At 40.7% G+C, this 57,671-nt stretch carries 46 protein-coding genes, 1 tRNA gene and 1 riboswitch (2 of these 48 only partly in view); of the genes, 32 read left to right on the top strand and 15 right to left on the bottom strand.

All coding sequences use genetic code 11. The annotated features are described in order from the left end of the window. The 8 genes in view from QYZ87_02275 to QYZ87_02240 are tightly spaced (at most 50 nt apart) and all read left to right on the top strand, a layout consistent with a single transcriptional unit that may run on beyond the window. Positions 1-1,928 carry the 3' portion of a SusC/RagA family TonB-linked outer membrane protein gene (locus tag QYZ87_02275; GenBank protein ID MDN4753362.1) on the top strand. 1,441 nt of this gene lie to the left of the window's left edge, so the window shows 1,928 of its 3,369 coding nt (coding positions 1,442-3,369); its start codon lies beyond the left edge, outside the window; it ends in the stop codon at positions 1,926-1,928. Between the two features lie 8 nt (positions 1,929-1,936). After that, positions 1,937-3,478 (top strand): RagB/SusD family nutrient uptake outer membrane protein, encoded by a 1,542-nt coding sequence (locus tag QYZ87_02270; GenBank protein MDN4753361.1) that lies wholly within the window; start codon positions 1,937-1,939, stop codon positions 3,476-3,478. 1 nt (position 3,479) lies between these two features. After that, positions 3,480-4,433, top strand: a complete 954-nt coding sequence (locus tag QYZ87_02265; protein MDN4753360.1) for a putative zinc-binding metallopeptidase — start codon at positions 3,480-3,482, stop codon at positions 4,431-4,433. 8 nt (positions 4,434-4,441) lie between these two features. Then, the gene (locus QYZ87_02260) at positions 4,442-5,440 is read left to right on the top strand and encodes a DUF4302 domain-containing protein (GenBank protein ID MDN4753359.1); all 999 of its coding nucleotides are present in this window, start codon (positions 4,442-4,444) and stop codon (positions 5,438-5,440) included. Positions 5,441-5,460: 20 nt separating this feature from the next. After that, positions 5,461-6,063 (top strand): hypothetical protein, encoded by a 603-nt coding sequence (locus QYZ87_02255; protein ID MDN4753358.1) that lies wholly within the window; start codon positions 5,461-5,463, stop codon positions 6,061-6,063. Between the two features lie 20 nt (positions 6,064-6,083). Next, positions 6,084-7,259 carry a DUF4856 domain-containing protein gene (locus tag QYZ87_02250; protein ID MDN4753357.1) on the top strand — a complete coding sequence of 392 codons (1,176 nt, stop codon included), beginning with the start codon at positions 6,084-6,086 and terminating at the stop codon, positions 7,257-7,259. A gap of 50 nt (positions 7,260-7,309) precedes the next feature. After that, a complete protein-coding gene (locus QYZ87_02245; GenBank protein MDN4753356.1) occupies positions 7,310-8,440 on the top strand; it encodes a fibronectin type III domain-containing protein in 1,131 nt (376 codons plus the stop codon). A 28-nt stretch (positions 8,441-8,468) separates the two neighbouring features. Then, on the top strand, positions 8,469-9,377 hold the full coding sequence (locus QYZ87_02240; protein ID MDN4753355.1) for a hypothetical protein: 909 nt from the start codon (positions 8,469-8,471) through the stop codon (positions 9,375-9,377). Between the two features lie 566 nt (positions 9,378-9,943). On the opposite strand, the gene QYZ87_02235 is transcribed toward QYZ87_02240, so the two are convergent. After that, a tRNA-Leu gene (locus tag QYZ87_02235) sits at positions 9,944-10,029 on the bottom strand. A gap of 415 nt (positions 10,030-10,444) precedes the next feature. Between QYZ87_02235 and QYZ87_02230 the strand changes: the two genes are divergently transcribed. The 16 genes from QYZ87_02230 (at position 10,445) to QYZ87_02155 (ending at position 26,969) form a co-directional block, all read left to right on the top strand. Continuing rightward, on the top strand, positions 10,445-11,089 hold the full coding sequence (locus tag QYZ87_02230; protein MDN4753354.1) for a CoA transferase subunit A: 645 nt from the start codon (positions 10,445-10,447) through the stop codon (positions 11,087-11,089). 33 nt (positions 11,090-11,122) lie between these two features. Continuing rightward, the gene (locus tag QYZ87_02225) at positions 11,123-11,524 is read left to right on the top strand and encodes a hotdog fold domain-containing protein (GenBank protein MDN4753353.1); all 402 of its coding nucleotides are present in this window, start codon (positions 11,123-11,125) and stop codon (positions 11,522-11,524) included. Between the two features lie 18 nt (positions 11,525-11,542). Continuing rightward, on the top strand, positions 11,543-12,367 hold the full coding sequence (locus QYZ87_02220) for a 3-keto-5-aminohexanoate cleavage protein (GenBank protein MDN4753352.1): 825 nt from the start codon (positions 11,543-11,545) through the stop codon (positions 12,365-12,367). A gap of 51 nt (positions 12,368-12,418) precedes the next feature. Next, positions 12,419-13,465, top strand: coding sequence for an L-erythro-3,5-diaminohexanoate dehydrogenase (locus QYZ87_02215; protein MDN4753351.1), 1,047 nt, complete (start codon positions 12,419-12,421; stop codon positions 13,463-13,465). Between the two features lie 64 nt (positions 13,466-13,529). Continuing rightward, positions 13,530-14,789, top strand: coding sequence for a lysine 2,3-aminomutase (gene ablA, locus QYZ87_02210; GenBank protein MDN4753350.1), 1,260 nt, complete (start codon positions 13,530-13,532; stop codon positions 14,787-14,789). A 54-nt stretch (positions 14,790-14,843) separates the two neighbouring features. Then, on the top strand, positions 14,844-15,860 hold the full coding sequence (locus QYZ87_02205; protein MDN4753349.1) for a hypothetical protein: 1,017 nt from the start codon (positions 14,844-14,846) through the stop codon (positions 15,858-15,860). After that, the gene (locus QYZ87_02200; GenBank protein MDN4753348.1) at positions 15,857-17,236 is read left to right on the top strand and encodes a DNA mismatch repair protein MutS; all 1,380 of its coding nucleotides are present in this window, start codon (positions 15,857-15,859) and stop codon (positions 17,234-17,236) included. Before QYZ87_02205 ends, QYZ87_02200 begins: the two co-directional genes overlap by 4 nt. A gap of 6 nt (positions 17,237-17,242) precedes the next feature. Then, positions 17,243-18,814 (top strand): lysine 5,6-aminomutase subunit alpha, encoded by a 1,572-nt coding sequence (locus QYZ87_02195; protein ID MDN4753347.1) that lies wholly within the window; start codon positions 17,243-17,245, stop codon positions 18,812-18,814. Then, entirely contained in the window at positions 18,811-19,599 is a 789-nt protein-coding gene (locus QYZ87_02190; protein MDN4753346.1) for an OAM dimerization domain-containing protein, read from the top strand. The genes QYZ87_02195 and QYZ87_02190 overlap by 4 nt, the downstream gene beginning before the upstream one ends. A gap of 27 nt (positions 19,600-19,626) precedes the next feature. Continuing rightward, the gene (locus QYZ87_02185; protein ID MDN4753345.1) at positions 19,627-20,298 is read left to right on the top strand and encodes a 3-oxoacid CoA-transferase subunit B; all 672 of its coding nucleotides are present in this window, start codon (positions 19,627-19,629) and stop codon (positions 20,296-20,298) included. A gap of 48 nt (positions 20,299-20,346) precedes the next feature. After that, the gene (locus tag QYZ87_02180; GenBank protein ID MDN4753344.1) at positions 20,347-21,486 is read left to right on the top strand and encodes an acyl-CoA dehydrogenase; all 1,140 of its coding nucleotides are present in this window, start codon (positions 20,347-20,349) and stop codon (positions 21,484-21,486) included. 33 nt (positions 21,487-21,519) lie between these two features. Continuing rightward, on the top strand, positions 21,520-22,305 hold the full coding sequence (locus tag QYZ87_02175; protein MDN4753343.1) for an electron transfer flavoprotein subunit beta/FixA family protein: 786 nt from the start codon (positions 21,520-21,522) through the stop codon (positions 22,303-22,305). A gap of 17 nt (positions 22,306-22,322) precedes the next feature. Continuing rightward, complete coding sequence (locus QYZ87_02170) at positions 22,323-23,330, top strand: electron transfer flavoprotein subunit alpha/FixB family protein (protein MDN4753342.1); 1,008 nt, start codon at positions 22,323-22,325, stop codon at positions 23,328-23,330. 11 nt (positions 23,331-23,341) lie between these two features. Continuing rightward, entirely contained in the window at positions 23,342-24,121 is a 780-nt protein-coding gene (locus QYZ87_02165) for an enoyl-CoA hydratase-related protein (GenBank protein MDN4753341.1), read from the top strand. Between the two features lie 206 nt (positions 24,122-24,327). Then, positions 24,328-25,173, top strand: coding sequence for a 3-hydroxybutyryl-CoA dehydrogenase (locus QYZ87_02160; protein MDN4753340.1), 846 nt, complete (start codon positions 24,328-24,330; stop codon positions 25,171-25,173). Between the two features lie 164 nt (positions 25,174-25,337). Continuing rightward, positions 25,338-26,969, top strand: a complete 1,632-nt coding sequence (locus QYZ87_02155) for a fumarate hydratase (GenBank protein ID MDN4753339.1) — start codon at positions 25,338-25,340, stop codon at positions 26,967-26,969. Positions 26,970-27,280: 311 nt separating this feature from the next. On the opposite strand, the gene selD is transcribed toward QYZ87_02155, so the two are convergent. The 4 genes from selD to yedF are packed head-to-tail and all read right to left on the bottom strand — an operon-like array spanning position 27,281 to position 30,346. After that, positions 27,281-28,336 (bottom strand): selenide, water dikinase SelD, encoded by a 1,056-nt coding sequence (gene selD, locus QYZ87_02150; GenBank protein MDN4753338.1) that lies wholly within the window; start codon positions 28,334-28,336, stop codon positions 27,281-27,283. Continuing rightward, positions 28,329-28,568: a DUF3343 domain-containing protein gene (locus tag QYZ87_02145; GenBank protein ID MDN4753337.1), complete on the bottom strand. Its 240-nt coding sequence runs from the start codon at positions 28,566-28,568 to the stop codon at positions 28,329-28,331. The genes selD and QYZ87_02145 overlap by 8 nt, the downstream gene beginning before the upstream one ends. Continuing rightward, entirely contained in the window at positions 28,552-29,712 is a 1,161-nt protein-coding gene (locus tag QYZ87_02140; GenBank protein ID MDN4753336.1) for an aminotransferase class V-fold PLP-dependent enzyme, read from the bottom strand. Before QYZ87_02140 ends, QYZ87_02145 begins: the two co-directional genes overlap by 17 nt. 16 nt (positions 29,713-29,728) lie before the next feature. Continuing rightward, positions 29,729-30,346: a sulfurtransferase-like selenium metabolism protein YedF gene (gene yedF / locus QYZ87_02135; protein ID MDN4753335.1), complete on the bottom strand. Its 618-nt coding sequence runs from the start codon at positions 30,344-30,346 to the stop codon at positions 29,729-29,731. Between the two features lie 324 nt (positions 30,347-30,670). Here yedF and mnmH point away from each other — a divergent pair, with 324 nt between their 5' ends. Further along, positions 30,671-31,678, top strand: coding sequence for a tRNA 2-selenouridine(34) synthase MnmH (mnmH, locus tag QYZ87_02130; protein ID MDN4753334.1), 1,008 nt, complete (start codon positions 30,671-30,673; stop codon positions 31,676-31,678). 21 nt (positions 31,679-31,699) lie between these two features. Here the strand turns inward: mnmH and QYZ87_02125 are convergent, their stop codons facing one another. Then, a complete protein-coding gene (locus QYZ87_02125; GenBank protein ID MDN4753333.1) occupies positions 31,700-32,899 on the bottom strand; it encodes a nucleoside recognition domain-containing protein in 1,200 nt (399 codons plus the stop codon). A 931-nt stretch (positions 32,900-33,830) separates the two neighbouring features. Between QYZ87_02125 and QYZ87_02120 the strand changes: the two genes are divergently transcribed. The 3 genes from QYZ87_02120 to QYZ87_02110 all read left to right on the top strand — a co-directional run bounded on the left by QYZ87_02120 (position 33,831) and on the right by QYZ87_02110 (position 39,062). Further along, positions 33,831-35,150 carry an L-serine ammonia-lyase, iron-sulfur-dependent, subunit alpha gene (locus QYZ87_02120; protein MDN4753332.1) on the top strand — a complete coding sequence of 440 codons (1,320 nt, stop codon included), beginning with the start codon at positions 33,831-33,833 and terminating at the stop codon, positions 35,148-35,150. Between the two features lie 340 nt (positions 35,151-35,490). Continuing rightward, on the top strand, positions 35,491-37,869 hold the full coding sequence (locus QYZ87_02115; GenBank protein MDN4753331.1) for an SLBB domain-containing protein: 2,379 nt from the start codon (positions 35,491-35,493) through the stop codon (positions 37,867-37,869). Between the two features lie 29 nt (positions 37,870-37,898). Continuing rightward, complete coding sequence (locus QYZ87_02110) at positions 37,899-39,062, top strand: Wzz/FepE/Etk N-terminal domain-containing protein (protein MDN4753330.1); 1,164 nt, start codon at positions 37,899-37,901, stop codon at positions 39,060-39,062. 138 nt (positions 39,063-39,200) lie between these two features. On the opposite strand, the gene QYZ87_02105 is transcribed toward QYZ87_02110, so the two are convergent. The 5 genes from QYZ87_02105 to QYZ87_02085 are packed head-to-tail and all read right to left on the bottom strand — an operon-like array spanning position 39,201 to position 47,521. Further along, a complete protein-coding gene (locus tag QYZ87_02105; GenBank protein MDN4753329.1) occupies positions 39,201-40,667 on the bottom strand; it encodes a PepSY domain-containing protein in 1,467 nt (488 codons plus the stop codon). Positions 40,668-40,674: 7 nt separating this feature from the next. After that, positions 40,675-41,943 carry a hypothetical protein gene (locus QYZ87_02100; GenBank protein ID MDN4753328.1) on the bottom strand — a complete coding sequence of 423 codons (1,269 nt, stop codon included), beginning with the start codon at positions 41,941-41,943 and terminating at the stop codon, positions 40,675-40,677. Positions 41,944-41,960: 17 nt separating this feature from the next. After that, positions 41,961-44,324, bottom strand: a complete 2,364-nt coding sequence (locus tag QYZ87_02095; protein MDN4753327.1) for a TonB-dependent receptor — start codon at positions 44,322-44,324, stop codon at positions 41,961-41,963. A gap of 10 nt (positions 44,325-44,334) precedes the next feature. Further along, positions 44,335-45,345 (bottom strand): sirohydrochlorin cobaltochelatase, encoded by a 1,011-nt coding sequence (locus tag QYZ87_02090; protein MDN4753326.1) that lies wholly within the window; start codon positions 45,343-45,345, stop codon positions 44,335-44,337. 40 nt (positions 45,346-45,385) lie between these two features. After that, complete coding sequence (locus tag QYZ87_02085) at positions 45,386-47,521, bottom strand: TonB-dependent receptor (protein MDN4753325.1); 2,136 nt, start codon at positions 47,519-47,521, stop codon at positions 45,386-45,388. 95 nt (positions 47,522-47,616) lie between these two features. Next, positions 47,617-47,863: riboswitch (cobalamin riboswitch) on the bottom strand. A 690-nt stretch (positions 47,864-48,553) separates the two neighbouring features. Here QYZ87_02085 and QYZ87_02080 point away from each other — a divergent pair. The 3 genes from QYZ87_02080 to QYZ87_02070 all read left to right on the top strand — a co-directional run bounded on the left by QYZ87_02080 (position 48,554) and on the right by QYZ87_02070 (position 52,354). Then, positions 48,554-48,895: a hypothetical protein gene (locus QYZ87_02080; GenBank protein ID MDN4753324.1), complete on the top strand. Its 342-nt coding sequence runs from the start codon at positions 48,554-48,556 to the stop codon at positions 48,893-48,895. 88 nt (positions 48,896-48,983) lie between these two features. Then, positions 48,984-51,305 (top strand): TonB-dependent receptor, encoded by a 2,322-nt coding sequence (locus QYZ87_02075; GenBank protein ID MDN4753323.1) that lies wholly within the window; start codon positions 48,984-48,986, stop codon positions 51,303-51,305. Positions 51,306-51,325: 20 nt separating this feature from the next. After that, complete coding sequence (locus QYZ87_02070; protein ID MDN4753322.1) at positions 51,326-52,354, top strand: hypothetical protein; 1,029 nt, start codon at positions 51,326-51,328, stop codon at positions 52,352-52,354. A gap of 247 nt (positions 52,355-52,601) precedes the next feature. Here the strand turns inward: QYZ87_02070 and QYZ87_02065 are convergent, their stop codons facing one another. The 4 genes from QYZ87_02065 to serB are packed head-to-tail and all read right to left on the bottom strand — an operon-like array spanning position 52,602 to position 55,133. Next, entirely contained in the window at positions 52,602-52,994 is a 393-nt protein-coding gene (locus QYZ87_02065) for a YraN family protein (protein MDN4753321.1), read from the bottom strand. Positions 52,995-53,001: 7 nt separating this feature from the next. Next, positions 53,002-53,556, bottom strand: coding sequence for an MGMT family protein (locus QYZ87_02060; GenBank protein ID MDN4753320.1), 555 nt, complete (start codon positions 53,554-53,556; stop codon positions 53,002-53,004). Between the two features lie 11 nt (positions 53,557-53,567). Then, positions 53,568-53,864, bottom strand: coding sequence for a Dabb family protein (locus QYZ87_02055; protein MDN4753319.1), 297 nt, complete (start codon positions 53,862-53,864; stop codon positions 53,568-53,570). Positions 53,865-53,876: 12 nt separating this feature from the next. After that, positions 53,877-55,133, bottom strand: a complete 1,257-nt coding sequence (gene serB, locus QYZ87_02050) for a phosphoserine phosphatase SerB (GenBank protein MDN4753318.1) — start codon at positions 55,131-55,133, stop codon at positions 53,877-53,879. 339 nt (positions 55,134-55,472) lie between these two features. On the opposite strand from serB, the gene QYZ87_02045 reads away from it, so the two are divergent. After that, on the top strand, positions 55,473-57,671 hold the 5' portion of the coding sequence (locus QYZ87_02045; GenBank protein MDN4753317.1) for a TonB-dependent receptor. 486 nt of this gene lie beyond the right edge of the window; the window shows 2,199 of its 2,685 coding nt (coding positions 1-2,199); its start codon is at positions 55,473-55,475; the stop codon falls past the right edge of the window.

Genomic DNA, 57,671 nt, shown 5'->3' with positions numbered 1-57,671 from the left:
ATATCCTCAATGAGTATCAAAACAATCTGATGAATATCAAGGTGCTAGACCTTAAGCTACAAGGTGAGACTAGCTATAAGATCACCCCCAACATAGAGGTGAAGGGACTCTTTTCGATACGTAGTGCAAGTACCAGTACAGAGCACGAGATACATCAAAACTCAAATATAATCAGAGCCTTTAGTGCCAATGAAACACCCGAGGTAGCGAAGGAGAATATCTTCCTTCTTCATAATCGGGAGAATCAGTACTTTCAACCCTTAATACCACTTACCAATGGTGGAATTTACAAAAAGTCAACGACTCATCTCACGAGTTATCTTGGGAGAATTGCTCTGGACTACAATGGCTCCTTTGGTGAGCATGATCTCAAAAGCTTTTTCTTCACTGAAGCGAGATCAACGAATAGACAGATAGATGCTTTTGATGGCTATGGAATACAGTATGATAGAGGCCATCAAATCTTTGATAACCCCTTGATTTTCGAAAAATTATCAGAGGGTGGAGAGGATTACTTCAAGCTCAATAAACTGTACAATAGAGGGATCACCTTTTCATGGAGTAATACCTATGGGTATGCAGGTAAGTATATTTTCAATACGATTCTGAACTATGAAGGCTCTAATACGGGTGGACGCTCTACACGTGCTAGATGGTTGCCGACATGGAACGTCGGAGCCAAGTGGAATATAGATCGCGAAGACTTTATGCCTCAGCAATCTGTTGTTTCTAAGCTGGCTGTTCGCACAAGCTATGGACTTACCGCGAAGATGAATGAGCAAGCTCTCAATGCTAATGCTATTTTTCAGAATGCTATTATACACCGCCTCTCCATCGAGGATCGGGAGAATGCCCTAAAGATCTACAATCTTGAGAATAGGGATCTCAGCTGGGAGAAGATGTATGAATGGAATGTGGGGTTAGACATTGGTTTATATAATAATAGGATTAGCTCTACGATTGATTTGTATTTACGGAACGCATTTGACCTGATTGACTTAATAAGGACATCTGGTGTCGGAGGAGAATATTATAAGTATGCTAACTTCGGTGATATGCGTACTCTAGGAGCAGAGTTTGCTTTGCATACTAGAAATATCGAGACAAAGAATTTTCAGTGGTCTTCGAGCTTGACATTTAGTTATATGAATCAAAAGATCACTCGTCTCCTTAATACCCCCAATACATTTGATATGGTAGCGGGTAGGGGAAGAGGTAATATTGAAGGGTATCCCAAGGGCTCGTTATTCTCATTTAATTTCCAGGGACTTACCTCCGAGGGTCTTCCTTCTTTCGATTTTGGACACTATCCTATAGATAATGATACCTATGCCACATCGACTGGAGCAGATTTTGTGGATGCACAGTACTCAAAGACCTATCTCTTATATCATGGCCCTATAGAGCCTAATATGATTGGTGGTCTATCCAATACGTTTAGGTACAAAGGATGGGAACTTTCTTTCTTTATCACCGCTCAAGCTGGTAATAAAATAAGGCTAAATCCTACCTATGATCCTTCTTTTGGTGATCTTAATGTTTTCTCCAAGGAGTATTACGATAGATGGTTGGTGCCAGGAGATGAGTTCCTAACTGATATACCTGTGATTCCTTCGGATGATTTGATTCGTAAAGTAGGTCGGGAGAATATAGAGCGAGCGTATAACACCTATAATTATTCACAAAATAGGGTTGCAGATGGAAGTTTCATCAGGATGAAGAATATCACTATGGCATATCAATTGCCCGAGTCAGTACTTCGTCCGTTGTACCTGCAGTCAGCAGTGATTAGGTTCAATGCCACTAATCCTTTTCTAATATACTCGGATAGGAAGTTGCAGGGACAGGATCCAGAATATTATCAAGCTGGTGGGGTATCATTACCCACTCCTAAGCAATATACCATTACACTCAATCTTAGCTTTTAAGAATAGATATGAATAAAAGGAAATATATATTATCGGTATTTGTGCTTCTCCTTATAGCACTATCCTCCTGTAACAAATTCCTTGGGGTCTCTCCAGATACTTCGTTTGATGTATCTATTGATAGCCCTGAGAAGATAGCAGAGCTACTCACTGGAGCTTACCCCGATGCTAGCTACTTCCCTTTTCTCGAGGCTCGTACAGATAATGTCGATGTGCGGGTTTATGGTGAACATTTCCAACTCAATGAGGCGATGTTTTTCTGGGAAGATTATGACCAAGAGGATCTAGATACCCCTCTATTTTATTGGAATGCATGTTATCGAGGTATTGCTCAAGCCAATAAAGCTCTTGAGTTGCTAAAGGAATACCCCAAAAATGATCGCATTAAGGCATTGTATGGAGAAGCCTTTTTGTTAAGAGCTTACCTGCACTTCATGCTGGTGAATATATGGGCAGAACCCTATAGGGGTGAAGAGTCCAAGGGCATGTTAGGGATTCCCTATGTGACAAAGCCCGAGAAGCATGCTCTCGTGAATTATGAGAGGGGGACTCTATATGATGTCTATGAAAGTATTGAGAAGGATCTAAAGCTAGGGATTACTCTTGTCAATGACAGTTACTACAAAAATCCAAAATTTCACTTTAATAAGAAAGCCGCATACGCATTTGCTTCAAGGTTTTATCTATTCAAGGGAGATTGGCAAAGTGTGGTGGATTACTCTAATTATGTTTTGGGAGCAAATCCCAAGGCTATTATAAAGGATTGGCATAAGTATGAAGAAAAATATCGCTTCAATAGACAGGCTCTACACCAAGAATACTCTGCGACTACTAATCCTGCTAATCTATTGCTGACTACTACGGAATCAAGGTGGGCAAGAGATATTAAGAATCAGAGATATGGCATCACAGATAAGAGGATGGATGCAATATTCAATAAACAGGGATTTAATGGCTGCACGGGATACAATAATCTGAATCTAGCCCTCAACTATGTATTTAATTCTTCGCCGGAACCCATCAAGAATGGGGCGTACATCTCTAAGTTTGGAGAGCTTGCTAGCTTCGGAAGTACGGGGATAAGGCCTAAGGGTCTATATAATACAAATATACTCTTCTCAACAGATGAAGTCCTTCTCAATCGTATGGAAGCATATACGATGCTGAGGCAGTATGACAAGGCCACTGATGACTTGCTTTCTTTTATGCAAGGAAAATATCATTCTATACCTCCGTGCGGAAGAGAAGTTTACACCAATTCGACAACTGATATGTATGGTCAGATTACTCCATTTTATGGCTTGTCGATGAAGCAGCTGGGTCTGATCCGGATCATTCTAGACTTTAGACAGAAAGAGTTTGTTCAGGAAGGGATAAGATGGTTTGATATCCGTCGATTCCATATCTCCATAAAAAGGGATAGTCGTAATCCCAGATATCGCATGTTGGAGAAGGATGACCCAAGAATGGTAATACAGCTACCAGTGGAGGCGATCCGACAGGGGTTGGAGCCTAATTATAGAGATAAACAGATATATGTATATAATTGATATGGATATAAAGAAAATTCAATTGACCATAGTAGGAACACTATTGATACTATTACTGAGTGGATGTAGTAAGGAAGGGCTAAGTCATGATAGTGTGGTAGATAATCATTGGGAGAACACTCCTAAATCTGAGATAGATCAGTGGATTACCCAAAAGTTTTCCCCCTATAATATCGAAGTGCTTTACCGTTGGGATAAGAGCCATCTGCCTGCTGGCACTATAGCTTATCCACCAAATCCTGAGAAAATACCAGCGGTGCTGGAGACTATATATGAACTACTCTTTGAGACTTACTCTACTGAACGTGGAGGAGGATCTGGTTTTATGAAGGATAAAGGGATTATTCGCATCATTCTCTTAGGTGGGTATGACACTATGAGCAATAAAGTCTTACTTAAATTGTGGAATGATCGTGCCACTACTAATGAAATATATGTTTATGGGGTGAATGATTTTGACCCGAAAGATCCTCAAAAGGTATATCTCCTGATGCGTAGTATTCATCATCAATTTGCTAAACGTTTAACTGAATACATCCCTTATGACAGGGACGAATTTGCTAAAATCAGTAGCAAGAACTATGGCTCAATGGGTTTAACTCCTTCTGAGAGTCAATTATTCAAGAGAGTAGGAATTAGTTCGTATGCTCTACGGAAAGGCTTTTATACTCTTCACTCAATGTCTCATCCACAGGATGATTTTGCAGAGATTATTACTACACTTTTACTCCACTCTGCGGTGGAGATAAAAGAGGTTGAAGACAAAGCCGCTATCCCTTTTGATCCCTCTTCACCAGAATCCATTAAAGTTGCAGAGGATGCTAATAGTACGTTGGTGAACAAACGTTTGTTTGTGGAAAAGTATTTTAAGGAGAAGGTGGGAATAAACCTTAGACGACTTCAATTAGAGAGCCTTAAAAGGATAGCCCTGTACAATAAAGAACACAGTAAATGAAAAAGACGATGAAACGATTTTTATTCATACCGCTTTTAATCTGCTTAAGCTTATTGAGTTGTCAGACCGAGACCGTATTTGAGCAGTCTCCCGCAGTTCGTACTCAAGAACAATTAATGGAGTTTGAGGAGATGCTCAAGGAAGCCCCATTTGGTTGGGAGATGGTGTATTTTCCTAAGGTGGATTCACTCCTTTTTATCAATGCTTCTGATGTCCTTAAAAGCACAGCCGTACAGAGTGAGTATTATGGCTATGGTGGGTATATATACTACTTGGATTTTAAAGACAATCGCAAAGTCGAAATACGAACAGAGGATATCAGGTCTAATGAATTGACCAATGAGGTAGGGGAGTACGCTGTGAGACTGAATAGCAGTATCCAACTAAGTTTTACCACTTATACATCCATTCATAAGCTCATCAATAGTGAACTAGAGGGTGTCGCAGACTTCCTATATCTGTATAAAGACTTTAATAATCATTTGGTCTTTGCGACAGCAAATGAACAAGATGGTAAAAGGTCATATATCACTCTGAAGCCTGTGGCAACGAAGGATCAGTGGGAGAATGATCTTAGAGAGGTGAAGAAAAATAGAGAATTATATGAACAGATGAAGAATCCTCAGATACGACTTAAAATAGGCGGCAGGACTATATACCAAAGCGACGTACGACTTACCTCATCTGAGCTAAAGCAAGAACGTGAACGGAAGAGATATCATCTCTTTTTGTATGAGCTTCAGGAATACGGTGGGGTGATACATAAGGGATATAATGCTCTAGGATCAGGATATGTGCCCACCCCAGAAGGGATCTCTTTCCGTCCAGGATTTTACCACAGTAGCAAAGTGATATTTAGGGACTTTAAAAGAGAGGGAAAAACGTTTGTGTCCGAATTGGTCTCTGTTTATAATCCTTTATTGAGAAAATTTCAAAACGAAAGTAAGCATCTCTACCCAGATGGCGAGGTGACCAACTACGTTGCTGAGATATACGATGCAGAATAACCCCCTAATAGTATAAAGATATGATTAAGAATAAATATGTACCCCTATTGATAGTGATTTTGCTGCTCTTCAGTTGCAAAGGCACTCCCAATACTGAACTAGAGGAAGACTATGAGCAGCTATTCCCATTTACTGGGATTAGTAAACCTGAGACCTCTTATGAGGATATGAATGTCACCCCGTGTGACCCAGATGTGGCCTTATCTAATTACCAATATCCCGGTGTGACGATTACTGAAGAGGTGAGAGAATACGAGGTGACGATACGATGCAGATATGATCAACAGGTTGAAAGCCATGGAAGTCCTAACTTTATGGTTCGCTATATCGCTCCAGATAAGACGATGAAATTAATTAGTAGCAATAAAAAGAATCAGGATGCGGATGTATATATGGAGCATGATAAAGAGTTGGTCTTAATCTTCAAGGTGCACTCTGGCTATCCATTATATCTAAGTGTTTCGGGCTCAGCACCTAGAGGGTCTTCAATCACAGCGGAGATTTCAGCACACTCTTTGGATGGGTTTATCGTAGTACCATCATTAAAGACGACCCAGAGTCAGAATAAGGAAGGTACCAATCTGATCCCTTCCCCTTATTGTGAATATATTATTTTACCCTAATGCTCAATCTAAATATTGATATGGTTCATAATAAATCAACTTTATATATCCTATCTCTCTTCTCTCTAGTATTAATCATTGGAGGATGTCAGAATCTGCCACTACAGACGGTGGAGAGTGGAGACTTATTATTAGATGAGAAGGATCCTAGTTATAAGTTCTATAGAAACCAAGAGAGTAGCGTAGATATTCAGGAGCCGCAGTATGTGCGTGAGAGTATCAATGATTTGGGTATAAGGTTTCTAGATCAAGCATACCTTAGAAGTGAATATGATATGCAGAGAGCTAAAGAGCTGTACAATCAAGGGATATATGGCTATGCACCTTATGATTATATCTCTACTTCGAATAGTCAACAACCTAATAGAGAGGCGATACTGAATGAAATAGAGGGGATATTCCTATCTATTGCTGAGATTTCAGGATACTATGCGGATAATCCTACTGCCCATCGTCGAAGAGAAGCCGTGATGGGTAGCTCGGGACTTATTAGTAATGGGTTGGGCACTGAATTGATTTTTGTTGATGCGAAGGGACTCATGATGTCAGAAGTATTTCAATATATGGCATTGGGTACCATAGCTCTAGATCAGATTATGAATGTTCATCTTGATGATAACGTCATAAAAAGTGAGCAAATAATCCAAGACCATGAAAATCATCGTTTGATCAAGGGGCAAAATTACACAGCACTCGAGCACCATTGGGATCTAGCGTACGGGTATTATAAATTCTTCTGGCGTCCTATGGCTAAAGGTGACGGAATCCCTGCACTCAGAGGTTGTCTTAGACAATTGGATTTGGCTTTTACATTAGGAAGAATGGATATCAATTACCATTTGTATGACGAACTACCGAAGTATGTGGATGAAATTAGACGCCTACTTACAAAGGTTATACTTATCAGGACCAAAGAGCATCTACTAGGTGGGCATACGATTAGTAATCTTAATGAAGATCTTGTCTTTGCCTTCCCACAATTGTCCAGAGGTTATGCCTTACTTTATTCAATGGCTTTCATTAACGATGCAGAAGGTCGTCCTTATTTTACGTACGAAGAAGTGAAAGAGATGCAACAGACGCTGCTCGGAGAAAAAGGTCTTTGGGATTCAACCCGACTGCTCTCTGACGAAAAAGGTAGTGGCACGCTGAAATCAATAGAAGAAAAACTAACAAATCGACTAAATATCAATTAGTGCCGATTAAAAATCGAATTATAAATAGAAACAAAAAAAGTAATCATCTTATGAGAAAATTATTAATAATACTAAGCCTATTAGTCTGGAGCTTTTCAAGCATAAAGGCTCAAGAAAATCTTTGGCCTAATCCTGGATTTGAGGAAACTGAGGAGTACTGGGGAGAAATGAAATTTGTAAGATGGGCTATGGGTGGCCGAGCCATCACAGAATTTAATTTTGCTAAGGAGGCTCACTCAGGTAATAGGGCACTTATCATTTATCCCACTGCGGTACAATCCCTGAACATCTTCGATGAGAAAGAGGAAGAGATCCAGTCCTATCCCTGTAAGGTTGGGGATCGCTTTACATTATCATATTGGCATAAAGGCGATTTGGATATAGAAACGCTGGAGGTCACTATCCGATTGTATGATGCTGATAATAAAATTAATCCTTTTTTGGAAAAGAGACTTCCTGGCTCTAAGGTATTAACTAAGCCTGATTGGACTGAGCATAAAGTATCATTTACCATTCAGGCAAGCGATATTCCAGCGGAGAAGAAGCTCGACCACTTTGATGTCATCCTAACGACTTCTAATAAATTTAATAGCCCTCAATATATCATAGTGGATGACTTTAAACTGGTGGCAGAATCTACCACGCCAGATTTGATCCTAGATGCTCCAGTTTTTGAGGAGGTCAGAACGTATGAGCATGAGATCGAATTAGCTTGGCAAGGTCATGAAGATAATACTGTGTCCTGGGAGGTGGTTATCAATGATGAAGCTCCTATCCCTACCACAACGCCAGAATATTTAATGTATGGTCTTGATGAAGGGACTGATTTTAAAGTGAAAGTTTGTGCAGTGAAGGGAAATGTCAAGTCTCCATTTAGTGAGGAGAAAGTGGTCAGGACTAAACCTATTGCTAAGGGCAAGGACGATGTCGATCGTCTCCCACACCTGCGTACTCTAGCACCTGATGGATCGGTTCAAAAACAAAGCATAGAGCTTTTTTACAATGACCTATATAATCATAAAGATGCGATCATTACCTATACGGTAGACGGTAATCCTATAGCACCTGATGGATGTATCTTGAAGTTACCTAAGAAGGGTACTCAAGTGCTTGAGATTCGAATCGAAGAGAGCCCAACACATATATGGGAGCTAATCTATCAACTAAATGTTTTCAACTAATCTACCCCAAACAAAATACTTAATTTATATGAAACAATTATTATACACATACCTGGCATTTATTATATTTGGATTAGCTGCATGTCAGTCTCAAGATAAAAAACCTGATTTCCCTGAAATTACAGTTGGTGATGGAAATATCACCGTTATTAAGGTCGATAAAAATAGTACAATCGATCTAAAGGTTTTAGGAGGTAATGGTAAGTACAAAGTGACCTTACAGGACTCCAAAATTGCTAAGGCTGAGATCGAAGGCGAGTATTTAAAGGTGACTGGCTTAAAATATGGGAAAACTAGTCTCGTTATTACTTCTCATGATCAACGTCGTGAATTGACCGTCATGGTGGAGCGGCCAGAATTCAACTTAACTCAAACAGAAGTCCGACTATATCCAGGTGATACTGATTATGTAGTCAAGGTTACTGGTGGAGGTGATGATGGCGAGATAAAAGTGGATGACCCCCAAGGGGCATTAGAGTATGTATGGAATGAAAATAATAGTATTTTGCTGACGGCCAAGCATGAAGGCGTAGCGGTCATTACTTTTATTTCTAAAGATGACAAACCTGATAAGACACTGACTGTCAAAATCATCGCAGAAGACAATGATAATCTTTCTGAGAAGATAGGTCTGTATGCAACCACTTCGCACTCGCTGTATTCGCTTATACCTACGACATTAGCAGGATATAGGAAAGGGGCTATGGTTTGGATCTGCGGATCTACGCACTTGGGAAGAACTTATAAGAGAGTAGAGTTCAAACCTCTCTCTGCTCCGAAAGAAGGAGAGAAAGTTTCTGTGGATCTAACTTTTGTAAACGTCGATAATTTCGCACCAGCTACCTATGATCTAATTGTGGAGAAGGTACATAGTTCAAAAGGTCTAGTAGTGCTTAGAGGGGCAGGATTTAAGATTGTGGCTCCATTTGACAAGTGATTAAAAAGGGAGTGAACATAACTCCCTGCTAAGAAAACTGAATGATGGTGATTTACCCCGTCGCGATAGGCTTTCGGACTGGGTATCTCAACCATCATTCGATTGTTTAGCAGCTATGTAGATAAAAGGGCGAAAGTAGCACTTCGTGCAACCTCTAGCTGTAATATGATATGCTGATATTCAGTAAGGAATATAGTGTGGCTAGATGTTGTCTAAAGGCTTTCTTTTTCATCGCTAGAATGCGGCGTGATTTTTATCATATGAAAGAGAATCGTTTGATATATGAAAAAGAAATTCTTTATATGAGAAGAAAAACTCTTTCATATAGGAAGAATTTTTGCACCTCGTGGATGTGTCTTCTTCTGAAATAAGCCTTTAGTTGAGTCAACTATAGAGCCCCTATATCTTTATCGCATAAAAACATGAATCATTCTGACCCCTTGCATAACTTCGCACTATATGTTTATTGATTAATACTTAAGCCAAGGGTGTTTCTTCTACTAGTGAAATAGTAGATACAAAAAGGGGTGCTGATCATCAATTATGATGACAGCACCCACTTTTCGTACCTGGAGCGGGACTTGAACCCGCACAGCCATTGCTGGCCAAAGGAGTTTAAGTCCTTCGTGTCTACCGATTCCACCATCCAGGCATAGACATCTTTTGCGACGCCAAAGGTACCACTAATTTGATATATATCAAAATTCTCAGAAGATTTTTTTGGGGTTTTTAGGTGTATTTCTTGTTTTAATGTCAAAGATCACCAAGAAAGGAGTGATTTCATCGAAATATCTTTTAGTAAAATCATAACTTATTATCTCAGGATTTCATCTCAAATAGTTTTTTTAATGTATTTTGTGTGTATGGGTAGAATTTAATAATTAATTGTGAAATAATTAATTTTTATAGTATCTTTGAACCAAGGATTAAACTAAGAAAATTTCAAGAGACACGGTTATAATACTCGCTTGATTTTTATTTTTGCATTACATGTCAAAACGTAGTGCAAATTGTTTTCTTTTGTGTGAAAAAGTATTTAAAACCTATAAATAAAAAACGAATGACCTATGAGTAAGACTATTTCAAAGTCCGTTCTATCTGAGAAGTTTTTTGATGGAATGACTGTAATGATTGGTGGATTCCTCGCAAATGGGACTCCTGAACGTATTGTTGACGCATTGGTGGAAAGTGGTGTGAAAGACTTGACTATGATTGTTAATGACACATCGTATCCTGATCGTGGTTGTGGTAGATTGATTGCCAATAAGCAAGTGAAAAAGCTTATTGTGTCTCACATCGGTACAAATCCTAAGACCGCAGAGCAGATGAATAGTGGTGAGCTGGAGATTGAGTTTTCACCACAAGGTTCTCTTGCTGAAAGAGTAAGAGCAGGTGGTCATGGTATAGGTGGTGTTCTTACTACTACTGGGCTATCTACTGATGTTGAAAAAGGTAAGCGGATCATTGAAGTGGATGGTGTCTCATATTTATTAGAAACACCTCTTCGTGCTGACTTTGCCTTTATTAAGGGGAGCATAGGTGACGAGTATGGTAACCTAGTCTATAAGGGAACGACAAAGAACTTCCAGCCTCTAATGGCGATGGCTGCTGATACTGTAGTAGCTGAGATAGAGGAGAAGGTAGCAGTAGGTGAGATTAGCCCTGAGGCTATCCATACTTCTGGAATCTTTGTGGACTATATTCTTGAATAATAATAAAACACATAATACAATACACATATAAATATGAGTGATAAAAATGCTAAGTCTTTAATTCGTCTTAGAATGTCTCAAGCTGATGCCCACTATGGCGGTAATCTAGTAGATGGTGCACGTATGCTTCAGCTCTTTGGTGACGTTGCTACTGAGTTGCTAATCATTAATGATGGCGATGAGGGGCTCTTCGTTGCGTACGATGAAGTAGAGTTTAAGGCACCTGTCTTTGCGGGCGATTATATTGAGGCTGAAGGTGAGATTGTGAGCGTAGGTAATTCATCAAGAAAGATGGTTTTTGAAGCTCGTAAAGTGATTAAGCCTCGTACTGATATAAGCGATTCTGCGGCTGATGTTTTGGATGAGCCGATTGTGGTGTGTCGTGCTAAGGGTACTTGTGTAGTGCCAAAGGCATGTCAGAGAAAGAATAAATAAGATCAGACGTTTGAAGACATGGAGAAGTTAATAATAACAGCTGCTATATGTGGTGCTGAGGTAACTAAAGAGCATAATCCTGCAGTACCCTATACAGTTGAGGAGATGGTGAGAGAAGCTAAGTTAGCTTACGAGGCAGGTGCTGCTGTATTGCACGTGCATGCTCGTGATGATAATGGCGTTTCTACTCAATCAAAAGAGCGTTATAAGGAGATTATAGATGCGATCCTAAAAGAGATCCCTGATGTGATTATCATTCCTTCTACTGGAGGAGCTGTAGGTATGACAGCTGATGAGCGACTACAGCCTACTGAGCTGATGCCTGAAATGGCGACTCTTGATTGTGGTACATGCAACTTTGGCGATGAGGTTTTTGAAAATACCTTGCCTATGATGCGTGACTTCGGTAAGAGGATGTTGGAGAATAACATTAAGCCTGAGTATGAGTGCTTTGAGATAGGCCACCTCGAAACCGTTTTGAAGATGGCTGAAAAGGGCGAAGTACCAGGACATCCAATGCAGTTTAATTTTGTACTTGGTGTGCCAGGATCAGGTAGTGCATCAATCGGTAATCTACTATGGTTGGTACAAAATATCCCTGCTGGCTCTACATGGACCGCTACGGGTATCGGTAGGCAAGAGATGCCTTTGGCTGCTCATGCTATAGCCATGGGCGGACATGTGAGAGTGGGATTTGAGGATAATATTTATATCTCAAAAGGTGTATTGGCAAAATCTAATGCAGAACTAGTAGAGAAAGTAGTTCGTATCGCTAAAGAGTTGGGACGTGAGATCGCAACTCCAGCTGATGCTCGTAGAATCCTTTCTCTTCCTCAGCGTTAATGACGCCAATTAATTTTTGTAAAGAAATAAAAGTATTAAGCTTATAACGTTATGGCTCAGAAGAAAGGAAATAGATATGGTACACATAGGGTCATTGATCCTGTAGGAGTGTTACCACAACCAGCAAATAAAATTGATAATAACATGGATGAGATCTATGATAATGAGATTCTCATCAATGTACAGACTTTGAATATAGACTCAGCTAGCTTCACTCAGATCCAAGAACAGGCAGGTGGTGATGAAAAGAAAATTGCTGAGATCATGATGGACATCGTCGAGAAGCAAGGAAAGCATCGTAACCCTGTTACTGGTTCGGGCGGTATGCTTCTTGGAACAGTCGAGAAGATTGGAGATGCTCTTAAAGGAAAAATAGACTTAAATGTAGGTGATAAGATTGCTACTCTAGTGTCATTATCACTCACTCCTCTTAGGATAGACAAAATCAAAGCGATTAGAGCAGATGCTGACCAAGTAGATATTGAGGGTAAGGCAATCCTATTCGAGAGTGGTATCTATGCGAAGGTGCCTACAGATCTTCCTGAAAAACTAGTGCTATCAGCATTGGATGTAGCGGGAGCTCCTGCTCAGGTAGCTAAGTTGGTCCGTCCTGGAGATACTGTGATGATCATTGGGGCTGGTGGCAAGAGCGGTATGTTGTGTGCATACGAAGCTAAAAAGCGTGCTGGCGTTACTGGTAAGGTGATAGGTCTTTGCTATCCTGAAAGTAGTACTCAGCGTATGAAGAAATTGGGCTTCTGCGACGAAGTCTTTACTGCAGATGCTAGACAAGCTGTAGCTGTAATGGAGAAAGTGGAAGAGCTGACCAATGGTGAAATGTGTGATGTGACTATTAACAACGTCAATGTCACTGATACCGAAATGACCAGTATCTTATGTACTAAGAATACCGGAACTGTTTATTTCTTCTCTATGGCAACAAGTTTCACTAAGGCTTCACTTGGAGCTGAGGGTGTTGGAAGTGACGTTACCATGATTATGGGTAATGGGTACACGAAGGGGCATTCTGAGATTACGCTCCAGGAGTTCCGTGAAAATGAAGAATTAAGAAAGGTGTTCACAGAGCTTTATGCATAAGGGCTGTGATGCAGAAAAAAGTTTTTATAAGTAAGAAAGGGAACTAAATAAGAGGTTTTTTTACATGAATTGTAGTAGAAGAAAATTATACTTTCCTAATGTTTCAGATGAGGATTGGAACAGTTGGCATTGGCAGGTAAAGAATAGAATAGAGACACTAGAAGACCTTAAGAAATATGTGAAGCTTACTCCTGAAGAAGAGGAGGGCGTTCGTGACTCATTGAAGTCTATCCGAATGGCTATAACTCCATATTATCTTAGCTTGATAGATCCTGACGATCCTCATGATCCAGTGAGAAAGCAGTCCATCCCAACAGCTGATGAGTTGGTAATCAACCCTGAGGACCAATTAGACCCACTAAGCGAGGATGAAGATTCTCCAGTACCAGGATTGACTCACCGTTATCCAGATAGAGTGCTGTTCTTGATCACCGATATGTGTTCAATGTATTGCCGTCACTGTACTCGTCGTCGCTTTGCAGGTCAGAAGGACACTGCATCTCCAATGGAGAGAATAGACAAGGCTATTGAATACATAGCAAATACACCTGAGGTAAGAGATGTGCTCTTATCAGGAGGAGATGCCCTATTGGTAAGTGACGAAAGACTTGAATATATTTTCCAAAAGTTACGTGCTATTCCTCACGTAGAGATTATACGGATTGGTTCTCGTGCTCCTGTTGTGCTCCCACAGCGTATAACTCCAGAGTTGGTGGAGATGATTTCAAAGTATCACCCTGTATGGCTTAATACTCACTTTAACCATCCTAATGAGATTACAGCTGAATCAAAATTGGCTTGCGAGAGACTAGCTAATGCAGGCGTCCCACTAGGTAACCAATCTGTACTCCTAAGAGGTATTAATGACTGTCCTCATGTCATGAAGAAGCTAGTGCATGAGCTAGTGAAGATCAGAGTTCGCCCATATTACATTTATGTATGTGACCTCTCTCGTGGTATTGGACACTTCCGTACTCCAGTATCTAAGGGAATTGAGATTATTGAGAGCTTAAGAGGCCATACCTCAGGCTATGCAGTACCTACATTCGTAGTGGATGCTCCTGGTGGTGGTGGTAAGATTCCAGTCATGCCAAATTATGTGATCTCTCAAGGACCTCACAGGGTAGTTCTTCGTAACTATGAGGGTGTAATTACTACTTATACAGAGCCTAAGGACTATGTGGCTTCAGAGTGTCACTGTCCTGAGTGTGAGAGCCAGCAGAAAGATGGTGTGGCATCCTTATTGGCAGGTAATAGATTGTCATTGGAGCCTGATCACTTAGCTCGTAAGGAGAGAGTCAAGAGACGTAATCAGAACAATTAATATTAGTTGTTAGATGATGTATAAGTCTAAACGGTATTTTTTGCTGTCGTTACTATGCCATTTATAAAGAAAATAGAAGGCCTAAGTAGTCTGGCCATAGTAGGTACAGCAAAGAATACCGGAAAGACTGAATCTCTTAATTATCTACTGCGTCGATTAAGAGAAGAGCACCCATCAAAGATTGTAGGGGTCACTTCTATCGGTATCGATGGTGAGAGAAGAGATCAGGTAACTCAAACAGAGAAGCCAGAGATTACCTTCGAAGAAAACATGCTATTTGCTACGGCGGAACAGTTTTATCGCTTAAAGAGATTACCTACAGAGGTTTTGGAGATTGAGCGAGAGTTTACGACATCTATTGGCAAACTCATCTTATCCCGAGCTAAGGGTAGGGGAAAAGCATTAATAGCTGGACCTCCATCAACGGGAGGGTTACGTAAGGTAGTAGAGCGTATGCAATGGTGGGGTTCGGACTTGTCCATAATTGATGGAGCTTTATCAAGAGTTTCATTAGCCTCTCCGTCAGTAGCTGAAGGAATGATTTTAGCGACCGGAGCGAGTTATTCAGCTCAGCCAGATTTATTAATCCAGAGGACTAAGGACTTGTATCGATTGATACAGTTGCCTGAGTTGGAAGATCGAGGCTTAGCTTTAAAGCTCGAAGAGATAGAGCAGGGTATCAGGATCATCACTCCTGAAAAAGAAGTGATAGATACGGGGGTTGTCTCTGCTTTATTACCAGACTTATGGAAAGACGTAAGTTGGATGGAAAGCGGTGGAGCGATGTATGTTCCAGGAGTTGTTAATGATCGATTGTTGGATAAATTGAGAGTGACAAAAAGCTTTACAAGGCTTATTGTAAAGGACTTTACGAGGATCTTTTCTTCTGGAAGCTCTGTGAGGAATTTTTTAGCAGCGGGGAAAGAGCTGGTGTGCCTGAATAGGACTAAATTAGTAGCTCTGACTTTTAACCCCCAAGCACCTTCAGGGTATAGATTAGATTCTCAAGAGATGTGTGAAAGATTACAGGATGCTATAGGCATACCTGTGTACGATGTAAGAAGAATATGAAGGATTTTCGGAATACACTGGAGCAGTTTTCTGCATTGCTTTTTGTCTCCCAAGATGTTGAGTTTTGCTCATCTCTAGGGCGACATGCTATGTTGGATGCTCCATGGTTAGATTCAATTGATGGTATTAATGAAAATCTGAATAAAGTGGAGCGATTCTATGGATACATGACTGATGCTTCTCAAGAGAAAGGGATTGAGGAGCTGGAGCTTGTATTATCAGAATTAGTTAATATTAATGGATCTATACAGACGATCAAGCAGACTGATAGTATATGCAGTGATGTTGATTTCTTTGAGATTAAGAAGTTGGCTATCGTTGAAGAGAAGGTTCGTCAACTCTCTAGTGATTATGGTTTTGAACTAGAGAGCAAACCAGCTCTTACGAAAGTATTAGAGGTCTTAGATCCATTAGCTCAACGTCTTCCTACATTTTATCTCTCTTCAGATTTTGACCCCCAGTTAGGTCTATTGAGAAAAAAGCAAGAACAATCGAAGAGTGATGAGGAACAAAGTAAGATAGCTGAAGAGATAGCAAAGTTGGAAGATTCTGTAAGGGCCAGACTTACAAAACAATTATCAGCTTCAGCCGATGATTTGATGAGTGTCCTGAGGGCTTTTTCACAAGATATACTGGCATTAGGAAAGGCTAGGTGGGCGATAGAAATAGGTGCGGTACGTCCTATTCCTAGAGAAAAGGGTAGAAGTGTCATTAAGAACGTAATTCATCCAGAGGTGAAATCATCTTTGGAGAAGAGAGGCTTGGAATTCCAACCTGTATCAATAGACTTCCTATCCGAACCTACCTTGATTACTGGGGCTAATATGGCTGGAAAGAGTGTGTTACTTTCCTCTATCGCCTTATTGCAGTTATTGATGCAGTATGGATGGTATGTCCCTGCTGAATATGCAGAGCTTGTGATGGTAGATGAGGTGATGCTATCCGTTGGCGATGGCCAAGATCTCTCGAATGGTCTTTCATCTTTCGGTGCTGAAATGTTGAGGATGGATGCTATCGTGAAAATGGTAAAAGCTGGGAGGAGGGTGTTAGCCTTAGTCGATGAGCCTGCAAGAAGTACCAATCCGACTGAAGGACATGCATTAGTCATGGGGCTAGTACAATTATTAAAGAACTATCAAGTAAGAGCCATTATTACAACCCACTATAGTAATATAAATATAGATGTTAGACGATGGCGAGTAAAGGGATTCGTAGAAGATAGACTGGTACAACCTCTGAGAATTAATCAGCTGAATCAGTGTATTGATTATTCTTTGGAGGAAGATGTGTTGGAGACTGTGCCACAAGAGGCCTTTAGGATAGCACGCATTTTGGGAGTGGATGAGGAATTACTTGAAATGTGTAAAGTAGAATAACATAGAATGGAAACGAGTAAGCTAGGAATTGATTTCAAAAAAGTAGAGGCTGCTAGGATGTCTGCACATACCATTGCAAAAGATGTGCAGGGATTCGTGGATCGATATACTACAGTGGCTGTTGAGCGTACGCTTTCCCGCTTTTTGGGAATAGATAATGTTGATGACAATGGGGTGCCATTGCCGAATGTAGTAGTTGATCATCTTAAGTCGCAGGACGCTCTAGGTAATGGTGTGCTTTTTTATCTTGCAAATGCGATGGCCGCTACCGGAAAGACGCCACAAGAGTTGGCAGAAGGTGTTGCTGATGGGTCGATTAATCTGACACACTTCGACCCGATCTCTGAAGAAGAGGTGGCAAATGAGCTAGAGCCTTATATTAAGAAGGGGATGGAGCGTATTGCAGAGAAGAGAGCGAGGAGAAATCATTACTTAGAAACAATAGGTGAGGGTCCAAAGCCTTACCTATATGTGATTGTAGCAACAGGTAATATCTATGAGGATGTGGTACAAGCACAGGCAGCTGCTAGACAAGGGGCAGATGTTATTGCAGTGATTAGGACGACTGGGCAGAGTCTTCTTGATTACGTACCTTATGGTGCTACGACAGAGGGATTTGGAGGAACTTTCGCAACTCAGGAGAACTTCCGCATCATGCGTAAGGCTCTTGATGAAGTGGGCGAAGAAGTTGGAAAATATATACGTCTTTGTAACTACTGTTCTGGACTCTGTATGCCAGAGATTGCTATCATGGGGGCTCTGGAAGGTCTGGATATGATGCTTAATGATGCTCTTTATGGTATCCTATTCCGTGATATCAATATGAAGAGGACCATTATTGACCAGTACACTTCTCGTGTGATCAATGGATTTGCAGGCGTTATCATTAATACAGGGGAGGATAATTATCTGACCACTGCAGATGCTATTGAAGAGGCTCACACAGTTCTTGCCTCCGACTTTATCAATGAGCAGTTTGCACTTATGGCTGGTTTGCCAGAGGACCAAATGGGACTTGGACATGCCTTTGAGATGGATCCCGAAACACATGATGGATTTTTACTAGAGCTAGCACAAGCTCAGTTGATTCGTGAGATCTTCCCAAAAGCTCCACTTAAATATATGCCACCTACGAAGTTCATGACTGGTAATATTTTCCGTGGTCATATACAAGATGCTCTATTTAATATGATAGGAATCTGGACTCAACAGGGGATCCAATTATTGGGTATGCCTACCGAGGCTATACACACACCATTCATGAGCGATAGATACTTGTCTATCGAAAATGCTCGTTATATATTCAATAATATGTCCTCAATCGGTAAGGATATTGAATTTAAAGAGAATGGGATTATCCAGAGCCGTGCTAAAGAGGTTTTGGAAAAGACAACTGTACTTCTAGATGAGATTAAGAATGAAGGACTTTTCTCCGCACTTTCTAAAGGGATTTTTGCTGATATTAAGCGTCCAGAAGATGGAGGTAAAGGTCTGGATGGGGTTAAGCCAAAAGGAGATCGCTACTATAATCCTGTCCTAGAATTGATGAAGAACTTTAGAATTGAAGGTAAGTTATGAGCGGAGGTTTATATTCAACAGATAGTAAAGATTTTGATAGAACCTTAGACTTAACTAAGGTAAAGCCCTACGGGGATACAATGAATGATGGTAAGGTTCAGTTAAGTTTTACCTTACCTGTCCCTAAGGGTGCTGAGGCAGAGGAGGCTGCAAAGCTAATGCTGCGTGAGATGGGTTTTCAGAATCCCATGGTGGTATTCTCTAAAGAGTTGGCTGAGGGATACACATTCTTTAATTGTTATGGAAATACCACTCATACGGTCGATTATTCAAATATTTATGTACCAAAAGTGGAGTCCACTACGATGAGTATGGAGGAAACGGATGAGTATATAAGAACTCACATCGGTAAGCCGATCAAAGTGTTGGGTGCGAGTACAGGTACAGATGCTCATACAGTAGGTATTGATGCCATCATGAACATGAAGGGCTTTGCTGGTCATTACGGACTAGAGCGTTATGATATGCTGGAGGCACGTAATCTCGGTAGTCAGGTGCCAAATGATGAATTTATAGCTACAGCTATTGAGTTTGGTGCGGATGCATTATTGATATCTCAGACGGTGACTCAGAAGGATGTACATATCAAGAACCTGACGGAGTTTATTGAGCTCCTAGAAGCTGAGGGACTAAGAGATAAGATGATAGTATGCTGTGGAGGACCACGTATCTCCCATGAACTTGCTAAGGAACTAGGCTTTGATGCTGGTTTTGGTGCCAATACTTATGCTGATGATGTGGCATCCTTCATCGTGCAGGAGTATTGTCGTAGACATGAAAAATAAAAATTTAATCATATAAAAACTATACTTATGGAATTAGACAAAAATCAAATCAGAGAGGTAATCGCAAAACGTGTTGCACTCGAATTGAAAGACGGTGACGTCGTCAATCTAGGTATTGGACTACCAACAATGGTTCCAAATTTCTTGCCTGAGAATGTAAAAGTAATGCTTCAGAGCGAAAATGGTCTCATCGGTATGGGTGGTGCCCCAGCAGAAGGAGAAGTAGATGAAGACTTTGTAAATGCTGGAGGTGGATATATAACAACAGTACCAGAGGCAGCTACATTTGATAGTGCTACCTCATTTGGTATTATTCGTGGTGGTCACGTAGATGTTAGTATCCTTGGTGCTCTGGAAGTGGATGAGAATGGTGACCTTGCTAACTGGATCATCCCTGGAAAGATGGCTCCTGGTATGGGTGGTGCTATGGATCTTTTGGTAGGAACCAAAAAGGTTATTTTAGCGATGACTCATACTGCTAAAGGTGGAGCTCATAAGATTCTTAAGAAATGTAGTTTGCCACTTACAGCAAAAGGTCAGGTTGACCTTATTGTCACTGAGTTAGGTGTTATTGAAGTACGTAAGGGTGAGGGACTATGGGTCACAGAGCTTCGTGAAGGAGTTACTCGTGAAGAAATTCAAAGTGCTACAGGTGCAGAGCTTCACTTTGACCCTAACTGTACCACAATGCGTCAGTGAGATAAATGTAGTTTTACCACATATTTATTATAAATAAAGATAGAAAGTATGGACTTTAAGATGACTCCACAAGAGGAGCTATTCTTGCAGATGATAACTGAGTTCGCGGAAAAAGAGGTAAAGCCTCTGGCTGCTGAAATAGATGAGCAAGAAAGGTTTCCTATAGAAACTGTTGAAAAAATGCGTAAGCTGGGATTGATGGGAATCAACATACCTAAAGAGTATGGAGGTGCTGGCAGTACTAATCAAATCTACTCAAGAGCGGTAGAAGAGCTTAGTCGTGTCTGTGCTACCACTGGTGTAGTAGTTTCCGCACACACTTCTCTATGCTGCGATCCTATTCAAATTTTTGGTACAGAAGAACAAAAACAAAAGTACCTACCTAAATTAGCATCAGGTGAATGGATCGGTGCATTTGGTTTGACAGAACCTAATGCGGGTACAGACGCTGCTGGTCAGCAAACATTCGCAGTAGAAGAAGATGACCACTATGTCCTTAACGGTAATAAGATATTTATTACTAACGCAGAGTATGCTCATGTGTACATTATCTTTGCAATGACTGATAAGAGCAAAGGTAATAGAGGTATTTCTGCTTTCATCGTAGAGAAGGACTTCCCTGGATTTAGCGTGGGTAAGAAGGAGCTAAAGATGGGAATTCGTGGTTCGGCTACATGTGAGTTGATAATGGAGAACTGCATTGTACCTAAAGAAAATCTACTCGGTAAGATTGGCGAGGGATTCAAGGTGGCGATGAAAACGCTAGATGGCGGTAGAATTGGTATCGCAGCACAGGCACTAGGTATCGCAAGAGGTGCTATGGATGAAACTGTTAAGTACACAAAGGAGAGAAAACAGTTTGGTAGGAGTCTGTCAAAGTTCCAGAATACGCAGTTCCAGCTAGCTGATCTTGATGCACGAATCGAATGTGCATCACTACTAGTGAGAAAAGCGGCTTGGTGTAAAGATAATGGAGAGTCTTATTCTGTACCAGCTGCACGAGCTAAGCTTTATGCCGCTGAAACAGCAATGGAGATGACAACTAAGGCAGTACAATTCCATGGCGGATATGGTTATACCCGTGAGTATCCAGTTGAGCGTATGATGCGTGATGCAAAGATCACTGAGATATACGAAGGAACTAGTGAGGTACAGCGTATGGTAATTGCCGGAGCTTTATTGAAGTAACCGATTATTTTTTAGAAGGAAAATTTATTAGATATGAAAATCATTGTTTGCATCAAGCAAGTACCAGATACTACTGAGATCAAGTTAGATCCAGTAAAGGGGACCCTAATACGTGAAGGTGTTCCAAGCATTATGAACCCTGATGATAAGGGTGCACTCGAGCAGGCACTGCAATTTAAGGACAAATATGGTGCAGAAGTAAGTGTTATTACTATGGGACCACCACAAGCAACAGCTGTCATTCGTGAGGCTTTTGCTATGGGTTGTGATAAGGGATATCTTGTTACAGACCGGAGATTTGGTGGTGCTGATACATTAGCAACTAGTTATACTCTGTCTCAAGCACTTAAGTCTATCGATTATGATATTGTATTGGCTGGTCGTCAAGCTATTGATGGTGATACTGCACAAGTAGGACCACAGATTGCTGAGCAATTGGATCTTCCTCAGGTTACTTACGTTGAGAAGGTGGAGTTTGATGGTGATAAGAAGCTTACAGTATATAAGAACGTAGAGGAGGGGCATGAAGTATTTGAGGTTGAACTGCCATGTATGCTTACGTTCCTTGCTTCTGCGTATGAACCTCGCTATATGAATGTAGCTGATATCATGACTGCATTTGATAAGGAGGTTATAACTCTTACAGCTGATAGCTTTGAAGTAGATGTTACTCGTCTTGGATTGAAAGGCTCTCCAACACGTGTACGTAAGTCTTTTACTAAGGGTGCTAAAGCGATGGGTACCCTCCATGAAGACTTAACTCCTGAAGAGGCAGCAGATCTTATTTTGGAGAAAATGAAAGAGAAGTTCATCATTTAAGCTGAAAGGAACAACAAATGGAAAACTATAAAGGAATTCAGGTCTTTGCTGAACAGCGCGAAGGCGTTATACAAAATGTGGCTTTTGAGTTGATCGGAAAGGCTCGTGAGCTTGCAGATTCTATTAATGAACAAGTGACCGCAGTCCTTATCGGACATAATATCAGTGATTTAACTAATACTTTGATTGCAGCTGGTGCTGATAGGGTGTTGGTTGTTGATGATGAGATGGTTAAGGATTACACCACTGAGGCTTATGCTGAGGCGGTGACTCAAATTGTGAATGAGTACAAGCCAGAGATTTTTCTTCTAGGTGCTACTACCATCGGTCGTGATTTAGGACCACGTCTATCTGCTCGTCTTCATACAGGACTTACAGCTGACTGTACTTCTCTAGAGATGAGTGAGGAGCGTGAACTTATGATGACTCGTCCTGCATTTGGTGGTAACCTCATGGCAACCATTATGTGTACTGAGCATCGTCCTCAGATGTCTACAGTACGTCCAGGGGTAATGCGTCGTCGTGAAAGTGACCCAAATCGCAAAGGCGAGGTGGTCATTGTTAATGTGAAGTTTGACGTCGAGAAATGTAATAAGGTACGTCTCATCCGTAAGGAACGTGAGGAAAGCACCCTTGTTGATATTACAGAGGCAAATGTCCTTGTATCTGGTGGTCGTGGTGTCGGGACTCAGGGCGGATTCTCTAAGCTGGTTGATCTCGCAGACGTACTACATGCAGAAGTCTCCTCGTCACGTGCGATGGTTGATGCTGGTATCATAGGGCATGAAAGACAGGTGGGACAGACTGGTAAAACTGTTCGCCCTGACCTATATATAGCAGCTGGTATCTCTGGTGCTATCCAGCACCTTGCAGGTATGGAGGATTCTGAATTTATTATTGCTATTAATAAGGATAAATTTGCTCCAATATTCCAGGTTGCAGACCTAGGAGTGGTTGCAGACCTTCATAAGGTGTTACCTATTCTGACCGAAAAGGTTAAAGCCGTACAGGCAAAAAAGAAATAATTACACTTGTTATGAGTGAGTTCAAGACTATTATCAAAGAGGTGAGTGGTACTATATGTACCCTCACCCTTAATCGTCCTAAGGCTCTGAATGCACTTTCAACAGAGGTGCTCAATGAATTGTCCATGGCCCTAGAGGAAGTCTCAAAGGATTCTTCTATACATGTTTTGATTTTGACTGGTGCAGGACGTTCATTTGTAGCAGGAGCTGATATATCAGAGATGAGCCAGTTTTCTCCTGAAGAGGCACTTGCCTTTGGACAAAAAGGTGCACGTGTCTTTCGTCAGATAGAGCTGCTCCCTATACCAGTTATAGCAGCAGTTAATGGCTTTGCTCTAGGTGGTGGGTGTGAATTAGCGATGGCATGTGATATTAGATATGCATCGGATAAAGCTAAGTTTGGTCAGCCAGAGGTTGGGCTTGGTATTTCGCCAGGATTCAGTGGTACTCAACGCCTTCCTAGACTTGTCGGAACTGGTGTAGCTTCAGAATTAATATTCACTGCACGCGTTATAAAAGCCGAAGAAGCCTTGGCCATTGGTTTGGTTAATAAGGTTGTTCGAGCTGAAGAACTCTTGCCTACAGTAAGAGCATTAGCAGAAGAGATTTCTTCGAAATCACCTTTTGCGGTAGCTGCATCAAAGCAAGCTATCCAACGTGGTATGCAGGCTGACATCGACACTGGTATCGCTATTGAGAACTATCTTTTCAGTTACTGCTTTTCCTCTAAGGAACAAAAAGAAGGGATGGAGGCTTTCCTTGAAAATAGGAAACCTGATTTCCAAAAATAAAGATAGGTGCATTCACTTAGCCTACTGACACAGGTAAATTTATGGGTAGCCTCTCGTCCATCAAACTTGCCCAGAAGAGGGCACTTTTAATCGATGACCTTTTATGAATTGGTTTTCGAATCGATGACACTACTGTACCATAAGCTTACAGTATTAATAATTCAAAGAATGATGTTTTTGTTTAACACTAATATTTAATGAGAGATATGAAAATTGCAATTATCGGAAATGGAACAATGGGCAATGGTATTGCTCAAGCATTTGCTCAAGGTGGATTTGATGTGGTTATGAAAGGCCGCCGAGAAGAGGCTCTTGATCGTGCTAAAGGTAATATTGATCGTAGCTTGTCACGATTGGTTTCTAAGGGAAAGATGAGTGAGGACGATAAAGATCAAATCCTAAGTCGCATCACTACTACTTTATCTATAAATGATGTCAAAGATTGTGGCCTTGTTATCGAAGCCGTAGCAGAGGATATGGAATTAAAGAGGCAAATCTTTACAGAGCTAGATGAGATCTGCCAGCCTGATTGTATCTTAGCATCCAATACATCTTCATTATCTATTACTGAGATAGCTGCATGTACTAATCGTCCTGATAAAGTGATTGGTATGCACTTCTTTAATCCTGTACCAGTATTAAAGTTGGTAGAGGTAATTAGAGGACAATTGACTTCAGATTCAGTCTATGAATTTATTTCAGAGCTTTCCCAAAAAATTAATAAGGTACCTGTGCAAGTAACAGAGGCACCTGGATTCTTGGTAAACCGTCTTCTGATACCTATGGTTAATGAAGGTATTGCTGCGTATGCTGAGGGTGTAGCGACCAAAGAAGAGGTTGACGAAGCTATGAAGCTAGGTGCTGGACATCCTATGGGACCACTAGCATTAGCTGACTTGATTGGTCTGGATGTCTGCCTTGCTATTATGGAAGTTCTTCATAGCGAATTTGGAGATGATAAATATCGTCCACATCCATTACTTCGTAAGATGGTTCGTGCTAACCTTTTAGGTAGAAAGACTGGTATCGGATTCTATGATTACAAGAAATAATTTTGATTATTTCATATCATATAAAGCGAGAGGGCATGCAGCTGCATACCCTCTCGCTTTAGTTGTTGTACAACCTCCTTCCGAAACAAAATATTGTTCATAAGAACTATTCGTGGTAAATTTGGTATTCATTATTCGTAGTTATAACATCAAAGTAAAATAAAATGGCTGGTAAAGAATTTAAATATCAAGAAATGTTCCCAATGGATGAAGATCGTACAGAGTATTATTTACTCACTGATCAACATGTCCAATGTAGTACCTTTGAAGGCGAAACTATCTTAAAAGTAGATTACGAAGGAATTAGGCAAATGGCTAAGCAAGCCTTCCACGATGTCAATTTTTATCTTCGTGAAGATCATCAAAAAAAGGTCCTAAAGGTACTCAATGATCCAGAGTCATCAGAAAATGATAAGTTCGTAGCTCTTACTTTTCTTAGAAATGCTGAAGTAAGTGCTAAAGGACGCTTGCCTATCTGCCAGGATACCGGTACGGCCATTGTTTTAGGAAAGAAAGGACAGCGAGTTTGGACAAACTTTGATGATGCAGAAGCAATATCTCACGGTATTTATGATACATATCAGGAGGATAATCTGAGATATTCTCAAAACGCACCTCTAAGTATGTTTGAGGAGGTTAATACTGGCACCAATCTACCTGCACAGATTGATCTTATGGCTACTCAAGGGGATGAGTATCACTTCCTATGTATGGCTAAGGGTGGAGGCTCTGCTAATAAGACCTATCTGTATCAAGAAACCAAGGCCATCCTCAATCCCGAAACATTGATCCCTTTCTTAGTTGAGAAGATGAAATCGCTCGGAACTGCTGCTTGCCCTCCATACCACTTAGCATTTGTTATAGGCGGTACATCCGCTGAAGCTAACCTGAAGACGGTTAAGCTGGCTAGTGCTAAGTATTATGACGAGCTTCCAACTACAGGAAATGAATTAGGACATGCATTCAGAGACATCGAGCTCGAAGAGCGCTTATTAGAAGAGGCCCATAATATTGGGATAGGAGCACAGTTTGGTGGAAAATACTTTGCTCATGATGTTCGGGTGATCCGTCTCCCAAGGCATGGAGCATCCGTTCCTGTAGGTATAGGTGTTAGTTGCTCTGCCGATAGAAATATCAAAACCAAGATTAATAAAGAGGGTATTTGGATTGAGAAGATGGAAACTAACCCAGCACGTCTCATCCCAGAAGAGTACCGAGAAGGGTTGGAGGGCCAAACTGTCAAGGTAGATCTGAATAGACCGATGAGTGAGATTCTGGCACAGTTGAGTCAATATCCTGTCTCTACCCGTCTATCTCTATCTGGTACTATTATCGTTGGTCGTGATATTGCACACGCCAAACTTAAAGAGAGAATTGAAAAGGGAGAGGGACTACCACAATACATCAAGGATCATCCTATCTATTATGCTGGTCCAGCCAAAACACCAGAGGGTATGCCTTCAGGCTCATTTGGTCCTACTACAGCAGGGAGAATGGATCCTTATGTCGATCTTTTCCAAAGTCATGATGGTAGCATGATTATGATAGCTAAGGGGAATAGGAGTCAGCAGGTAACCGATGCATGTAAGAAATACGGAGGCTTTTACTTGGGAAGTATTGGTGGTCCTGCAGCTATTTTAGCACAAGAGAGCATCAAGAATGTTGAGGTCCTTGAGTATCCAGAATTAGGCATGGAAGCTATATGGAAGATTGAGGTGGAAGATTTCCCTGCTTTCATCCTAGTTGATGATAAGGGCAACGACTTCTTCAAGGGTTTGAAACCTCGTAAGAAGTAATACCTCCTCCACGACTTTTTTAAGAAATGGAGCCAGAGTAGGGTCTTTTGACCGAAACTACTCTGGCTCTTTTTTATTGCTTCATAACTCAATTGGGAATTAGAGAGAGTTCTACGTGTCGCTTTCTGTATCCCAGTTTTAGTCACGTGTATTGATGTGTTTTCTATGACTTTAGCCTTAGCATCTATGTCTCATTTAGCGTCCAATACCCTTAATAATTGCGAAATTGTTAGGGTTGAGAAGTCATTCTTAATATATAACCGACACCATAGAACATATGGATAATACTATGGTTCGGTCGTTATGTATATTTATTTGACGATGATACGAGCAGTGTCAATTTTTTCTGAGTACTCCTTTACTTCGCCTATGATAGCTGCTTTGTGATAGCCAGATTCTTTCAGGTCACTGAGGATGGCTGAGGCCTTATCATAAGGCACACTCATTAGTAGTCCGCCAGATGTTTGTGCGTCAGTGATTAGATAATTAATTGAAGGGTTGGCATGGCGAGATAATTCTTCACCCACGTATTTAAGATTACGAAAAGCAGCGCCAGGGATACAGCCTGTGTCAAGTAACTCAATAACCCCATCAAGTGAGGGTATCGCCTCAGCGTAAAGCTCTATCTTCACATCAGACGCTTGTGCCAATTCGAGTCCATGACCAGCTAACCCAAAGCCTGTTACATCCGTTGCACCCTTTATACCGTATTTTTTCATTACCTCCATGCCCCCTTTGTTGAGTTGCATCATGGAGTGTAATGCTCTTTCATAATCAGTATCCTTTGCCAATTCCAGACGATGTCCAGCAATGAGTGTCCCGATACCCAGTGGCTTAGTGAGGATAAGGAGGTCTCCAGCTTTGGCTCCATCATTAGTGATGACTTCATCTGGGTGAACTGTCCCTACCACAGCTAAACCATATTGTGGTGTATCATCCTCAATGGTATGCCCCCCGACAGTAAGAGCACCACTCTCATCAATAGCACTCTGACCACCTAGCAGAATCTGCTTCATCCCTTCTAATGGAAGTCGTGAAGCTGGGTAATGCATCAAATTAAGCGAAAGGAGTGGCATTCCTCCCATTGCGTAGATGTCACTAAGAGCATTCGTTGCTGCTATCCGACCAAAAGTGTATGGGTCCGAAACCATTGGTGGAAAAAAGTCCGTTGTAAAGATGAGTGCAAGGTCATCGTTAACCTTATATACTCCCGCATCATCATGAGTAGAGGTCCCAACAAGTAGATTAGGAGATACCGGGAGCGGTATATCAGATAGTAGAGTGGCAAGCTCTGCTGGATCAACCTTAGCCGAACAGCCGCCATAGCTACACTCCTCTAATAAGTCTAATATTATATCTTTATTCATTTTCGTTATCTGGTGCTTGCATATATATAAGGTCTTCACTATCACATGGTAGTAGTTTTTCCACCTCCGAGCGAAGCTCTTCTGAAAAACAGAGACACATACCACATTGATCGTACAGACTACGTGGGGTGTTTATGATTTGGTGTGGAATCTCTTTAACCCGTTTTTCGCCTTGTATAAAGGCCCTAGTGGTTGCAAAGACGATGATAAATCTATCATTGATGTAGTTCATAAAGCGATTGGTAAAGCGTCTCTAGGTATGAATTAGGGGTGAGTGCTGAGATAGAGATACGTGTGGTGCCTTCGGGAAGCGTACCTAATGAACGATGTGCTAATGGGGCACAATGCAAACCACTACGGGTAGAAATGTGGTAGCGGTGCATCAGCTGATCACCTAGTTGTGAGGGTGTAAACTTTTCAGAACGTATTGAGTATAGCGGTCCCTGTGTCTCAGAGTCATTGGATGAATATACCTTAATCCCTGGGATAGACTTAACCTTTATGAGATGCTCTAGCCACACCTCTCTCTCGATATGTATGCTCTCTAAGCTCGTTAATGCTGCATACCAAGCAGTTAGCCCAAGCATATTAAGCGTGCCTGCTTCGAAACGGTCTGGCATATATGGGGAGATGGCTTGCTCTTCCGAGCGATAGCCATTACCTCCTTGAACAGAAGGAGTGAGGGATTCAGGATGCAGAATAAATAAGGCACCTGTACCTGTCGGACCCAGACTACCCTTATGGCCTGTCATCACAAGGAAGTCAGGCAGAAGTTGTGTGAGGAGTGGCTGAGTGTAAGGAAAAGATTGTGATGCATCTATAAGAATTTGACTTTCTGGGAAGGCCTCTCTAAAAGTCTTTATAACCTCAGCAATAGGCTGAGTAACGCCATTAACATTACTCATCTCATTGAGGATTACCAGCTTTATAGATGTTGACTTCTTACACTCTTCCAGAAACTCATATAGCATCTCTATATTAATACCTCCATCAGTTAAATGAGGTAAGATAAGGGGCGACTGTCCTCTAAGCTTAGCATATAGAGGCCGAGTTACGGAGTTGTGCTCCATAGGTGATATCACTACTTCATGAGGCTGTAGAGGAGGAAGTCCATTTAACACCCTATTGATACCATCAGTGGAATTATGGGTGAATATCATGTGGCTCCCCAGTCCATCAGCTCCAATTTTCGAGGCTAGTAAATCACGAAGGTCTTCTATCACACCTGCGGTCCGAATAGTGTTTAGGTCGCCATTTCTCCCGTATGAGCCGATAGGCTTATCATAGTAATGGGCTAGCACCTCATGCACAGCATTGGGCTTTGGGTAGCTAGTTGAGGCATTATCTAAGTATATGGTATCAGGCTCAGTGAGCATACACGTATCGGTTGATTTATGGCTTTACAATTCTGGACGCAGCTGATAAGTGCTCGTATATTGTGAGCATATTGGTGATTTGTCCAAGGGCTAATTCGTTTTTAACCTCGTAGTAATCAACGCAGGTACCACACAGGATAATCTTTACACCTTTCTTCTCAAGCTCCATCAGTTTCTCCGCTGTTGGAGTCCCCTTAAGAGCAAGTAGTACGCCAGAGTTATAGCAAATAACTTCTTTTGGTAAACGTTCAGCTCCTAGTAGGGCGTTAAGAAATGCTAGGATGAGTACTTCACCAAGTTCATCAGCACCCTCTCCCATTCTATTCTTTTCTATCTGAATGGTTACCCCTTCCGAGGTCTCTTTTCTTGGCTCGTTATTATTGATCGCTGTATTTCTTTTCTTAGTTCTAGCATCAGGTGTAACCTCTACCGTAAGGGTTGTAAAGCTATCCTTTGTTTCCTCTGAAAAGTCAAAGCCATAATCTGTGATAAAATCTTTAAGATTACCACATGAGGTGGGGTTGTCAGTTAAAATTACGAATGTCGTTTCCTCAGGATGTGCCGCTAGTCCTTGCCTAAATAGGATTAAAGGTAGTGGACAAAGTTTACCTCGAGTGTCAATTTCTATTGCCATTATATCTCGTATCGAAAAAATATACTCTTTATTATATGCAAATGTACGAAAAACAACTTATCTTTGTTTGATAGAGAGTAGTATAAATAGGGCTGACGGATCAGAACATTTAGATTATAGATTACTCACTGTATTAAGGGTTACAGACTATATTGAACTACCTATAGTGTGTTTCAGAGGTATAGGTAGAATGTTTTCAGAGTGCCTATGGAATAATTTCGAGGTATAGGTACTCTGTTTCTTGATACTTAATTTGTTCGTGAAGATTGACTCTGAAATGAGAGTCCATACTTTATGATACGTCGCTCTTGCTAGCATAAATATATGAATGATATAAAGAGATCTAAAGTGCTTCTACTGGATGTTAGGACACCCAGTGAATACGAAGAGGCACACATACCAGGGGCTCTGAACTTACCCCTATTTACAGATGAAGAGCGTGCCAATGTCGGCACCACATATAAGCAAGTGTCACGCGAAGAAGCTATATTGCTAGGTCTGAGTTATGTAGGGCCACGCATGAGTGATATGGTAAGGCAAACGACCCAACTGATGGGCCAATATCAGTCAGATGAGGTGGAGCTGTACTGTGCTAGAGGAGGTATGCGTAGTGCATCTGTTGCGTGGTTATTGGGATTCTATGGACTTAATGTAAGGGTTAGACCAGGGGGATTTAAGAGCTATAAGGCTCTATTACCTGAGTTTTGTAGTCGTATAAAGAACCTAGTGCTGCTCGAAGGACCGACAGGAAGTGGGAAGACCATCGTCTTAGAGGCTCTAGAGCAGTTAGGTGGGCAGGTGATAGACCTTGAAGGTATCGCACAGCACCACGGTTCCGCCTTTGGGAATATCCCTGGCGTGGCTCAGCAGAGATCAAATGAGATGATCGCCTGTCTTTTGATTGAAAAACTCTCATCTTTTGATCTTGACCGCCCTATTTTCTTAGAGTCTGAGAGCAAAAAGGTAGGCTCCAGAGAAGTACCTGATCCCCTCTTTGACCTTATGAAGCAAGCTGGCAGGATAAGGCTTGAGACCCCCATAGAGATACGAATTGACCTCATCGTAAAGCAGTATGGGGGCCTGAATCAGGAATACCTACTGACTGCCTTCGATAAAATTCGCAGACGATTAGGACATGAAGCCTGTGATAAAGCAAAAGCAGCGGTCGTGGATGGTAACTTATCAGAGGCCGTTCGGATCGCACTTGGATATTACGACAAAGCTTATCAAAAATCAGGTAATAAACTTTGGTGCGATAAAATGCTAGGCTCTATTCCTTATGAAGGAGATGCATTATCATCGGCAAGTCAAATACTAAAGATGTTCCCTTAGTTACAAAGCAGATATGCTTCTCTAAAAGATTATCCAGTAATACAATAAAATGCCCCAATGAGCAACTAAAGCTGCCGCAAGACCCCCAATAGTGTGTGAGAGGAAGGCCTTGGAGGTCAACTCTCGGTAGCCAATGGCATCAAGCATCGCTGTATGAGTGCTCAAAAATCCACTCCAACACATGCCGATACCTGTAAATACTGCAATCGCATTACCATCAATCCAACCTTCGGCTACAAAGTTAGGGACCAGACTAAGGGCAGCTCCTACAGCTCCAAGAGCTGTGATAGGGAAGGCGATCTGGTGAGGATCAGTGAATCCGAATAGAGGTCCCAACAGCCAATCTAACTTACCAGCAAGATCTGGAAGTATCGCAATTCCCTCATAAGCCTGCCCAGTAAAGGACCCGTCTGAGGATGGCCCGAAAGTTAGAATCATGACAAGAGTAGAGATAATCAAAACACCAGGGATGATTGAGACCCCTACTTCTACTCCAGACTTACCACCATCTAATAGTGAATTCAAGACCCGTAGGAATATTGAGCTCTCTTTCTGCTCTTCTGACTCAAGACAGCCCCTGAAGTGGGTTTCGTCCACGGCATCCTCGGTGAGGTACTGAGGATAGGCCTTTAATACGAAATGTTGCATCAAACGAGTTGATACTACGCATCCGACACAAGCTCCAAAGAAACCAATCAGTGGCTCGATAAAATATCCATATCCCAGCATAAAGACTATGACAATAAGCCCCATACCGAAAGCCGTTCCAAAGTTTGTGAGTGAGATGTACTGATATTTCTTGAAATAGCTACTAAAGTGCTTGTCCTGTGATAGGGTTATGATGGCTGGATTATCAGATAAAAATGTTAGCACTGCACCAAGTGAGGCAACTCCAGGAAGTCTAAATACCGGTTTCATCAGAGGTCTCAGTAGTTTTTCAATTAAATCTACTACGCCAAATTCTACAAAGATCTTACCCAGAGCACCAGTGAGAACACAGATGGCCATCAAGTAAAAACAGGTATTGAGCAACAAATCATGTGCTGTATGCATGATGGTATTCAGCATTGGGGCTACGCCCATTACATGGCCTATACCTCCAAATAAAGCAAAGACCAGTATCAAACATGTCAATCCTTTTGGCACCACAGATTTTCGTTTTTTTAGAGTTGTGGCAGTCTTTGTAGAGTGTAACTCTTTGGAATCAGTCGTATTCTCCATTCCAAAAATAATAAAATAAACAGTTAGAAAATATGTTCAATATCGGTCTATGATCATGTTTCTATTAAGAATATAGGTCTCCTTTCGCTTGAAGAATAATAAGGGAGTGTCTATTATTCAGTTTCTTAGATATATAAGCCCTCGTTGGTGGTTCTATATGCTAATCAGATGGGGTGTTCTTAATCCAATGGTCATAGTGCTTTCAGTCGTTGATTTAGTGGTTCCGCAGTACTAATAGGTTAGTTGCAAGCATACTCAACTTTTTCAAAAGCACACAAATTTAGTGCTTTTATTTCTTAATAACAAGAGTGGAATGGGGGCAACTGATAAAATCCATGAGGATATCAATAATAAAATTACAAATTTAGTGCATAGAAAATAGTCCATATTAATTATGATCGTACCAATTAGAATGACCTGTATTAGATGGCATTTTATGCTAGAGTGTGGAAACCTTTAGTCTATACATGTGCTGTCATTTTTAGGTTGAATGCAAGATAACGAATTGTTAGAGAACATTCCGAATCTCCTCTTATTATGCAGGGTAAATTCATCCTATAGGAAACAGTTCTCCTTCATATAGGATAAATATTTTTTTCCTATAGGCAACGCGTCCGTTTCATATAACTTAATTTTTACTTGCCTTTATTTCTTAGAAGCAATACCCTTGGTTACGTTTTAATATATTTTGTTTGTTGTTTTATTTCAGTGCATTACGTGACTTTTTCTTGTGTTTTTTGATTGGATTTTACTCTGTTTCTTTCAAGAGCCTTTCAAAGTGCCACACTGTTCCAAATACAAGATAGTTGTGTGCTATTCTTGCTAAGCATGGTAATCTGTATTTGCTGTGTTATGATTTGCTGAATAGGACTAAAGAGAGTACCTTTGTGTGAACATAAAAAAATAATACATTAACCAATACTAAAGTTGTATGGATAGACAAGTCCAACTAGATATTATCAAGATGGTGCATCGTGAAGTGGTTCCCGCAACCGGATGCACTGAACCAGTTGCTGTCGCATTGACCACCGCATACGCAGCTCATATTTTACCTGGGAAAGTTCAATCTATTCGTCTAGACCTAAGTGCCAATATCCTGAAAAATGCTATGGGCGTAGGGATACCAGGGACCGGAATGATAGGCTTACCTATTGCGGTTGCTTTAGGAGCTGTCATAGCTGACCCGAAGAAGGAGCTTAAGGTCCTAGATGGTTTTACACCAGAGCAATTTGAGGTAGCGAAGAAGATGGTAGAGGATGGCATTATAGACATCTCATTGAAGGTAGGCGATGTGGACAAGCTCTATATCGAAGCTACCTTGGAGGATGAAGAGGGGCATAAAGCTGTAGCCATAATAGAGCACGTTCATACTTCCTTAAAGTCGTTAATGCTTGATGGTAAAGCACTTCAAGTGGATGGTGCTGTACAGGCACAGTGTGTGCATGATTCAGACACAACAGCTGGAAGTGCTTCGTACGAAGGACCCGAAGTGCCTCTTACTTTCGATATGGTCTATGACTTTGCAACGCAGATGCCACTTTCAGAAATCGATTTTATTTTGGAGGCAGCTAGATTGAATAAAAATGCTTCAGACTTCTCAATGAAGGGTGAGTATGGTCATGGTGTGGGGCGTATGATTCGTGGAGACCTAGGTAAAAAATATTTGGGAGATACCACTTATACACATCTCCTCTCTGCTACTAGTGCAGCTTGTGATGTTCGTATGGATGGAGCACCTGTGACCGTGATGAGTAACTCTGGTAGTGGTAATCAGGGTATTACAGCCACACTTCCTGTATTGAGCTTTGCCGAAGATGAACAAGTGAGCGAAGAAAAGAAGATCCGAGCTCTGATGCTTAGTAACTTAATGGTCATTTATATCAAGCAAAAGCTTGGACGTCTCTCTGCCCTATGTGGATGTGTTGTGGCCTCTACAGGGAGTGCATGCGGCATAACTTATTTGATGGGTGGTTCACGTGAGCAGATAGGCTTTGCGGTGAAGAACATGGTTGGGAATCTGACTGGTATGATCTGTGATGGTGCTAAGCCTAGTTGTAGTCTTAAGGTAACTAGCGGTGTTAGCTCTGCAATGCTCTCGTCTCTATTAGCTATGGAACAAAAGGTGGTAACTAGCAATGAGGGTGTGGTTGATGACGACATAGACCGCAGTATTGATAATCTAACCAGTATAGGGCGTGATGCGATGACTGAGACAGATAAGCACGTCCTGCACATTATGACGAATAAATAGTAAAAAAGAATATATTATAAACATCAGTGAAAGGGTATGACCATACAGCGTTAGGATTCGTTGTGGGGCATACCCTTTTTTTATAGATTTTTAGAATATATTTAAAATGGGGGTTATTCTCTTTTTTAGACATCGTGTATAATATGATTTATTTCAGCCTAAGATTGATGTGGGAGAGATATTAAGAAAGGGATTGATCATCTGAAAAAAGAGATATTTATTTTGTTTATCAACAATCCTTATTAAGTTTAGCTATAAATATTTTAATGGCTTGCAGTAATAGATATAAATCTTTAATTTTGCAAGTATTTATTGGATTAAATTTTCAAATAAAAGTAATATGTATAAGAAAATTGTACTGTTTGTAGGGCTACTTCTATTAGCTAGTGCCAATGTCTTTGGACAGATCAGCGATGATCAGGTTCTGATAGAAGCAAAGCGTTATAAAGAAGCAGGGATGTCACAGACACAAATATTCCAGGAGTTGACTAAGAAAGGTGTGTCCATGGCTCAGTTACAACGTATTAGAGCGAAGTATGAGGGTTCTGATTTTAATGTGTCGCCAGTAACAACCATTAAAGATAATACTCAGGGGATACGTTCTGAAATGAATGATGTGACTTCAGTTGCAAAAACCATAGATAATAATCCCCAAGAGAATATGCCTAAGCCGATGCGTGTATTTGGATACGACTTTTTTAGTCAGTCATCTCTTACCTTTGCTCCTAACATGAATATGCCCACACCAGCCAACTATATTCTTGGTCCTGGAGATGAAATTATTATTGATGTTTGGGGAGATTCTGAATTGAATGTCAATACAGTGATTGCTCCTGATGGTTATATTAACGTATCTGGATTGGGTAGAATAGAGGTTAGTGGCATGAGTGTAGAACGAGCTACTGCTCGTATTCGAGATGCGTTTTCTATTATCTACTCTGACTTAGATTCTTCTGATCCATATACCTTTTTAGCTGTCTCTGTTGGAAATACACGTACTATTAAAGTGAATGTTATGGGGGAAGTTGTTCAACCTGGGACATATACCTTAACTTCATTTGCTACCGCTTTTCATGCTCTTTATTCAGCCGGAGGACCAAACTCTATAGGTAGTTTGCGTAATATTCAAGTTTATAGAAATGGTAGAGCTATCGAGACTATTGACCTATATGATTACTTAATGAATGGTAATAATATGAAGGATATTAGTTTGAAAGATGGTGATATTGTCAAAATCAATCCTTATGGTATTTTAGCTCAGATTAAAGGAGAAGTTAAGCGTCCCATGAGATACGAGATGCGTGAGGATGAAACGCTTAATGATTTGATACGCTTTGCTGGTGGTTTTGCCGGAAAAGCATTTAAGAAGAACGTATCTCTCGATCGTAAAGGGGATGATGGTATGGAGTCTTTCACGGTTAATAGCTCTCAGTATAAGCACTTTAATTTAAAAGATGGAGATATCGTAGAGGTTGGAGATATTTTAAATGAGTATTCTAATTCTATTGAAATCACAGGTGCTGTATATCGTCCTGGAAAATATGCCATCGGAAGTGAGGTACAGACTCTAAAGGACCTTTTGAAAATAGCACAAGGGACCACTGGAGATGCTTATTTGTATAGAGCACTTCTTTATCGTGAGAATGAAGACCTTACAACTACAGTAGAGTCTATTGATCTTGTGGCTCTTATGTCCAATAAAGTGCCAGATATAAAATTGAAAAAGAATGACCGTCTATATGTGCCATCAGTATTGAACCTGGAAGATAGTTATACAGTATATGTCGGTGGTCAGGTCCGTAACCCAGGTGAATATAGTTATGCTGATAACCTTTCTGTAGAGGATATTATTTTAAGAGCAGGAGGACTTACTGAGGCCGCTTCAACTGCTAGAGTTGATGTTTATCGTCGAATAAAAGACCCTTCAGGTATTACGACATCTAGTAGTACAAGTGAAGTTTTTAATCTCTCTTTGAAGGACGGATTAATGACTAAGGATGTGAAAGAATTTACGCTCAAGCCATATGATCAAGTGGTTGTACGTAAGTCTCCAAGTTATGAAGTGCAAGAGAATATTTATGTGCAAGGCGAAGTTTTATTTGCTGGTCAGTATGCCAAGAAGTCCAAGGATGAACGCCTATCTTCGATTATTGAAAGAGCTGGAGGCTTGAAAGATAATGCTTATATTAAGGGTGCTAAATTAATGAGACGATTAACAGAAGAGGAGAAAGCTCGTGCACTACAAGCTATTGAGGCCAGTACAAAAGTAGAAAAGGATTCAACGATGTTAGAAACAGGTCCTAACTTCTCTACGCAGTATGTTGGAATCAATTTAGAAAAAGCACTGGAGAATCCAGGTGGAGATGATGACCTTATTTTGCAAGCAGGTGATGTCTTAACGATCCCTACTTATTCAGGGACTGTCAAGATTTCTGGAGGTGTCCTATATCCTAATACTGTGACTTACAAGAAAGGGATGTCTTTATATGGGTATGTTAAGCAAGCTGGTGGCTACTCTCGCTTAGCGATGAAGAATAAGCCATATGTAGTATATATGAATGGGAAGGTCTCTGCAGGAAGATGGGCAAAGATAGAGCCAGGTTGCGAGATTATCGTTCCTGAAAAGCCTGATAGAGAGCCTATGTCAGTGCAGTCTATTTTAGGAATGACAACTTCCGTAGCTACTCTTGCAATGGTCTTATTGAATATATTCAAGTAAGTTAATCTCTTTTTATTTAGTTTGGAGTTATGAATGATAATTTAAATACGTCTGATCCATATTATAAGTCAAAAGCATATGGCGAGGATAGGTATGAAGAAGAGATTGATATAAAAGAACTGATTGGTAAGGTCTGGCTGCAACGTAAGTTCATTTTAATCTTTACAGGCATCTTTACGTTGATAGGGATATTTGTGGCTTTCACTTCTCCTGTATCTTATACATCTCAGTCTATTCTGGTCCCACAGTCTGGAGCAAAGGGAAATGGTGGAAGTTTGGGCGGTATTGCATCAATGATGGGTGCCAATTTGGGTTCATCAGCTTCTGGAGAATCTCTTTCGCCTTCTGTGTATCCGCAAATTATCAAGAGTGTCCCTTTCCGAAAAGATATTATGAATACTCCCATAGTTGTAGAGAAATCATCAGGGCATACCATTTCTCTTTATGACTACTATACTAATAAAGAGTATCAGCCTGTAAATATAATAGGAGGCATTAAGAAATATACCATTGGTTTACCAGGATTGATTTTTTCTTCATTAAGGAAGTCCGATAGTAGCTCAGATGTAATTCAACATGATAGTACTACTAATAATACAATCTCCATATCTGAGAAAGAAAGAAGCGTTTTATCGGTCATTAACGACAATATATCTTTCAGCTATAATGAGAAAGATGGTTATATAACCTTAGGCTATAGTTTTTCTGAACCCGAAGCAACTGCTGCTATAGCTGAAAATCTATATTTGACACTGGAACGTTATGTTACGAGATATAAGAGCCAAAAGCAGCAAGACAATCTTGAGTTTGTACAAGAAAGTTATGACAGAGCACATAAGGATTTTATGGAGAAGCAAAGTAGGCTTGCTACATTCCAAGATGCCAATCGTAATCTAGCTACTGCTACCGCTCAAGCTACACAGCGGAGATTAAGTGCGGAGTATGATGTTGCTTATACGGTGTATAATGAATTGGCAAAGCAACTTGAGCAGTCTAAGATTTCGGTTAAAGAATCAGCACCTGTGCTTACGGTTATTGACCCAGTTGTGGTACCTCACGAAAAAAGTGCTCCAAGAAGAGGGTTTATTATATTCGTATTTATCCTTCTAGGATTTGTAGTATCAGTGGGCTGGGTATTTGTTAAGCCCTTCTTTAAAGACCTTAAAACTTCTTTGAATGAGAATAAGAAGTGATAGAAATACTTAATTTCTACGAGTTAACTATTGTAAGTATAATTAGCTAGCGTAGGAACTAAAAAAAATTGCAGGCTTCTATTTCTTTATGAGATAGAAGCCTGAAAATTTATAGATGAGCATATAGTATAAAATGTCTTATCTCTTACGTTTGCTCATTCGACGATAAGCTCTATAATAGTATTTTATACCCATCCAGACGCCAGTAGCTGAAACTATGCTTCCTCCAAGGACTAAAATCATCATTAGTACCATTCGGAAAGTTGGATGATTTGCAAAAAATTTAAATCTTAAGCTATGAAAAGCTGGATAAATCCATTTTTTGACTCTTCCCGATGTGTTATAATACCTAGTGTATCCAGTCGTTGGACTGACATATATGATACTCTTATCGGGGTCATTCGCCTTAATACGATATATTGGTAATTCCGATTTTCCACTGGTACTACAGTAATAGTTATCATATTCTTGCATCAATTCTATCTCCATCGTGGAGTCTAAATGTCTTGCGATTCTTTTTTTAACCTCATCTTCAGAAAAGAATAGTGGTGTGATCTTTCCATCAGAAGAGAGTCTATATTGGCTCTCCTCTCCAGAGTGAATAACGATAAAGTAAGGAGTCTGTGCAAACTGTTGAAAAGTGATCTCTTGGACGTTCTTTAGCTTCATGAGGTCTCTGTAATCCGACGCGAGGAATGACTGAATCTCGAGTTTGTCTTTCTTTCGGATCTCATTCTTGAGGTGTGGATTGTGTTGCTTTACCATCCATTCGGGCAGGTCATTCAGAGACATCATACCACTTAAAGCAAACATCATCACAAAAAAGCCAAATATAGTCCCAAAGATATGATGCCATTTGTATGCCTTCTTTTTGTATGGAGACCTTAGTTGTCCACTTCTTTTATACTTTTGAACATAGACCTGTACTCCCACAATCAGTCCAGTCAAGGTCATGATCGCACCGAGTCCAGCTAAGATACTTACTATCAATAACCACAAATCTCTATTTTGACGCAGTTGCCAGAAATATAACATGTGAGGAATTGTTCCTAACGATGATTTAATCCTCTGCGTTTTAGTGCAGGTTTGTAGAGGCTCTCCACTTTTTGAAGAGATATAAAGATACGTTTTCTTTGGATCTGAATATCTAAAACGATATATAGGCAATTCCTTTTTTAGAGAAGAGTATGGTGTCCAAGCATCTAATGTCCGTAGTGTGTCTATGCCCATAATAGGATAGCTACTCCAACGTTCAGCATAAGAGATGATCCACTCACCACTGACCTTGCTTTCAATAGGTTTTAATAAAGAATCAGCACTGAGAAGATAGTGTGCATTAGGCGTCTTTAAATCTAGTACAGGCTTATCTTCGATGGTTGTGAGCCTAAATGAGCTGAGTTGCTCACCTTCAGGCAAGCAACTCAGAATTTTTTCTATGGAAGGCAATCCCTCTCCATCAATCTCAGTCTTATGTTTCGCGTCTTTACCTCCGAGTCGAGGAAATGATGTGAACATCATCATAAATCCAGACAGGAACCATATCAAAAAAAGTAGAGAGAGCAAAGCTCCCAAAAATGCATGTACTTTGCGAATAATCCGCATCATATCAAGATTACTTTTCGTCCTCTAGAAGTACTAGACGTTCCACCTTGAAGCCTTCTGCAAGGTTAGAACCTTGGCTAACTTTCCCAGTATTTATATCATAGATATAAATTTTTGTTGTCCCATCAGAGGCATTTGTACCGATATATGCTTTGTTACGATAAATCACTGCTAACTGTGAGAAATTACCTGCAGAGAAAGGAATATCCTTGAGGTGATGATACTCTCCTGTCTTTAAGTCCAACACAATCCAATAGAATACATAAGGATTTGTTTTGTGATTCCATTCAGGATTATCAGGGGTAGCGAAGACTGGATCTTGCATATAAAGCAGAGCTTTCCCATTGAATAAGTTATTCACCGTGATAATTTTACCCCTTTCGGCGGTATAACCATTGTAAGTCTTATCAAAGTCCATCTCTCCAGCGTTTACTCTCAATAAGGCACCATGCTGCTGAGTATAAGAGCTTGCACCTTCGTATGTTGAGTTACATGCGATGTAATAATCCCCATTCTTAGTCATAAAGGATTTATCTTGACGTAGCTCACCATAAGCAGTTGAAGCCATAAATTCAGCACGGTTTTCAGTCACCACCTTTTCGATACTCATATCTTCGGGGTTGATGAACGCCAGATGAAATTGATGGTTTTTAGAAAGCATTCCTTTCTTTGCTTTGTATTCATAGGTGTACATCAGCTTATTATCGTTCTTACGATATGCAAGCATTCCTGATGAGCTGATTTTTTCGTCGTCAGCAGGGGCTTTTAGAGCCAAGATACCCTCAGACAAAATTCTCATCTTCTTGGTGTCAATCTTAACCCAGTTGACTGCGTCCTTCTCTCCATTTGAGCCCATCAATACAAGTGTATTGTCATTAATCCAGGCATGGCAGAAGAAGCGTTCCTTGATGTTTGGCATCGGGATCTTTTTGACTTCATTTAGTTTTGAGTCATACATCGCAAATTGCTTTGCCTTATTTATGGTGTAGTAATTTCTATCCTTGACGATAAAATAAGCATTCAATACTGTTGAGACATCTTTACCTGCACCCTGTGAATTAATGGTACCTGTGGTGAGATCTTTACGGGCGTGAACGATGAAGTTATCTCCCCCCATGGCGGTTTCTGAATTAATTGGTACCCATACATGATATAGCATCTCTTTGCTATCAAATGGATTCTCATCAGGTTGAGAAGAGTCCTTGGAGTCGCAAGATGTAGCTAATACTGCTATAAATGATGCTAGTAATAATATTAAAAGTGATTTTTTTGTTTTCATTATTTTTATATAGTTAGTTAAATAAATAGTTGGAGTTTACAGTAAAATGCTCGCCCCGGCTTTTGTAACATAAAATTGTCATATAGACGATTATCCAGAAGGTTGCTACCTTGAAGAGAGATAGAGTACTTGTCCTTTGGGAAAAACCAAGTTATTCCTCCATTAACTATGCTCTGACTAGGGATCGTCGCTTTGCTTTCTTTCGTTCCAAAAGCTTCCCAGGTCAGGAAGAAAGAATGGATATAGCTGTAGGAGAGATCCAACTTAATTCGATGATCCTTCAGACCCATGGGATTCCTAATGTTTGCACCAGCAATGACGTTTCCATAGAGGTAAGGCCTGTTCGGCATACGGTTATTATAGGTCACACTCGGGTGGCCCCACTTATCTAGGCGAGTCTTATTTCTCTCTTCTAGATAGGTAGCATTAATGGTCAGATTAAACAGTCGATTATACTCATAACTCAGCTCTGCCTCGCCACCCCAAACTGTAGCTGCTCCTACATTATTGTACTGAGATTGTCTTTCATCAATGACTACTCGATGAATATAATTCGTGACTTTTCTCATGAATAGATTGGTTTCGTACCTAATGATATGTCCATCATAAATAGACGAATTTCCAAATGTGGAGAGGTTGAGATTATTTGCGATCTCTGGTTTAAGCTTAAGATTAGCATAAATAGTCTCCCCATTACCCAGTAACTCTCTAGTCATAGGTAGTCGTACAGCCTTTTCGTACGAAAGTTTGATGGCAAAGGCAGGGGAAAATGAATAACGACTACCAAGTCCATATCCCAAATAGTTATGAGTCGTTTTCGGAACAATGTCATTTGCCCCAGTGATCCAAGCAAAATCCTTTTGATTAATTTCAGCCTTATAGAGATATTCTTTCAGAAATAGATTAGCAAGCAACCTCTCGTCATAGAAGCTATGGCTATATGCCAAGCCCATGATATGTTTGGTAAGACGGTCATTTGTTTCTATAAATTCTGTGTCATAATCATCGTACCGGCGATTATCAATACTTGATAATGAATAGGTAAAGGTTATCGCATTCTCAGCTGAGGGAGCGTATGAGATGTTAGCACGCCCTACAAGTTGAGGCCTAACGGTATGACGTATAGACTTCCCTCTCCCTGTGACTTCGCTGTATGCACGCTTTACATAACTGCCATCCCAAGAATAACTCCTATAGCAGGTATCTGTTAATATCGAGTGATCCTGCGTATAAGAAACATGAAGAGAGGTTGAGACACCGTCAAGAAAAAGATCCCTTTTATTATATCTGGCTAATAGCCTCAAGGCCTTTTTTGATCGGTTAGCTTCACCGATCACCACAGTTTGCTGCACCCCTGTTTGTATCTCTTTATATACATCTGAATAGCTACCCCCTATGAATGCGTCGTCAGCCCAGTAAGTGTCCTTATAGCCCACTTCCAACTGACCTAAAAATGAGCGATACCCATCATGAAATCGGGGAAGATCCTTTAGCACATATTCTTCTGCATCCTTATCCCATACCTCTACATCCTTCATGATATAATCATTTTTAGCATAGCTGTATGAAATCGCAGGACGTATCGTTAATCCCGAACGCCCCACCATATATTGACCTGATGCATTACTATTGAAAGTCCCAAATGAGCCAGCTCCCAGGGATACATCTAGATAATTATCAAGACTCCGCTTAGTGATGATATTGATAGCTCCCCCAAGAGCATCCATCCCTAATTCAGGTGGTACCACTCCCTTATAGATCTCGACCTTGTCTACTAGATTTACAGGTAGGTTGGCTATTGAGATACCACTACCCATAGAGCTAAGTGGTACACCGTCTATAAAATATTGTATGGCATTCCCCCCTAATCCATTAATAGTTAAGTTGAAGTCTGACCCTACACCACCTGATTCCCTCAGTTTAACACCGCTACTTTTATTGATTAGTGTGCTTAGGTCAATCAAAGATGCTGTAATAGGGGAGACGTCAAGACTGATAGCAGAGAATGTCTTTTTCTGAATGATTTGCTGTGAGGCATCAGCATAGACCGTAACCTCATCAAGCATTTCTGAATCCTCCTGTAGTACGAAGTCTAACTTCATGCTACGCTTAAGCTCTATCTTTTTCTTAATCGTAACGAAGTTAACAAACTGTATCTTCAAGTCATATTTACCACTTGGCAGATACAGTTGATAGACACCATTCTGATCCGCTATAGCGACCTTCTTAACCTCCCCCTCTGCTGTGACCACCGCTCTTGGCAGAGGGAGACCACTCTTGTCATAGATCACTCCATGCAAGAGTAGTCCCTCATCTGCCATAGCAGTGTATGAAAGGAATAGAAGTATGAGGTATAATACCCCTTTTCTATAGTTTTTCATTAAGAATCAATTATTCAGCTTCCTTAATAGCACTCTTAAGATGGCTAATGTAGATCTGATTAATTTGGTCATAATCACCTAGACCCTTCATATAAGTATGAACTTCCCAACCCATATTTTCAAGCTGAAGCTTCCAGCTACGCTTATCCATAGGAATAGTTTGTCCATCCTCTTCAGTATCTGTACCTGCCATATCATTACTAGCGTGGTCTCCTGCAATAGTCATCAATGGATGTAAGTGAATAACCTTTTCTTTAGCACCACTATTTTCTACAGCATTAGCTAGATAGTCATTGAATAACTTACCTTCGTAATCAACGGTAGCAACAAAGACTTTATCATGACCCATACCGAATGTTTTACGAGCATATTCCTGCATTTCCTTCTCGACTAGGTCATACTTATCATTTGCTCTTGAATAGTCATCTTTAGGGTTACCATGGCCCATGAATGCTACTACCTCACCTTTCTTTAGAGGCTCAGCAAAAGCATCTACCAAAATCTTAGCGACCTTCTTGACAGACTCATCTTTTGATAAAAGAGGACCACCTAGGATAGCAGGATTCTGACCATTATCCAAATCTTCAATATAGACATTGTACTCCTTATTAACGTAAGCGTCACGAAGAAGGGTGAACTCCTCTCCTGGGATCACGTGAAGAGATTGTACATACACATTCTTGTATTGCTTCTTAAGGAAGCTCTTAAACCAAACCTGTGGTGGTAAGAATGTTTCATTCCTTGCTTGCATTCTATTGATGATAGTACGTGAGGTGTACGAAACAAACAAGTCAGTATTAGGGAATGCTTTTTTGAAAGCCTCTTGCTGCTTCTTGTAAGTGTCTTTTGGCATATCGTATGTGGAGCCAAAAGTTACTAATAGTAGAGCGGTGTCATGTTTCTTTTCAATCTGATCTGCTGGATTTAGATCCGGTTGATTATCTTCACTCTTACAAGAGTAGAGCATGAAAAGTGTTGTGACTGCGAACAGTGCTAAAAAATTCTTAAAGTACGTTTTCATAATTGTAATAAATTGTGTGAATGTTGTTAATGATAATAAATTACTTTTTCTTCTGTTCAAATCCTATATTAATAGAGGCAAAGAAGGTTCTACCAGCTGTCTTAGTTCCAAAGTTATATCCATACGGATGAGTTTCTTTGTAATCCAAGATGTTGTCTATTCCTACAGCTAATTGAGCCTTCAGATTCTTTGAAATCTTAAACTTATGAGTAGAGGTAAGGTTCCACAGCATATAGCCAGGTGCATCCCCATAATATCTATAGTAACGATCTGATTGCATTCGACCATGCAGGCCTACCATTAGATCGTAGCCTGCTCGGTTATACATCCAAGTAGCTCCAATATTTCCTTTATGCTTTGAGGTACCATCTACTTGCCTATGTTCTATGACTATAGTCTCCTGTTTCTTTGTCTGCTTTTCATCATAGACATCAGCCCATGCATCTGTTAGGCTATATCCAGCAGAGAATCTCCAATGACTTGAGGGTCTCCAAGAGATAGAGGCCTCTAGCTCCTTTATGGTCGCCTTCTCTCCATTGATGTATTTCATACCAGTGTCGAAGTCCGATCCTTCATCAGATAAGTATTTGTCAGGCAGATCAGTAGGGACTAAGACGATCATGTCTTTCAGTCTATTGATAGATCCATTGAGGTTGAAAGTTAGCGAGGATATTGGGCTATAACTTCCCCCTAAAGAGATGAACTGTGAGGTCTCAGGGCGTAAGTCAGGATTGCCCAAATATACTCTCAGTTTTCCCATCATCGTACGCTCATATTCATAGTAAAGCTCTTTGATAGTAGGAGTCTTGTAGCCCATTGCATAACTACCTCTTAAGTGTAACCCACGCTCATTGGCATAATGGAATGATACCTTTGGTGTCAGCTGTGAGCCAAAAGCTTGGTGATAGATGTAACGCAATCCTGCGGTTACGTTCCATATAGGGGACATCTGCCACTCATCTTGAGCATACATAGATAGGGATGCGGCACTTCGAGTGGGCTTGACCATTCGGCGTGGTGCTCGTAACTGATCAAGGACAGCCTCTAGCCCACCAGAGAGGGTGTGTTCATCGGAAAGGTTAAAGACGCCCTTCCCATGTGCTAGGAATCTCCGCTGATCACTCTCTAGAGAACTCTCTCCAGGGTAATAAAAGAAAGGTTCGGGTACGTAATGCTTACGACCATCACTTAAGATCTCTTCGCGTATGCGTTCATCCATATACCGGATATGGTAGTCGTAGTAATAGGCATGACGGTCAAAGTTAAGGTCTAGGGTATAGAATCGGTCTGGTGACGGTTTGTACTCTCCACCCATCCCTAATGCTTGATCATTATATCTCAAGTGGTACTGGCGTAATCTAGGTTCGCCTGCATAATGAAAGATTTTCTTTTTATAAATCATTCCATTAGCATATAGTGACCATCGAGCATCAGGCTTCCAAGTGAATTCTTGTGTTAGGGAGTGATTGTAGTACGGACTAACTGTAGGAGTGGTACTATTTTCATAAAGCTTATCACGATATAACTCCTGAGTACTATTCTGCCAGCCATCAGATTTCATTCCCGAGTATTTGGTTACACTGGACCAATCACCGAGCGAAATAGAGATAACATTGCTTTGTCTCCATGTGTTGTAGGAGCCATACCTAGTGGTATTTTCCACTTTGAAGCGATTGCTGATTGGGTCCTTCGTGATCACATTGATGACGCCTGCAATAGCGTCCGAGCCATATAGGGTCGAGGCTGCCCCCTTTACTATTTCTACCTTTTTGATGGTAGATGGGTCTATCTTAGAGAGGTCACTCTGTCCTCCTACATCGCCATGAAGACGGCGTCCATTGACGAGGACTAAGATGTACTTATTCCCAAGTCCGCCCAATGTCAATCCCGTTCCCATAGAGCTATGTGAAGCATCAAAGGATGAGGAGAGTCCCATTAGGAGGTCCAAGAAGTTTTCAGGAGCATAGCTCTCCAAATCTTTCTCGGTAATTAGCTCTGTACGAATAGGTGCTACTTGGCTAAAGTGCTGTGTCCCAGTTCCGGTGACCACCAACTCATCCAATACACCCTTTAGTTCTTTCTCTTTCTCTTGTGCATACAAGACCACCATCCCTGCGTACAAACAAGCAAGGATGATGAGCACAAATCGATTGCTCACACGTACTGTCTTCATCATTTACAAAGGACCTAAGTGGCCCCGTTATATATCCAACCTTCTATTTATTCGATCACAATACTGGCCTTTTCCCGGACGTACAGTATCATTAATATATTGTCGTGATATGATATGGTCGGTCTCCCGGCTTATTTTTAACATACTCGTCTAACGCCTTCCCAGTTTGAATGATACTCATACCAGTGGCCAAAAAGAATTTAGACTCAGCTCAAATAGCTCTTTCACATCGAAGAGCCATTGATAAAAAATTACGGTAGCGGGTACTGCTCTGGATTCTTCACCAGATTCCCTATTAAATAGTCCCCATTGAGTAGGGACCATACCATAATACCACTTGGCAAACTTACAGAATAATTACATTATATCATAAATAAATATAAATTCTTTCTGCTCTAAAGAATTTCGAGAGCCATTCTCATTTCCAAATGATCATAAAAAAGAGACGGGCAAAGCATTGAGTGGTGTAAGCATTGAAGTGCGTATTACGATTTATAAGCTGTTTTATAAATACGGCTTATAAATCAAGTGAGGCCAATCATGAGTGAGATGTAAGCTCTTGATATATAGTGGTAAGAGGAGGGTGTTAAAATGTTATCAGAGCTCTTTTTTCGACGGTCAGAAGCAGGTCGAAATTTGGTTATATGAAAGAGAAACGTTTCCTATAGGAAAAAATTATTTATCATATAAGACGGAGATCTGTTTCCTATAGGAAGAATTTTTCCTGTTCACTATGGCTATTTTTTTATGTGGATATTTTCATTTCGTTGCTGAGGTCAATCTGATGAAGACTCAAGGTCGTTGATTGAACGCGAGTGGGATAAAAGACAGTTTTTATTAATCTTTGCTATCAGTACTACATTTGAGGACGTAAAAAATCTCCTCATAATCACAAAAAACTATAAATGTTTAATCTCTTTTGTTCTTATAATATTCAGATAGTGAGTCTATTATGTTTGTTTTCTGCTTCGTGAAGGGCGGCAGAATGCAAGCGATGTATTAGGGAAATAGACCAAAATGACTACATTTGTGGCAATGAAAAGTGAAAGGATCAGATATATATTTGCTACGCTGCTTCTAGGAGTGTTTGTATCGCTGTCCATGACGGTAACGGTACACGTACTTTCGGAAGAGCATTTCAAACATATTAAAAGTGACTTTGATACTGAGCAGTCTGCTCACCATCGTCATAGCGAATCTTACTCCGCATGTATTCTCAGCCAATTTGTAGCACTTAACTTTGATGGTATCGTATCTGTCCCTTCTATTGGACAGACTATTTTTCTACTAGATGAATCGATAGTAGAGAGCGAGCAGAGGACCTTCAGGTCTATCAATAGTGCTATTTCTCTTAGAGCTCCACCCTTCATTGGATAACTCAATATCCAATAATTTCATTGTAAAATAATATAATTTTTATGGAGCTAGCCCTCGTTGTGGTTGGCTCTGCATAACACATCCAACTATGAATGTATTTTTTCATGGATGGAGTGGTGTAAGGTGTATCGCTCTCCTTTGTTTTATTCTTCTAACCCCTTTTTCTAAGCTCAGTGCTCAAGAGATGGGTGATGGGATTAAGATTCAGGTAGTTGATACTGAGACTTCAGCACCGCTTCCATCAGTAATTGTGACCGCTCATGATTATAGAGGGACCACAGATAATAGGGGCTTTATAACACTTCCAGATAAGTTGCCTATCGAGACCAATATTAGTTTTTCTCTCATTGGTTATGAAACCATTAGTATCAGAGAAGCGGATCTATCACATCATAAGGTGAATGTCATCAAGTTACGCTTTGGTTCTACCACCCTTGAGGAGTTCTCTGTAGAGGCTCGACGGCCCATTATATCACGTACTATGGTGGGAGAGTCTATTGATTTGGGAAAGCAGATGATGGAGCTGGACAGTGATCTGTCTGAGGCGATATCTCATATCAAGGGCGTCAGCATGATCTCTTCGACCACTAGCTCCACGCCCGTCATTCATGGTATGAGTGGCAATAGGATACTCATTATTAATAATGGAGTCACACAGGAGGCTCAGCAATGGAATAATGATTTTGGCACTGATATAGATGCCAGTAATGCTGATCAGATTAGCGTTCTAAAGGGTGCGGAGTCAGTTCGTTACGGTAGTGACGCTCTTGGTGGTGTGATTTTAATTAATGGAGCAAGTCTGCCGTATAATAATGAGCTGTCAGGATCTATTCAAACTCAATACAGAAGTAATGGACGTGGTATTGGAGCGTCTGCGATGCTTGAAGGGTCCATACGTAAGAACTTTGCCTACAGATTGCAAACGAAATACAGCAACGTCGGAGACCATTCGAGTGCTAAGTATCTTCTGAATAATACAGGTGCCAGAGGTGTAGATCTATTGGGTAATATCGGCTGGAAGAATAAAGCCCTGAAGTTCGAACTCCTCTATCATCTCACTCACCACGAGTCAGGCATTCTCTATGTTGCCAAGATGGGAAGTGTAGATCTCCTGGAAGAGAGGATTAAGATAGGTCAGCCCATAGAGCTATTTCCCTTCTCGAGGAAAATCGATTATCCTAAACATCGTGCGACTCATCAATATCTGGTGGGTAAAGCCTCTTGGGATACGAATAGTGTGGGTAAGTGGATGCTCCAGGTGGCTTTGCAAAATGACAAGCAAGAGGAGTTCCATGTCCGGCGTATGCGGAGAAGTCATATCCCGAGTGTTAGTCTTACTCTCAATAATATTCAAGGTCAGCTAAAGTGGGAGAACAATTATTGGGATCACTGGAGTAGTGAATTGGGGCTCCAGAGTGAGTACACCAATAACTATAATAGGGCTGGAACTGGAGTAGTCCCACTTATCCCTAACTATGTTGAGAGTAAGATGGGCTTTTATGGAATACAGAAATACCATAATAATCATCTTGGGATGGAGTTAGGAGCAAGGATAGACCAGCTGCAGCTGACTGCTAGCGGTATCGATATGTATTCTAGACCTTATGGAGGTCATCGTCGCTATACTAACTTTACTGCCAATTTTGGCCTGCATTATCACCTAAGAGACCATCTGAAGTTAACTACCCAAGTGGGTAACGCATGGCGTGCACCACACGTTGGCGAGCTATGGAGTGAGGGGGTTGATGCTACTGGTGGCCTTTATCTAAGAGGAGATAGCACCATGAGGAGTGAGCGTAATTATAAATGGGTCACTTCTATATTGTATCACTCTGATAAACTATCCATAAGCCTAGAAGGGTACCTGCAGTGGATCAATGGATATATCAATAAGGAGCCGACAGGGGAGTTTTTTACCGTTATAAGTGGGAGCTACCCATTATTTAAGTACAGACAAACCTCTGCCACCTTACACGGAGTGGATGCAAGCATAGAGTGGCACCCTATAAGCGGCCTTACCTATACAGCAATGACTGGGATGATGTGGGGTAATGAAAGGAAGACGAAAAGGTACTTACCCTATATTCCGCCCTTTCGCTTTAGTCAAAGTCTCACTTATGCTCTGCCAGTATCTTTGGAGACTAATATAGAGCTCTCACATAAGTTTACAGCACAGCAAAAGCGATTTGACCCAGATACAGATCTTATCCCATATGCACCGCCAGCTTATCACTTATTGGGACTAAAGGCTGCGACCTCAATTCCGATTCGGGGTGAACAGGAGCTTCGCTTTATGCTTTCAGTCACCAATCTTCTGAATAAGGAGTACAAGGAATACACCAATTTATCTCGCTATTATGCACACGCATTAGGACGAGACATTACATTTTCTGTGAAATATATTTTTTAGAACTAACAATTTAAATGACAATGAAAAGAAATCTTATTAACGTTTTGATAGTCGCCTTAGCGACTATGCTAGCTCTTTCTAGCTGTAAAAACATGGACAAGCCCGTGGACCCAACGGATGAAACGAAGGAAAAGAACCATGATCTTCCTGATAAAATAGAATTGACGCTCTATAGAGGTCATTTTCACGGCTTTGATTTGCATGGCTCAGGAATGATGGAAGGACAAAAATACTTTAAAGATGTACAAACCATAATCTTTAAGAATGTCCCAGGGAAAGGGTTTCAAATTTCACCCGAGGGGGATCAGCAGTTTGCCATCTTGGGCGGAATAAGCAGCAATAAAAAGGCATCTGATATTGTGGACCCGGCAACAGCTAACTGGACTAATGAAACATTTAGCCCATCAAAGGTCACAGCTGCTCAGCATCAGTATGGCTTGATCATCAAGCTCTACAATAAAGGGGAGGAGATTACCTCTCAGTTTGTTACGAATGGACAGGATAAGATTCACCAGTTCTTTTTCTTAATTAAAAACCAAAAGGCCTCAAAGTACGGAGATCAAAGTAAAGAGTATCCTAATGATTATCGACTGATGAATTACTTCTACTACGATACTGATCCATGGAATGAGACCATTCATGGTGGTGCTAAACTAATAGGTCCTTCAAATCCGATAGGCTTTAAGGGAATACTGGAGTTTTATGAGCCATATACTCAGTTTGATCTGAATGTTAAGTTGTTACATGCCAGGAGTAGTAAGTTTGATACCCCTAATAAGAAAGCATCACCCTTTTATATGATGCATAAGCAACAGATAGCACGAGATGATACAGATGTTAATATCACCATTCCTATCTATGTATTTGGAGACTCTAATGAATATCTGAATGCCAATAAATTTGAAGAGATGACAGAGTCAGAAAAACGCTTGGTGAATAGCCTTGCTGAAGCTTGCAATATCAGTCCAGAGGAGGCATTTCATGATCTATGGTTACAGATAAATGGTGAACCTCCAGTACATGATATTGATACTGGATACCATCTGTGATAATTACTTATAGACTAGATGACAAGGATGATTCAGATCGCTGAATGTGCTTAGATGGTTCTTTCACTGTAGAGAACTGAAGTGACGATCTAAAATACAGATCGGTGTACTTATGAGCATTAAATAATGATGAGGGTGTGTCAGAATAATTATTCTGATGCACCCTCTTACTTATCTCCAGTCGGCACACCCGACAGATGAAAGTCAGCAGATAAGTATAGACTATCGTGGAAGAGAGTAGGCGATACTATTGTAAATCTGGGTGGGTCGGCGTGAACGCGTCACGGATGTACTGAACCCGAGGGGGCTCATTTTGGGGGACGTATACCAAGGCGTAATCAAATCTTACCTTTTTGTATTGTAGCCTATTGGTATTTCGGCAAAAAATGTCAGCTACTGTGGTGATATGTTCTCTCTGTTTTGCCGAAATGATTTCATCCACCTCTTCAAGCCTGATGGGCTTGGCACGAGATTTTACTTCTATGAAGCAGAGTGTTTCCCCCTCCATGGCTATGAGGTCTATCTCCAGATGACCTACTTTGTAGTTTTGATCAATGATGATAAATCCAGAACGTCTAAGCAGATCTGCAACCATCTGCTCCATCATATGTCCGTCAGTATTTAGTATCGTCAGATTCATTTGTAACTCATCCTAGACCGCTATTAGATGCCTCATATTGTAGAAGGGCTTCTTTTCGTTCAAGGCCCCATCTATAGCCACCCAATTCGCCATTTGATCGGATGATACGATGACATGGATAGAGGATAATGATGGGATTGGTGCCTAACAATCGGCCAATAGCCCTAGATTGATTTTTATTTAGACCATTCAGCTGAGCTAACTCCCCGTACGAAAGTGTAGTGCCAAAAGGCACCTGAGCGAGGAGTTCCCAAAAATGTGGGGCCCATCTTACGTGGGGCATGACTGGGGCGTATTCAGCGGGTGGAGGTGTGCACGTCCATAGTGCATTAGCTAAGGTTGGGTGCTTAGAGAGACTTTGTTGCAGACATTTTTCCAGCTGGCTAGGGGCTTCGTCCATCTCAATCGGTCTGCATTGAGTGAGATGACCTTCGGGCGAAAAATAGCAGATGACGATTCCGAGAGGTGAGGTGAAGTAGGCTATATCCAAGAGAGCCTCTGGAGTGTAGCTAACAGAATGATCGCTACAGTCCAAAGGCTCTTTATTTATCTTATGAAGCATTGTGCTAACTATTACACAATAATATCTACACAGGCACGTTTTTCTAAGTATGGCTTGATGTGATCAACGAGTATCTGCTGGTGTTGAGGATGCTTAGCATAGAGGTCTATGTGTGCTTTTTCCTCTAACACAGCCAGTAGCATGAAGTCATACTCCTCTTGCTCATTGATATTGGTGCTTACCTTAATTTCTTTCAGCTCATCAATAACATTAGGAAGTGCCTCAAGCTGCTCCTTAATCAGAGCTATTTGACTTTGCTTCGCTTCGCCTTCAAGCGAGAGTTTGAAAAGAACGATGTGATGGATCATTGTGTAATCATTTTAGAAGCTTGAAAATTCGATTTCATCCAATTGAGAATCCTTGTATCCTAGGAAGTAAAGGATTCCATCCAATCCCATAGTTGTGATAGATTGCTTAGCATTTTCTTTCACTTTTGGCTTGGCATGGAATGCGATCCCAAGTCCAGCAGTAGTAAGCATAGGTAAGTCATTGGCTCCGTCACCGACAGCTACGGTCTGGCGTATATCCACCTTCTCAACCTGAGCGATAAGCTTAAGTAATTCTGCCTTGCGACGACCATCAACGACCTCTCCAATGTAGCGACCTGTTAATTTACCATCGCTATCTATCTCAAGTTCATTGGCATAGACATAGTCAAAGCCGAAACGATCCTGTAGGTATTTACCGAAATAAGTGAATCCCCCGCTGAGGATACCCACCTTGAATCCAACTTTCTTTAGGATCTTCATGGTTCGCTCTAAACCATCCATGATTGGAAGGTTTTCGGCAATCTCTTTCATGACACGGACATCTAGCCCCTTAAGTAACGCACATCTCTGAGTAAAGCTCTCTGTGAAGTCAATCTCTCCACGCATAGCACTCTCTGTAATAGCTTTTACTTCAGCACCGACCCCAGCTCTTTCGGCTAGTTCATCAATTACCTCTGTCCGGATAAGTGTTGAGTCCATATCAAAGCAAATCAAGCGACGCATACGACGGAACATACTATCCTGTTGGAAAGAAATATCAATGCTATATTTGTCTGCTATCTCCATGAATTTACGCTGAAGTTCCTCTCTGTCTATCGGAGTCCCTCTAACGGAAATTTCTATACTGGCTTTAGGGACGCGTTCTTGTTCAATGAGAGGGATACGGCCTGTCAATCGATCTAAGGCATCAATATTCATCCCTTGTGCTGCTACCTCATTGGTCACGGCTGCCACCATCTCAGCGGTAACCGCTTTAGCAAGTAGAGTCACGATATATTTATTTTTACCCTGAGCACTGACCCATTGTGAATAACCTTCAGCATCTACTGGGCGGAAGGTTACGGTGATCCCTAGTTCATTAGCCTTGAATAGAAGTTCTTTAAGGATAAGTCCATTAACTTGTGACTTGGCACAAAATAATATCCCAAGGGTAAGGTGTTTGTGTATATCTGCTTGACCAATATCAAGAATAGTAACGTCATGCCTTGCTAATACGTTGGTGATTGCAGCTGAAATACCAGGGCGGTCCATGCCGTTAAATACTGCTAGAATAATTTCTCTGTCGTTCTTTGGAATGAATGTACTCATATAACATTTCCTGTGAGTGGTCTTTAGAATATATCTCTAAAGAATAATACTAATATGCAAAAATACAAAAACTTTGCATAGAGTCAAAGATACCCCGAATGAATATGTCTATGTGCAGGAGTGGTCAATGTACATATTTGTATGTTTTGCACTATGATTTATGCTTTTCGATTTTTATTTTGTTCACGTTAATGCTATCGTGACATAAACGTAAGTGAAAATTAATTTCTTGGATTGCTCTAATATGTTAACAATTGTTTATATTTGCACCGTGTAGAAAAACTGTAGTGTTTTCAAGACGATAATTAAAGTAATTATTTGTATAACATTGTTTTTAAGATGATGAAACTAAAAAAAAGCTCTTTGCTTAGGACAGGTCTTCAAAAAGTATGGCTTGTTATGTTTGTTATGTTCCTTACTGGATCATACGCCATTGCACAAACGACTTTTAAAGGAAAAGTAGTTGATGCTGAGACCAATCTGACATTAATGGGTGCTACCATTTTGGATACTAAGAATCCCAAAAATGGAGCCACTACTAATGTGGATGGTCTCTTTAAAATAACTCTATCTGGTAAAGGTACGCTACGTATCTCTTACTTAGGGTATAATGATCTAGAGATCGCTTATGATGCATCAGCAGAAAACCATGATTTTGGTAAAATCCTACTTTACCCTGATTCTGAGTTGTTGAGCGAAGTTGTGGTCGTTGGAAAAGGGGTTATTGACCTTGCGTCAGACCGTGTTACTCCTATTGCTTCAACCATTGTAGGATCTTTGGAAATCAAAACCAAAGCTGTCGGTAATGTGGAATTTCCTGAAATACTGAAGAATACACCTAATGTCTATGTGTCAAATCAGGCAGGTGGTTATGGAGATAGTAATATGTTCCTTCGTGGTTTTGACCAATCCAATACTGCATTCTTGCTTAATGGACAGCCTATCAATGGAATGGAAGATGGAAAGATGTATTGGTCTAACTGGGCTGGTATCTCTGATATTGCTAATGTGATTGATGTTCAGCGTGGTCTGGGATCATCAAAGTTGGCGATCTCTTCCGTAGGTGGTACCATCAATATCATTACTAAGGCTACTGATCTAAATAAGGGTGGGTTTGTTCGTGCTCTTGCAGGTTATGGCAATTATTATAAGGGTACTGTCGCTTATAATACTGGCTTGATGGATAGTGGATGGGGTGTTTCTGTCCTCGTCGATGCATGGTATGGTGGCCGTAAGTGGAATGATGCTACTCAGGGAGCTGGACAGAATTACTTCCTTTCTATTGGTAAAAGTGCAGGTGATCACTTGTTTAACTTCCTCGTGTTCGGTGCACCTCAGTGGCACAATCAACATTATGCTATCCCAGAGGAAAAATATGAGAAGTATGGCATGAAGTATAATGCTAACTGGGGTTGGTACAATGGTAAGGTCCTAAATGAAAGAAAAAACTATTATCACAAGCCTGTGATGAACTTCAACTGGGACTGGAATATCGATGATATGAATTCGCTATCAACCGTAGTATATGCTTCATTTGGCCGTGGTGGTGGTACAGGATCCTATGGTAATGGACCTGACTATATCAAAGATGCTAATAAGAACGTGATTGGACGTGATGCTGAATCTGGACTCATTCGCTGGGATTACATAGAGGAGACAGAGAATGCTAAGTTAGCTAGTGGTTATGGCAAGGGATATAACGGCACTGCTATTAGAGCCTCAGTTAATAATCACCAGTGGTATGGACTGGTTTCTAACTATCAATATGATAATAAGAAGAACTTTTCATTCAACGCTGGTGCTGACTTTAGATTTTACAAAGGTGACCACTTCCGTCAGTTGGTAGATCTTCTGGGTCTTAAAGGATGGGATGATGTAAATTATAGATCTAAGAATCAGCTGGATGCAAATGGTCAGTATCTAATCGAAAACACCTATGCAGCAAATCCTTGGGCAGCACTTTTTAACTTCGCTCCTAAGAAAGATCGTATCGCTTATAATAATAGTGAGTGGATTAATTACCAAGGTGTATTCAGCCAAGCTGAGTATCACAATAATCTGTTCTCAGCCTTTTTTCAAGGTGCTCTCTCTAACCAGTCATACAAGAAGTGGGAAGGATTTAGCTCTGATGGTGAGAGCTCTAAGACATATAATAGAGTAGGATTTAACGTGAAGGGTGGATTCTCAATTAACGCAAATGAGAATCATACGTTCTTCGTTAACTCTGGTTTTTACTCTCGTCAACCATTCCTAGATAATATGTTTGAGTATGGTACTATCAAACCTCGTGAAATTGATGTAGAGAATGAAAAAATCTTCGGTATCGAGGCCGGTTACAAGGCTAAGTTGCCTGGATATACTACCATTAACTTAAACTTCTATTACACTAACTGGGCAAACCGCTTCCTTTCATACTCAATGAGGAATTTTACTACACCTAATACAAAGGAAGATCTTCAAAATGCCGGTATTAGAATGTATGATGTAGGTCAGGTACACAAGGGTATGGAGTTAGAGGTACGCTCACAACCTACCGTG

Source organism: Porphyromonadaceae bacterium W3.11, from assembly GCA_030434245.1.
Classification (GTDB): Bacteria; Bacteroidota; Bacteroidia; order Bacteroidales; family Porphyromonadaceae; genus Porphyromonas_A.
Note: the sequence above shows the minus strand (reverse complement) of the source record. Positions and strands in the feature narration are given on the sequence as shown.

Excerpts from the sequence above, each read along its gene's own strand:
- QYZ87_02270 (MDN4753361.1), top strand. The coding sequence starts at position 1,937 with ATGAATAAAAGGAAATATATATTATCGGTATTTGTGCTTCTCCTTATA.
- QYZ87_02265 (MDN4753360.1), top strand. The coding sequence starts at position 3,480 with ATGGATATAAAGAAAATTCAATTGACCATAGTAGGAACACTATTGATA.
- QYZ87_02260 (MDN4753359.1), top strand. The coding sequence starts at position 4,442 with ATGAAACGATTTTTATTCATACCGCTTTTAATCTGCTTAAGCTTATTG.
- QYZ87_02255 (MDN4753358.1), top strand. The coding sequence starts at position 5,461 with ATGATTAAGAATAAATATGTACCCCTATTGATAGTGATTTTGCTGCTC.
- QYZ87_02250 (MDN4753357.1), top strand. The coding sequence starts at position 6,084 with ATGGTTCATAATAAATCAACTTTATATATCCTATCTCTCTTCTCTCTA.
- QYZ87_02245 (MDN4753356.1), top strand. The coding sequence starts at position 7,310 with ATGAGAAAATTATTAATAATACTAAGCCTATTAGTCTGGAGCTTTTCA.
- QYZ87_02240 (MDN4753355.1), top strand. The coding sequence starts at position 8,469 with ATGAAACAATTATTATACACATACCTGGCATTTATTATATTTGGATTA.
- QYZ87_02230 (MDN4753354.1), top strand. The coding sequence starts at position 10,445 with ATGAGTAAGACTATTTCAAAGTCCGTTCTATCTGAGAAGTTTTTTGAT.
- QYZ87_02225 (MDN4753353.1), top strand. The coding sequence starts at position 11,123 with ATGAGTGATAAAAATGCTAAGTCTTTAATTCGTCTTAGAATGTCTCAA.
- QYZ87_02220 (MDN4753352.1), top strand. The coding sequence starts at position 11,543 with ATGGAGAAGTTAATAATAACAGCTGCTATATGTGGTGCTGAGGTAACT.
- QYZ87_02215 (MDN4753351.1), top strand. The coding sequence starts at position 12,419 with ATGGCTCAGAAGAAAGGAAATAGATATGGTACACATAGGGTCATTGAT.
- ablA (MDN4753350.1), top strand. The coding sequence starts at position 13,530 with ATGAATTGTAGTAGAAGAAAATTATACTTTCCTAATGTTTCAGATGAG.
- QYZ87_02205 (MDN4753349.1), top strand. The coding sequence starts at position 14,844 with ATGCCATTTATAAAGAAAATAGAAGGCCTAAGTAGTCTGGCCATAGTA.
- QYZ87_02200 (MDN4753348.1), top strand. The coding sequence starts at position 15,857 with ATGAAGGATTTTCGGAATACACTGGAGCAGTTTTCTGCATTGCTTTTT.
- QYZ87_02195 (MDN4753347.1), top strand. The coding sequence starts at position 17,243 with ATGGAAACGAGTAAGCTAGGAATTGATTTCAAAAAAGTAGAGGCTGCT.
- QYZ87_02190 (MDN4753346.1), top strand. The coding sequence starts at position 18,811 with ATGAGCGGAGGTTTATATTCAACAGATAGTAAAGATTTTGATAGAACC.
- QYZ87_02185 (MDN4753345.1), top strand. The coding sequence starts at position 19,627 with ATGGAATTAGACAAAAATCAAATCAGAGAGGTAATCGCAAAACGTGTT.
- QYZ87_02180 (MDN4753344.1), top strand. The coding sequence starts at position 20,347 with ATGGACTTTAAGATGACTCCACAAGAGGAGCTATTCTTGCAGATGATA.
- QYZ87_02175 (MDN4753343.1), top strand. The coding sequence starts at position 21,520 with ATGAAAATCATTGTTTGCATCAAGCAAGTACCAGATACTACTGAGATC.
- QYZ87_02170 (MDN4753342.1), top strand. The coding sequence starts at position 22,323 with ATGGAAAACTATAAAGGAATTCAGGTCTTTGCTGAACAGCGCGAAGGC.
- QYZ87_02165 (MDN4753341.1), top strand. The coding sequence starts at position 23,342 with ATGAGTGAGTTCAAGACTATTATCAAAGAGGTGAGTGGTACTATATGT.
- QYZ87_02160 (MDN4753340.1), top strand. The coding sequence starts at position 24,328 with ATGAAAATTGCAATTATCGGAAATGGAACAATGGGCAATGGTATTGCT.
- QYZ87_02155 (MDN4753339.1), top strand. The coding sequence starts at position 25,338 with ATGGCTGGTAAAGAATTTAAATATCAAGAAATGTTCCCAATGGATGAA.
- selD (MDN4753338.1), bottom strand. The coding sequence starts at position 28,336 with ATGAATAAAGATATAATATTAGACTTATTAGAGGAGTGTAGCTATGGC.
- QYZ87_02145 (MDN4753337.1), bottom strand. The coding sequence starts at position 28,568 with ATGAACTACATCAATGATAGATTTATCATCGTCTTTGCAACCACTAGG.
- QYZ87_02140 (MDN4753336.1), bottom strand. The coding sequence starts at position 29,712 with ATGCTCACTGAGCCTGATACCATATACTTAGATAATGCCTCAACTAGC.
- yedF (MDN4753335.1), bottom strand. The coding sequence starts at position 30,346 with ATGGCAATAGAAATTGACACTCGAGGTAAACTTTGTCCACTACCTTTA.
- mnmH (MDN4753334.1), top strand. The coding sequence starts at position 30,671 with ATGAATGATATAAAGAGATCTAAAGTGCTTCTACTGGATGTTAGGACA.
- QYZ87_02125 (MDN4753333.1), bottom strand. The coding sequence starts at position 32,899 with ATGGAGAATACGACTGATTCCAAAGAGTTACACTCTACAAAGACTGCC.
- QYZ87_02120 (MDN4753332.1), top strand. The coding sequence starts at position 33,831 with ATGGATAGACAAGTCCAACTAGATATTATCAAGATGGTGCATCGTGAA.
- QYZ87_02115 (MDN4753331.1), top strand. The coding sequence starts at position 35,491 with ATGTATAAGAAAATTGTACTGTTTGTAGGGCTACTTCTATTAGCTAGT.
- QYZ87_02110 (MDN4753330.1), top strand. The coding sequence starts at position 37,899 with ATGAATGATAATTTAAATACGTCTGATCCATATTATAAGTCAAAAGCA.
- QYZ87_02105 (MDN4753329.1), bottom strand. The coding sequence starts at position 40,667 with ATGATGCGGATTATTCGCAAAGTACATGCATTTTTGGGAGCTTTGCTC.
- QYZ87_02100 (MDN4753328.1), bottom strand. The coding sequence starts at position 41,943 with ATGAAAACAAAAAAATCACTTTTAATATTATTACTAGCATCATTTATA.
- QYZ87_02095 (MDN4753327.1), bottom strand. The coding sequence starts at position 44,324 with ATGAAAAACTATAGAAAAGGGGTATTATACCTCATACTTCTATTCCTT.
- QYZ87_02090 (MDN4753326.1), bottom strand. The coding sequence starts at position 45,345 with ATGAAAACGTACTTTAAGAATTTTTTAGCACTGTTCGCAGTCACAACA.
- QYZ87_02085 (MDN4753325.1), bottom strand. The coding sequence starts at position 47,521 with ATGATGAAGACAGTACGTGTGAGCAATCGATTTGTGCTCATCATCCTT.
- QYZ87_02080 (MDN4753324.1), top strand. The coding sequence starts at position 48,554 with ATGAAAAGTGAAAGGATCAGATATATATTTGCTACGCTGCTTCTAGGA.
- QYZ87_02075 (MDN4753323.1), top strand. The coding sequence starts at position 48,984 with ATGAATGTATTTTTTCATGGATGGAGTGGTGTAAGGTGTATCGCTCTC.
- QYZ87_02070 (MDN4753322.1), top strand. The coding sequence starts at position 51,326 with ATGAAAAGAAATCTTATTAACGTTTTGATAGTCGCCTTAGCGACTATG.
- QYZ87_02065 (MDN4753321.1), bottom strand. The coding sequence starts at position 52,994 with ATGAATCTGACGATACTAAATACTGACGGACATATGATGGAGCAGATG.
- QYZ87_02060 (MDN4753320.1), bottom strand. The coding sequence starts at position 53,556 with ATGCTTCATAAGATAAATAAAGAGCCTTTGGACTGTAGCGATCATTCT.
- QYZ87_02055 (MDN4753319.1), bottom strand. The coding sequence starts at position 53,864 with ATGATCCATCACATCGTTCTTTTCAAACTCTCGCTTGAAGGCGAAGCG.
- serB (MDN4753318.1), bottom strand. The coding sequence starts at position 55,133 with ATGAGTACATTCATTCCAAAGAACGACAGAGAAATTATTCTAGCAGTA.